Source organism: Paracidovorax anthurii (genome assembly GCF_003269065.1).
Classification (GTDB): Bacteria; Pseudomonadota; Gammaproteobacteria; order Burkholderiales; family Burkholderiaceae_C; genus Paracidovorax; species Paracidovorax anthurii.
On sequence record NZ_QLTA01000014.1, the window covers coordinates 55615 to 103974 of the forward strand.

Sequence of the window (48360 nt, forward strand, 5' to 3'; positions counted from 1 at the left end):
TCGTTGTAGACCCCGTCCCTCGGCGTGAGGACGGGGGTTACGACGGCGAGGTCGACTTCACCATCGACGAGGAGCCGCATCGCCTCATCGTCGAATGCAAGTCGTCCGGGCAACCGCGCTACGTTCGGGACGCGATGAGCCAGCTCGGCCGAGAGATCTTCAGGGCAACCGGATTGACGCGCGGCCTGGTGTTCGCGCCATTCATCTCGCCAGCTTCCCGCGCGATGCTCGCGGAAAGCAGCATCGGCTGGCTCGACCTGGCGGGCAACGCACGCATCGTGTTCCCCCGCTTCCATCTGGAGATCAACAAGGCCGACCGCGACCCCTTCGCGACCAAGCGCGAGCAGCGTTCGTTGTTCTTCCCGAAATCCGCGCGCCTGCTGAAACTGCTTCTGCACAAGCCGAACGCCTCCTGGAAGGTGGTCGAGCTGGCGGCCCAGGCCGATGTCAGTGTCGGCCAGGTCAGCAACGTTCGTCGAGCGCTGATCGAACGGGAATGGGCGCACGCCGAGACGGGGGAGGGGCTGCGCCTGACCCAGCCGGAAGCCTTGCTTGACGCCTGGCGGGACGACGGTGTCCAGACCCCCAGTGTTGTGCTGCGCGGCCACACGTTGAAGCACGGGAGAGCACTCGAAGCTGCGATCGAGCAAATCTTTGCCGAGGTCGCTGCTCAGGGATCGCAGGTGCTGCTCGCATCGCACTCAGTTGCGCGTCGCGCGGCGCCGTATGCGCGTGTCGCTGGTGAGTTCTTCTATGCCGCACCCGTCGGCATCGCGCTCCTCAAACGCCACCTGGAGATCGCGCCGACCGACAAGGGCGAGAACGTCACCATCTTCAGGCCCAGCGACGACGGTCTCTGGCAAGAAACGATGGACCTCTCGCCCAAGCTCAAGGGGACGGGTCCGATCCAGACCTATCTGGACCTGCTGTCCACCGGCGAGCGTGGCCGTGAAGCGGCGGAGCATTGGCGTGCCGAGAGGATCAAGCCCCTGTTGGCCGGGGTGTCGTGATGGAACCGAAGTCTGCAAACGACTATGACGACGTCGGCGCACAGGCCGTGCTCTCAGTCTTGTTGGAGATCGGCCAGGTGCTCGGCGCCTATCGCGATCGATTTGTCGTCATCGGCGGCTCCGTGCCATGGCTGCTCTTTCCGGATGCCGTGCCCGCACACGTCGGGACCTTGGACATCGACCTCAGCCTTGACGCGCAAGCTTTGGGCGATGGCGACTACAAGCACTTGGTCGAGTCGCTCGAGGCGGCGGGGTACCAGCGCGCCGCTGAGGACATGAAGTGGTTCCAACTTCGGCGCACGGTCGAATTCAAGGACCATGCGCCAGTGGCCGTCATCATCGACCTGCTGATGCCGCGCGAAGCGAAGTTCAAACGCAACAAGCCGCCGCTGTTGGCGAACTTCGCGGTGCAGAAGGCCGACGGCGCGGGCGTGGCCATGCAGTCGTTCGTTCGGCACAAGCTCGACGGCACGATGCCGGACGGGCGTCGCAACACGGTAGAACTCCGTGTCGCGAGCATCCCGGCGCTGCTGGTGATGAAAGGCTATGCGCTCGTTGGCCGCGACAAGCATAAGGACGCCTACGACATCTACTTCTCGGTGCGCGAGTTCGAAGGTGGACCAGGTGCGCTTGCCGAAGCGTGTCGACCGCTGCTCGACGATCCGGTGGCGCTCGAGGGCTTCAAGCACATCGCAGGGAAGTTCACGGACGAGGCTGCATTCGGGCCTACTACGGTCCGCCAGTTCCTGAGCGACTCGGCCGCGCTTGGTGACATGACGGCCGATCAGGTTCAGGTCGACGCGTTTCGCCAAGTCAAGGCGTGGCTCGAAAGTTTGGGCTTTTGAGCGAGTTGTCGTGACGTACCCCATGCAGCAATTGCCAACACCTGACGAAATTTCTGAGGCCGATGCGCGCCGCGCCGCATTCGTCTCGGCCATCCCGACGGAGGTCAGTCGGGCGGAAGACGAGATCCCAAAGGTGGTCCGCCAGATGAACGCTGCGGCCCGCAGCAAGCTGCAGCGGATCTATCAAGTCGCCGACGCGTTGTCAGAACACCGGGAACCGTTCGTGGCCTGCCACAAGGGCTGTGCTGCGTGCTGCCACATGAACGTCAGCATTACTGCGGTCGAAGCGGAGCGGCTCGCCCGCGCATCGGGTCGCCGGAAGACGCCATTGGTCAGCACGGTTGATCATGCGCTGGACGAATTCAGCGGCAGGCCTTGTCCCTTTCTCGACGGGCAGGGTGACTGCTCCGTGTACGAAGATCGGCCGTTGTCCTGCCGCAAGCACGCTTCGTTCTTCAAGTCCGACATTGCCTGCCATCCGCCGGTGATGCACCAGATCGAAGTTCCTATGCTGAGATTTGGTGGGTTGGACGAGGCGCTGTTCGCTTTGTCGGGCGACCAAGTTTCGCCGGTGCTTGCGGACATCCGCGACTTCTTTCCGGGGGCAGGTTGACGCCATTTGCTGCGTAATCTCGAGTCCATCGTTGCGCGAGGCGTCACGGCGCGGCTGGCTTCCCGGCGTGCATGTATCGGGCAGCATGGGTGTGCTCAAGAACGGCACCTGGTGGCGCACCTGAAGCTCTTTGAGTGACTATTGCCAGATGAACATCCTCTCAACCGTCCGGGCGGCCGAGCAGCTTTCGGCAGCGCAACGCGACCTCCTGACTCGCCTGCTAGAGCAGATGCTCGTCCTGGGCGGAGGTGCCCCCGCGCTCAAGTTTCGAGCAGACCACTACTCTGATGTTGACGCGTTGGAGGAGCTGGAATCGAACCGCTGGCTCAAGCGAGAGAACGACCACTACATCGTTCAGTCCATTGCTCTTCCCTTGCTGGACACGGAGCCGGCGCGTCGACTGCTATCGAACATCGAGCGTGTGTACGCGGTCCTCAAGGCTCAGTATCGCCTGACCCAGCAAGCGCAGGTCCCTGTGTCCGCTGTGGCCGTGCAAACTAAGCTACCCGTCGTAGATGTCACTGCTGCGCTTCGGGTGATGCTGGACACCTCCATCTGGTGCTCTGGGTGGTCGACGGATCTGCACAAGGAGGATGCTTTCGTTTGTCCTTCCGAGACGGTCCTGAAGCACGAGACCTACGCAAAGCTGGTGGAGGAGGTGCGAAGCTGGAACGCATCCTCCCCCTTTCGGTCTATGGGCTCCAATGTGGCGTCCGATGTCGAAGAGCCCGCTCAGTTGCATGTCGATGTCGAGCGCGAGCTGCCGGCCGCTCAGGCGAGCGCCGTGCTGTCCGTAGCGGAAGACCTCGAGGGCATGAAGTTCTCCCTCAACGACTACTACGACGATCTCGAACCCCAAGGCGTCATCGACAGCGTCCTCACTGGCAAAATCAACACACTGCGCGCCTACTGCGAAACCATCGGGTGGCAAGTCCTGGCTCGGCAGCTCAAGGAACTCGCGCCTCTTCGCGGCAACGCCGTGGAGGCGATGGAACTCGTTAGAAGCTTTGTCGTTCCCGAGGTGCGCCGGCTTGTCATCGTCAAGGCGACACCCAAGGTCACGGTGAGAGACAGGGAGCCTACTCGCGTGGACAACGTACTTCGAGCGTGGCCGGCCGTCCGAGCTTGCTTGCAAGAGTTCAGCTTCTACGACATCAAGGAGGTGGCCGGATTGGCAGGCTTCGACGTCACTGCCACTGCGCATCTGGTGCAGAAGTCACAAGGCGGTGCAACCAAAGGGCAGTTGATGTCGGCGATTGACGAGCAAGTCGCTCAGATGATCTGCCCCAACCGGACTCACTTCCTCACCATCCTCATCGAAGAAATCCTGCGGCGGCGCCCGGAAGCGCAGGACAAGCTCTCCGAGTACTTGAGCCGTCTAGGTTGGTCGTTCGTCAATCAAACGCTGGTGCCTCTGTCGGTGTTCGATGTCGACATCCTCGCTGACACGCCTGACGAGTCCCGTCACGACCTGCTGAAAGCTGCGCAACGTCTGCGCGACGGTGATCTCGGCGGAGCCATCTCTGCCGCTTGCGGCGCTGTCGATGCGGCCACGTCCAAGGTCTACGACGAACTGGGCCTTGGCGACCCGACCAAGGCATCGTTTCAGGAGCGCTGCAGGAAGGCGGTGTTGGCAAAGGGCGTGCTGATCGAACTTGACCGGCAGCTCGATGAACTTGGGTGGATCCAGTCCGATTTGGTGCCCTTCAAGAAGAACCTCGAAGGCGCGCTGAACCAAGGCGCCTATGTGATGCAGATGCTTCGCTCGCACATGGGTGACGTCCACGGCACGAAACCGATCCTGCGCTCACTCGTGTTCGACTGCCTGCGCTGGGCCGAGCTTCTAGTTGGTTCGTTGGTCGAGAGGTCCGAGAGCGCGTAAGGGCATGGCGAGGGCGACTCAGCATACGGCGGAATGGCTCGAAGGACGGCTGGGTGAGTGCCAGACGCGCGCGGTTGACACGCTCGCACAGTTCGAGCCGACATCCGCTGCGCGCTGCCTGCTCGAGACGCTTCGCGCGGTCGAGGAACTGATCAACCTCACGCTGATTGACTGGGAGGACGACGCATTCGAGGGGCGCCTGTTCGGGTTCCCGGTCATCCAAAGCGGGCAGCACCTGCTCAAGCTCCACTGGCTCAAGATGCGTCTCGCTGAGCGATTCGACCGCGCATTGGTCGATCGTCTCGTCTTCCTCATAGTGCAGGGCTCGGACATCGGAACTGAGTTCGCGCGGCGTGGAATTCACGACGCGGCGAGCGGCTTTCTGTCACTGGCGGCACTGGTGGGCTACTTCCAGTCGCGCCGGCGGCATTTGGTGGGCCTGCTGCATTTCATCCCGTCCATCTGCAAGGGAACGCGCGTCATGAAGCAGGAGACCACGCTGATCGTTTTCCTGCAGATCGTTGAATTTTGCGCGGCGCCGATGATGGGCGTGCAGTACGCATTGATGGTGAAGCTAGCGCAGCGGCGCCTAAACATTCCCGAAGATCCGGACGTGGAGATCGTGATGCTCGACCGGCTTTATTTGGAACCGGAGCGCGCCGCCATCGTCGTCGTTCCGACGACGCCCGAGGGCCGGCGGATGATCGAGTCCAGGGAGTCGCTGCGCGATGACCGGCTCGTCTCAGCTGCCGAGCTCAGGAACGACATCCTGATTACTGAGGCGGTCTACGCGGAGTTCGACCTGACCAGCACCGAGTTCGCTGCGGCCGCTTCGCTGGTCCGGCGCCTGTCTTGCAAATTCGTGGATGACGACTATTGGGTTCGGATCTCGCCGGACGCGCTCGAGACCTTGGCCGCGGAGGAGGGCGCCCACCCGACTCTCGTCGCCGGGTTGACCTGCGGGGCTGCAACGTACATGGACTGCCTGTCGAGCTACGCGCCGTTCGTGATGATCGACGGTCGCCTAGAGTCGACGGTGACGCTGCTGAGCCGATTTATTTACTCTTGGCGGGCGTACATCCTGGACCGCCGGAAGCGCTTCCAGATCCGAGCCGGTTTCATCTTCGAGGATATGGTCGAGGCTGCTCTGGAGAAGCAGGGGTTCGCCGTGCAGGACATCGTGCGCATCAACCGGCAGGAGTTCGATGTCGTGACGCTGCGCGAAGGCGTTGTTTGGAACGTGCAGTGCAAGAACAACTTCGTCGGGCTCTCCAGCGTCGATTCCGATGCGGTGGCCTTCGCGCGCTACAACCGCGGCCTGGTGCTGTCGTACGAGCGGGCCCTCGTGAAGGAGCGCAACCGTGAGCACCTGCTGAAGATGAAACTGGCCACCGACGCCGTGCAGCATATGGTTGTGTCGCGCTTCCCAGTCGTGACTAACAATCCCCGCATCGTCGTGTTCAACCGCATCGCGGATTTCACGGCGCGGGCCGACGCTGTTCTCGCAGCGGAAGGGACCGCGAAGGATGACTGAATGCATCAAGAACACGGCGATCACCGCCGCCGGCTACATCTATCAGAACCGGCAAGGGCTGCGGGTGTTGTGCGACTGGCTGGATGGGCCGAGTCGCTACGCGAAGGTCAAGTTCGAGTGTGACGTTGAGGCGGATGCACCGACGGGTCTGGACGACATCGTGGTCGAGCGCACGGACGGACTGCAAGACCTCAAGCAGATCAAGTTCACGCCAAACCCTGATGCACACCCGCTGTCCTGGGATTGGCTGCTTGAGAAGTCCGGCAAGACGGAGCGGTCCCGTTCGTTGCTGAAGAAGTGGTTTGACGCGTATAGGTCGCTGGACCCGGCACGCATCGGCGAGCTCTCTCTGCTAACCAACCGGCGGCCGGATGCCGAGATCGAAGCCTGCCTGACCGGGGACAAGATTGATTTCGCCAAGATTTCTGACCCGAGGCGCGCGGCGCTCATCGCCGAACTCGGCAGCGAGAAGAACTGCGAGGAGTTTCTCGGCCGACTGCAGATCACGCACAGCGACAAGGGCTACGAGACCCTCGAGCACGAGGTCAACGCGCGGCTGCGAGCTCATGGCACGCCGGAGGGCATCGCCGTCCTCAAGAACGTCGCCCTGAACTGGGCGACGCAGAAGAACTCTCCGCCGCCGTCCGGCTGGATCACGTTGCCAGACCTTCGCGCGATCCTCCAGGCGACGCCGCCGGCACCGCTGCCGGAAGACTTTGCGGTCCCCAAGGGCTATGAGGTGCCCGATGCTGACTTCCACGAGGCTTTCGTCGAGGACGCGCTGCGTTCAGCCGGCAAGGCGATCGTTTTGACTGGTCCGCCTGGTCGCGGCAAGAGCACCTACCTCAGCGCGCTGTGCGACACACTCGCCGACAAAAACATTCCGACGGTCCGCCACCACTACTTCCTATCCACAACGGAGCGCGGCCGGGATCGCGTGCACAGCTACGTCGTCGAGGAGTCCATCCGGTCGCAGATCGAGCGATTTCATCCGGACGTCCCCCGCACGCCAGGTGGCCTGCGCGCGCTGTTGGAAGCCGCTGCGGCGCACTACAAGCCTCTCGACAAACCCTTCGTGCTGATCTTGGATGGCCTCGACCACGTCTGGCGTATCAATGCCGAGGACAAAAAGCCGCTGGAGGATCTGTTTACCCAACTGGTGCCGTGTCCTGAGAACTTGGTGCTGCTCGTGGGCACGCAGCCGGTGGACGACGCCCAACTGCCGGCAGACCTGTTGATCGCGGCGCCGAAGGCGAGTTGGAAGACGCTTCCCGCCATGTCCGGCGACGCCGTCCTTTCGTACTTGCGTCAGGCGGTGCAGACCGGTCGGCTGAGCACAGGCTTTGAGCCCGATGAGCCGGAGGGGCATGCAGAGCCGGAGGGCGTCGAAGCGCCAGAGGTTTCTGCGGCGCGCGAGGCTGTCGCTCAGCAGGAGTTGCAGAGTGCTGCGGCCGCGCTGCGCGCCCGAACCAACGGTCACCCGCTGCACGTCATCTACGCGACCTCCGCGTTGGTGCTTGCAGGTGGCAAGGTCACGCGATGGGACGTCGACCAGCTTACCGGTGATTTGAGCCAGGACGCGAAGTTCTACTACGGATCGCTGTGGGAGCGTCTTTCGGCTAGCTTGAAGGATGCGCTGCGACTGGTGTGCGCTTTCCCGTTTTTCTGGCCGCGGACCGCGTTCGATGAGATCGCGACCGCGATGAAGCTGGCGGCGCCCGAGATCGAGAAGGTCGAGCATTTGCTTCATTCGTCGGCCGCCGGGCTGAAGGTCTTCCACGAGAGCCTGGCCGTGTACGTGCGCTCGACCGATGGCTATGCCGATCGCATCGCCGCGCTGAGGCCGGAGGTTGCGCGCTGGCTGGAGAAGTTGGCGTCCGACGCTTTGCGGGTGAACTGGCTCTGGACAGTCCAGGCACAGCTTGGCGATCCAAGCCACCTGATCGCGGGCCTGACCCGGGACTGGGTCCTGCTGCGCCTGGAAGAGGGATACCCGCAGACGCTGTTCGACACGTTGATCACCGACGCCGTGGCTGCAGCGCTGGACCGGGCTGAGTTCGCGCAGGCCTATCGCCTCCAACACCTGAAGGCCCGCATGGTTGAGGGCAGCCAGTATCAGATGCCGGACGAGGACATGGCCCGGCTGGTCTCTTATACGTGGGCGCTGGCGCCGGACGATGGGGTGATCCGCGAGGCCATTGCTTCGAGGCAAGAAACGGACATCAAGCTTGTGGCGGCGCTGGGTCTCGCGCTGCGGGCGCGCGGCGACCATGTCGTAGCCGAGGCATGCGGCGAGGAGACGCTTCGGCGCTTTCGGGGGGCGAGTCGGTTCTCAAGCGAGTACGCCACGGGCAACGGCTTGGATGCCTTCAGGTTCCTGGCAGGTGCGTTTGCTCGCCTGGGCGCGGTGGGGACCACGCCGGAGGGGCTCAAGCGGCTCGTGACAAAGGCTCACCCGGAGGGGTGGTTGCCGCGCGTACGGCTGATGGCCGCAGACGGGCAACTCGACGAGCTGATGTCGCTCGCTGCTTCGATGGGCGACGGCCGGCGCAAGTGCGTGGTCAGCGATGCCTGCCTCCGGGCCGCCGCTCAGGTCAATGTGAGCATTGTCGAACGCGGCGACTTCAAAGCACTCGCCAGAACGCCCTTCGTAGCAGCCGTCGAGGCGGCCCATACGCAGGCCGTGACGACCTTGAACGCCTCGATACCGATCGACTGGCTGGGACTCGACTACCGCGAGCGCAAGCTGGACCTTGCTAGGCTGGTGCACCACTGGTTCTTCAGCGCCGTTCATCTGAGCTTGTGCATGGCCGCGGAAGGGCAGACCGAGTTCAGCTTTGCACGCGCGCCGGTCTATGCCGACCGAGAGAACATCACGGACTTCCTGAATACGCTCTCAGGCGTCGCTGCTCAGATGGCCCAGCACTGGTGGCGGGGGGAGTTCGTAGACTTCCACGAGGTGTTTGAGCTACTGGACCCGGTGGAATTCAGGCACTTCCGACAGAGCCACGACTGGCAGTCTGCAGCAGAGGACTTTCGGGCTGCGCTGCATCAGGTGGCCTGCGACGTCCGTCTCGGCAGCATCCTCTTGGGCCATGCCGTCGAGGCAGATCTGACGGAGGCGACGCTCGCTGCTGCAGGGGCGTTCAAGTGGTTCGACCCGACGTCGTTCCGCGAGCAGTACGCCGCGGGGCTGCTGACGAAGATGTCCGATGAGGCCGCTGCGGCATTCGTGCGCTCGCAGCGCGAGCAGTTCGATGCGGAGGTACGGCAGGAGACCAGCGTGCATCTGCAAACGCCGCTGCAGTTGTGTGGGATCTCGGTGACCCATGGTTTGGTAGCGCCGGCGCGCGAACTCTGCCGCCAAACCTGGGAGCTGGCGACGGGCTTCTCGCATCGCAAGGACCCGACGCTGAACAAGACCCTCGACGCGATCGGCTTCCTGATCGAACCCGCGCCGAAGGTTGCACGTCGACTGTTGGCGCAGGTGGCCCCTCAAGTCCACTCGGTGCTGGACTACACGGATGGCAAGGGCACCCGGCATGTGCTGACCGCGGCGGACGCGTTGCTGGCCAAACTGGCGCCCGCCGCATTGGTGGCCAAGTACGAGGAGCATGTCGACGCCGGGGATTGGTCTCAGGCTGAGAACAGCCTGAGTGCTTATGTCGAGCAGGGTGTGAAGGCCGGCTGGCCACTTGATGCGCTGATGCGCACGGGCCTGCATCCGGAAGTTGGCGATATGCTGCAGCGGCTTACCAGGGAGAGCGTTGCGGGTGCCGCCGAGCGACTGCAGGCACTCAACACTCACGGAGGCTGGGACATTGGCGTGCTGGAGCGCGAGGAGTACGCGGGCTCTAACACGGATCGAAAGCCCTTCGACGGTGACGTCTCGACCTTCGAGCCCGAGCAACTGAAGGCCTTGCTCGATCGCCTTTCGGGTGGTGGCTACGACGACGAGGCGGCGCTTCTGGCGTGGTATCGGTACTGGGAGGGCCAGGGGCAGGGGAAGCGGATACTCGACGCACTGGATGACTCGCTGTTGTCCGACCGAGGCCAAGGCCGCGACCTGCTTCACCTGTCTGGCCATGCCTTTCATACCCGACGCAGGCTGGGCGGCCTGAAGGCGGCCTGGAAGTACCTCGTCAGCGCGCAGATCAACAGCGGCGCCTGGATTGGGTACATGGAGCGCGAGGAGAAGACGCTCGCGCGGCTCGACCTGGTGGCTCAGTACTACCCAAAGTCTTGCGATGACTTTGTGACCGAGACGGCCTATGCCATGTTCGGCGAACCGGAGCGGCCGCGTTTTGCGCCGGGCGAGGCGATGGTCTATTTCTACGTGAAGCAGGGGCGCATCGATGCAGCGGTTGAGTTCGCGCAGTTCATGGTCGATTGCGTACTCGAAGACACCCGAACCCTCCCGCTGGCTGTCCCGGGCTGGGGGACCGAGCTAGCTTCAGCCGACGCGCCGGGAGCTTGATGGACGATCTTCGAGTTCTCATCGCTCGTCTCGGATGGCCGACGCCGACTTGCCGGTGGTGGACCATTCAGGAGCTCGCGACCAGGCTGGGCGATCCCGCGACGACGGCCGAGACCGAGGCAGCGCTGCTGAAGGTGCTGCACTCGCGCAAGCTTGAGGCAGAAGTCGTCGAGGTGCTCTGCATCTTCTGGATGGCCGCGAGTGCGCACGGCTACGCCCCGAATGCTGAACTTCCAGCCCACACGCCAAAGCCGTCACTGCTGTCCAACCTGTTCCTCAAGGCGCTCGGTTATGCGGCGCAGGTGCTCGATGCCGACCTCAAAGTGGCGCCTAAGGACTTCGAAACGCCTAGTGATTTTGATGGCGTGCAAGGGGTAGACCTGGCAAGGATTTTCCGGACGACGCTGAGCAGGCTGGAGCTTCGGACCAAGCTTCCACTGATCCGCCAGATGGCGTTCGAGTGGGCTCAAAACCGGGCGGCCTATCCCGAGGCTCCCCTGCAGGGCGATATTTGGCATTTTGCGCGGCCTCTGGGTAAAGGGTTCGTGGGCCCGTACTCCGCCCGCGCCGCCCTTCGTGCGATCTCGGCCTACTTGCGCACCTTGGTCGTGGCGGAATGGCTGTGGGGACTGCCCTCTGGTGTCGTGCGCCACTACGCGCTCAAGGCGTTGCCCATTCATCCAACGCTGGCCGCGCTGAGGCCGTCGCGTCCGGCATGGGTGCCGGTGCGGGAGGACTTCAGCGGGGACGCGAACTCGATCGCGGGAATCCTGCGAGGTGTCGTCAATCGCGTCGCGGTCGCGCGACCCGGCGATGAGCTGATCGCGCTCAGCACTCCCGTCGAGATGACGATGGCGCGCTGCGTGGAAGTGTCGCTGGTGCGTTGGCTGCAGGCCGGCGACAGCGAGGTGCGTGACCAGGACCTGGCTGCACATCTAGACTCCTTCTGGCGCGATATGCCGACGCTGCCAAGCGCGCCCACGACGCCGCTCGATAGGAAGACTTGGTTGGGGGCAGTGCCGATTGATCAACTGCTGGACGGTCAGTCGGCGTCGTTGCCTTTGGCCGGACGGATGGACCTTGATCGCATGGGATACCTGCAATTGAACCTCTATCCATCACGATTGTTCGTGCCGACGCTCGCGGGGACTACTCAGACCGAGGTGCATCAAGTGGGCGCCACGCTCGAGGTCCTCGAGGATGAACAAGTGGTGGCGGACTACGCTCACTGGAATGCGGGCTGGGGTCCAGTGCGGCCGGGGCCACTGAGTGGGGCATGCGGTGCGGCGTTGGTCTCTCGCGGAACTACCTACCGCGAGTTCCCGGCCGCCGAAGGGCAGGTGGTTCGATCGTTCTACCTCTGGGAAGTGCGCCTGCTTCACCGGAGCAACACATACGACGCGTTCGACGAGACCCTAAAGAGCGGCGTCTTTTTCGTCTAGCCAGCCGTCACGCCTGCGTTCAGGGTCTGCTAGCCTTCACGGCCGAGTTGCCGCCAGACCTTGTCGGCCCCATAGACCTGCATGTTCGCCCGCCAGACGCGCTCAATGTGCGGCACCAGGGCCTCGTCGCGTTGAGGGCGAGCGCAACGCTGTTCAGGGTTGTGCCGAAGGGCCGCGTGCCTTAGATGCCCCGACGGAGCGACCTGCAGAACCTTGCAGATCGGCTCAATCCCGTGGGTGCCGGGTGCTTGTCGATGAAGTCCCTCAAGACTTCAGTCGGCGGTCGAGCTCCGCCTGGGCGAAAATGCACTGGCCAGCTTCAGGATCTCGTTGGCCCGGCGCAAATCCTTGACCTCGCGCTCGAGTTCCTTGACGCGTGCGCCTCGGACGGCAGTCCGATCCAAATGGAGGTGAGGCAGATGGGGAAGAAGGCGCGCTTGAAGCGCGAGCGACGCGCGGCTGCGATGCCGGATTTGTTGCATCTCTTGAAGAACAACACGAAGTCCACTTGCGCGCGCGACGACGGCTTCAGGGACCAGTCCCAGGCCTTGAAGAAGCTCTTCATCGAGTTCGACCCAGCCGACGTAATCGTGTCGTTGGGAGTCTCTGAACTGTGGCTGCCCAACCGGTCCAGTCAAGTCAAGCACGTCTTCGGCTTCCAGGTTGCGTTGAGCATGCCGACGGCGGAGTACTCCGGGGCCAGGAGGATTGAGTCCTTCGAGGCGTTCCGAGAGTTCACTCACGAGCTCCATCAGCTGTTGCCGTCTAACCCGATGCTGGAGGACTTCGTTCCGGAGGCGGACTGGGGCGAGATCATGCTGCCGACGGATGGGCGGATCGAGCCCATCTTCTATGGGGGCAGCGTCGAGCGCATACCCGATTTCATCGAGGCATTTCGCCTCTTGAGGGCCGACGAACCACAAGCTCTCGCGGACATGCGGTTCGCACTTGCACTACAGGCACACATTATCCGAAGCATCCCCGCGAGCCTTGTTGGGAGCACCGACCGAGTCCGCGCGGGTCATATCGAGATCCCAACGGCCGAGTTTTGGGCCGCTTGTCGGCAGACTCTACTTTCCACCTACGCCACCGTGCATCCCGTTGCCGGGCCAGCAAGCACGGCTGTGACAATCGAGCTGGGGGCGCTGCGTCCGGCAAGCACTTGGGGCTCCTTTGGCGATGGCGTGATGACAGGAACGGCGTTGCCTCACTGCCTCGTCCAAATCGGTCAAACCAGGATCCCGATTTCCCCCCGTTCTGCGTCTGCAGTGGTGATCGACTTCTGGGACGCACGGCCGCGGAACGCGTCGGTCGACTTCTATCGCAGGCTCGGACTCTTTCTGACGCATCGGCTGCGACAAGGCTCTGTTGTCGCCGGACCTATGAGCGTCGTCGGCACATCCGAGCAGTTGGGTGGACCGTTCGTCGCGGTTGTTTCCACTGGAAGGAAGTTTCACTTCATCGTGGCAGTTGCACCTGATGAATTGCCTCGTGTCGCATCACTTGAGCGAAGGCTCAGGCAACTCATCGACAGGAGCGACCGCTGGGGACTTGCACTTCCCGACATCAGAGAGGTTGTGGAGTTCCGCCATCCGGACGGCCTGCAGCCGCGTTCCGCGGATGTTCAGGTGCTGGCTGTACTTGCTTGCGCCACTACCAAGTTCAGCTCGTTCGAGCTTCCGACACCCAGGGTTCGTGTGTTGGGATTTCCAGACTTCGTGTCCATCTTCGACTCCCTGAAGAATGCGAAGGAACTTGACAAGTACTGGGACTACATCGACCAGACCAAGGGTCTCGTTGGAGGGTTCAGTGGGGCAACCGATCACTTCGCGTCGTTTCGCGACTCCCACGCGCTTCTGATTGACGGTGCGATTTCGCCCAACTTCATCAGCCTCGACCCGCACTGGAACTCGAGCTGGCGCTTCAACGAACTAAAGACGTTCTGGGAATCCGCGCCTGCGCGGTTCCCCGATGACCGAACGACTTGGGTCGTCGACGAGAAGAGCGATGGCCTGACAACCTTGCAGGCGAAGGGTCCACTCGCCTTGGCTTGGTCGGGCACCGCTGGGTCTGCCACGCTCCAAGCGCAGATCAAGATTGATGATGAGGAGCCGGACATGGAAAACGGTCCGGTCCTCGAGCTGTTCGTTCACTGCGTCGTCGACGCCATCACCCAGCGCGGGGACTTGCTATCGACTCTTCCGTTATTCCAGCGAGAACACATCGTCGTTCACTGCCGGTTCAACGAGCAGGCGCTGGTCTGCTTGTCCGAGCGAAGCCTGATAGAGGAACGGGCAGGGCTTCCACTCTTGAGCAACTGGCGTCTGGAGGCTGGGCGCGGTGGGCAGCGGGTGGTTGCGTCTGTGGAGGTAAACCTTGCGCGTCTGCACGTTCGCATGGAAAAGGCAAAGGATGCGTCATGTGAGGTCGAATGCGCGACCGAGATGGTGCTTGGGTTGTCTGAGCTGCTGGGTCTCTCGGTCGACGAGAAAGTGATGTCACTTTTGCAAGAGACGGCGACCCGTCAGCCCAGGTTCACGACCCATACGACGCAACGCCGAGTGGACGTCCCGAACTACGCGGACCCCAGTGTGCCCGAGGGAGAGCACTACAAGAGGGCACGTCGCGATCTGGCCGTCGTACTCAAGAACCAAGGCGTAGCAGCGCCTGCGCGATACGAGCTCGAGCCCGCCAAGGTCATCATGAACGCGGCGCGAGACGCAGCACGGCAGGTAATCCATGCGCAAGTGGCGCGGTTCGATCGGAGGCGGCTGCTACTCTTCTGCATCGAGCAGCACGACAAGCTGACGGCGAAGTATTCGAGCGAAGTCACTCGCATGAAGCTCAGTCTCACGCACGAGGTGTCCTTTGATCGCTCAGCCCGCCTAGCCGAAGCCTACGAGGCGTTTACCAGCTCCGCACGCAACTACAGGTACTTGTTGGAGTGTTGCCTGAGCCTTCCGGAGCCAGGCGGCAGCGACTTCCGGTCTGCCGAGGCGGTCCAACTGATCGCGGCGGTGGATTGGCTCTCAGTGCTCTACGGCGCGAGCGACACGCTGCACAACGACATCGACGTCGGCGGGATTGAGCTGAATGATGCCTATGTGCCAACCGTGTACTTCTCAGAGGGGCGAGACGAGCGGGAGCGAGACTTCTTCCAAGAAGCTGCCAGCGCGAAGATCGGCATTGGCCTCTCGGCACAAGATGAGGTGAACTCCACCCAGGGGAGTTCCGGGACATGGGAGGCCATCGACACGGCATTCGTTGCCGACGTCGGTTTCTCGCTGACCCACCTCCTTCAGACGCTCAACATACTCTCTCGCTGGTATTCGATAGGTGGAAGTCCAGAGCTTGAGTTCTGCTACTCGGCAACGCCGCAGGCACTCAACGAGGTGCTGGTCAGGCACGTTCCCGATCTGACGTCCGAGCTTGCCGGCAAGCTCATCGAGTTCCTCACCTTGGACCCAGTGGGGGTCCGGCGGCTCACAGGCAAGGATGTAGACGAACCCGATGTCCCGGTCTGGGAGCACAACAAGCGGGTTCACCGCTACCTCATCAGGCCGCTCATCAGGGTGGACGCCGACACGCTGGCTTGGGGAGCTGCCACAGTGAATCGGACGTCGGCGATCTGGGCGGGCTCCATCTTTGACGGTTATCTGCCGGCGGACTTCGCGTGGCCACACATGGTGAAGGCTGTTCGAACGGTCAAGGAGGGCATCGAGCGAGGACTTGAGGTCCGAGCCTTCGAAGTCACTTCGCGGGTAACGCCGTACGCGATGTCTGGCCTTGACCTCCGTCGACGTTTCCCCAAGGAAGCCTTCGAGGACGTGGGCGACTACGACGTGCTCGCCTACTGGCCAGAGCACAGTCTCTGGTTGAGCATCGAGTGCAAGTACAACCAGCCGCCGTTCTGTCTCAAGGACGCTCGTCGATTGCGGGATCGCATCTTCGGTCCAGGGGATGGCCGCTGGCACATGCAGAAGATTGAGCGGAGGCGGCTCTACCTGATAGAGCACGTGGAGCGGGTGCGGCAACTTCTTCAGTGGCCGGAAGGGCAGACTGGCGAACCCAGGTTCCGGGAGGTCTACGCTTGCCGGGACATCTACTGGTCAATGCGCGATCCGCCATACCCCGTGTCGTCGGAGTTTGTCCGAATCGACGGGCTGGAGGCATGGCTGCGCGGGATGATCGATGCGATGCACGAGGCAGGTCCGACACAAGGGCTTGCAGCGGTGATGCCGGCCAACTGAGAGGACGGACTGGTGCTTCAGATTGCGACACGGAAGCTGTTCAGGCGCGCAGTGCGGCGAGAGAACCAACTCCGCGGCATGCTCTACACGAACTCTTTGCCGCTGCTATGCCTTGTTCAAGATGGTTTGGCTAGGCGTATACGCTTCAAGTTGCCCCTTTTCGTCCAAGGAGCGCCGCAGCCATGACTGCTTAACTGAACCGATTGGGCCAGGGGATTGCCGCCTGTGCTCGCCGTCGATGTAACGATTGGCATGGAACACGCCCTGGAGTGGTTCTCTCCAGGAGGCGATGCCAAAGGTCCCCTTTCTCCATCTGTTGTGCTCAATGGGTCAGGCAGGCTCTTTCCTCTTCGGCTTCAAAAATGTTGAGCCAGAACTGATCCCACGCGGCTTTGCTCTTCTCGTAACCGACGCGGATATCGGACTCCAGTTCGGGTGAGCGAGCAATCTCCTCGTCGATTGCCGCTCGCAGTCGCAGACGATGGGAGATGTCGATCTCGCGTAAGCGTCAGTCCAACACCCTCTTGACGGCGGAGCGCTATACCTCGACGACGTGCCGCAGCAGTTGGAAGTCGACGCGCCAGGTGCGGCCGTCCATGGCCTCGAGCGTGGCGGTTCGTCGGTTGATGCGCGTGACGAGGCCCACCTGGGCTATTCCCTTGGCATCGTCGAACGTGACCTTGTCGCCGACGTGGAAGGTGCCCGGCCCCTGCGGCACGGCAGGCTCCGGCGGCGGCTCGTACGGTTGGGGCTGCGCGCCAGGTGCAGCGCTCGTGCCTTCAATCGCGACGTAAGGAATCTTCCAGGTCCGGCGCACGGCCTCTTCCAGCACCGTGGCCTGGGCGTCATGCCGGGCGATGAGCTTGCCGTGCCGAACCTGGCCGGTGCGGTGGTCGATGAACTGCACCGCCTGACCCAGGTGCAGACTGGCACGCGCAGCCATCGTGCGCTTGGGATCTGCCAGCAGCCCGTCGATGAGGGCCCGCATCTGGTACAGCTGCAAGCTCGGGGCATCCTGCAGCGCCTCGATCATGCGCGCGGCGATGTCGTCGTCAGCCATGACCGCCATGGTGCCAGGTGCTCGCGTCAAGCCGCCTTCCGCGCGGCGGGCTGCGCGGCGATCGCCCACGGCAGCAGCTCGTCGATGCGGTTGACCGGATGGTCGGCGATGCGCTGCAACACCTCACGCAGGTAGGCTTCGGGATCGAGCCCGTTCAACTTCGCGGTCTCGACCAGGCTGTACAGCGACGCGGCACGTTCGCCGCCAGCGTTCGAGCCCATGAAGAGGAAGTTGCCGCGGCCGAGCGCCACGCCGCGCAGCGCGCGCTCGGCCGCCGAGTTGTCGATCTCGATGCACCCGTCGTCCACGTAGCGCGTCAGCGCCGCCCACCGCGCCAGGCTGTAGCGCGCCGCCTTGGCAAGCTCGGACTTGGCCGAGACCCGGGACAGCACACCCTGCAGCCAGTCGTGGAGCTCCTCGAGCAGCGGGCCCGCCCGTGCCTGGCGATGCGCTCGCCGTGCCGCCGGCGACTGGCCACGGAGGTCGGCTTCGACGGCATACAGCCCCTGGATGCGGCGCAGCGCCTGCGCTGCCAGACCGGCCTCGTCGCGGTGCTGCTCGTACAGATCCCACCAGGGTCTGCGCGCGTGCGCCCAGCAAGCCGCCTCGGTGACTTGACCTGTGTCGTACAGCCCGTTCCATCCACCGTAGGCGTCGGCCTGCAGAATGCCGCTGAAGCCGTGCAGGTGGCGACGGGGGTGTTCGCCCTTGCGGTCGGCCGAGTAGCGGAACCAGACCGCCGGTGGCGTGGTGTCTGCCGCGGGGCGGCCGTCGCGCACGTAGACCCACAGTCGTCCTGTACGGGTCTTGCCTTCGCCCGGCGCCAGCACCTTCACCGGCGTGTCGTCGGCGTGGATCTTGGGGGCCGCCAGCACGTGACGGCCGAGCGCCGCGACCAGCGGCTCCAGCAGCCGGTGCACCTGCTCGACCCAGCCCGCCATCGTGCTGCGGTCGATCTCGACGCCTTCGCGGGCATAGATGCGGCTCTGGCGGTACAGCGGCGCGTGGTCGCAGAACTTCGACACCATCACGTGCGCCAGCAACGCCGGGCCGGCGAGGCCGCGCACGATGGGCCGGCTCGGCGCGGCGGCCTGGAAGATCGCTTCGCACTTCGTGCAGGCCAACTTGGGCCGCACGGTGCGGATGACCTTGAAGCGGGCCGGCACGTACTCCAGGTGCTCCGACACATCGGCACCGATGGCGCGCAGCCGGCCGCCGCACGCCGTGCAGCCGCAGGGCTGGCCGTACGTATCGCGGTGGGCGTGGGTGGCGTCGGGGCGGACTTCGTTGTGCTCGCGAGGCAGGTGCTCCGGCAGGCTGCGGTCCACAGTCGCCGCGTTGGCCGCTGGCGCCGCCGGCTGGCGCACAGGCAGTTCGCTCAGCGCCGTGGGCTCGATCAGGCTGGCCTGGCCATCGTCGAACCGCTCGCTGGAGCGGCCGAACTGGTCGCGCAGCCGGCGCGACAGCTGAAGCGTGAGCTTGTCGACCATCAGCTTCAGCCGCTGCACCTCGCCAGCGCTGACACGCAGTTGCTGCTTGAGCAGCGCGGCATCGTCGGGCAGTTGGCTGATCGGGTCGATGTCCTGCGGCACGAAGCCCACTGTGCCGCAAGCGCGTCAGTACCGCATCGGGATCACTCCCGAGCGCCGTTCACGCGGCCAGCTGCGGCGTGTGCGTTCGCGCCGGCATGCGCCAGTCGATGCCTTCGAGCAGCATCGACAACTGCGCAGGCGTGAGCACGACCCGGCCCTCGCTGGCCTGGGGCCAGACGAAGCGGCCACGCTCGAGCCGCTTGGCCAACAGCATCAGGCCCTGGCCGTCGAACCACAGCACCTTCACGATGTCGCCGCGGCGGCCGCGGAAGACGAACACGTGCCCGCAGAACGGGTTCTCTGCCAGGGCAGTCTGGACCAGCGCGGCCAGGCCATCGAAGCCCTTCCTCATGTCGGTGTGGCCTGCCACGATCCACACCCGGGTGTTGGCCGGCAGACCGATCACGTCGGCATGCCGCGAAGCACCATGATCACGGTGCGCAGCGTGGCCGGATCGGCGCCACTGCGCACCTTGACGACGACACCGGCAACCTCGACCTCGATGGCGTGCCCGCTCGACTCGCCGCTCGTCACCGGTGGCGCGGCCACCATCACGGGCAGCAGCTTCGGCGCGGGTGCAGGCGCAGATCCCAGGCGCTGGCGCAGCGTCACCCAGCGGCGCAACTGGTTGGCGTTGACTTGATGGCGCATGGCCAACCCCGCCAGCGACGTCCCGGGCACCAGCGCCTGCTCGACGATCCAAGCCTTGAACGCCGGCAGATATCTGTGACGGCCTCGAGCGTTGGTCCGCTCAATGCGCTGACCCGTCCAGACCGGCGTGTGTCCACTATCGTCCATGCGTACGCATGCTCAGCACTCACGCGGCTTGGGTCAATGCGGCACTGAGGCCACGCTTACGATCTCGCCGATGTGGATCTCCCAGAAGCGCCAGTCGATCACATCTGCATGCTCTGGATGGCGGGGTTCTTGCTGAAGTGGCTGTGCATTGCGGACAGGTACAGCTGACAAAGGCACTCGCCGCCCAGCCCCCGCAGGCCGACGCCGCGCGTTGGGGACTTGTCCTGCATCAGGGCACTGATCTCTTCCAGCAAGTCGATGTTGCTCGGGAGTGCGGCCGCATCGAAGGATTGCGGATCGGCACCCACACTCTTGAGGAACTCGTCGTAGAGGTGAGGATGCGCCCCATCTTCACTTCCTTCACCAAGCTCCTCGCTCAGGAATTCAGCGAGAAGACTGCGAAGCTTGCCGAACGGAAGCCGGTGCACCAGCAGTGCGAGATCGGAGATGTAGTAGATCGTGAAGAATCGGTATTGAACGAAAATTCTCTGGAGCGCATCCAGGGGAAGTGTCTGCAGAGTCCTCAGGCGTGAGTCCGCGAGGTATTCCGCTTCCGTCTTACTCGAGTCTGCAAGTTGCCAGAACTGCGACATGTTTTTTGTCTCCCTTTGTTGAAATCGTCGATCAAATCTTGTCGTACTTGCCCACGTAGACTTGGCTCGTCAGGTAGTAGTCGGTGATTGCCAAGAGTGTGAGTTGGGTGCTTCCGGTGTTGCGGGTTTGGTGCATCGCCCAGCGTGGCGAGAAGACCGCGTCGCCCGGTTTGACGGGAACCCATTCCTCGCCGACAAGAATCTCCCCATCTCCCTCGATGAAATAGAAGAGGGTTTCGTGCGCGTGTTTGTGGCGGTTGTTGCTCTTTCCGGGAGGAATGCGCACAACCCTGGGGTCGAGCACTTCGGCTGTGCAGGGGTAGCGTTCCACGGTGAATTCGATTCCCCGCATGTCATCGCACTCTTCGCACATGATTTGCCCGACCCCTGGGAACATGGCAATCGGTGGTTCCGCTTTCCGTTCGAGACTGACCCGCGCTTGAATCCGGTCCGACATGCCGCGCATGCGCGTAAAGCGCATGAATGCATGCAACTCCTCCAGAAAATCCAGATGCAGTCCCAGAATGGGGCCGGTGGAACTGCTCCAAGTGCCGTGGGCGTCAAACCGCTCAGCGGCATGGACGCCCAATGGCTGGCTGCCAGCCGACGCCTTGTCGAGTCCTCGCGTCAACTCGGCCAATACGTGTGCCTGAATCAGGCGCAGGGCGGAACAGATATCGTCTGCGGTGCTGTCGTTTGCCTGCTCGCACAACACCAGGCTCTGGTGCTCGAGGTGCTTGGCAAAGCCCGGCAGTGACTCCCCGGTCAATCTCACGGCTTCCGTGGCTCGAAGCACCTTGTCGTATTGGAGCCGCTGGCGCCCGAGGGTACCGAGGATGCCGCTGGCGATCGCATCGGTCGCGAGTCCGTTGTCGACGAGATGGTGGACAGCATTGATCGCCACCTCGTGCTGGAACGCCAACATGGGAATCACCATGGACATGTCTTGCGGTGTCAGCCACCCCGCGGACATCGCCTTCAGGAGCAGGCTGCTCGCCAACGTTTCGCCAGCAGAGGCGCTCGTGGCTGTTCGGGCCGTTGGCCTCGCCTCGTGTGCGTCAGGGCCGTCCCTGTCCAGCGTCAATATGGTTGTCATCTCTTTGTCTCCCTTTTTTTGTTAAAACAATCCAGCGAACGTTGTCAGGCAGGTTTCGGTTTGGCTCCCGTCACCACCAGCAGCACGCCCCCCATCACCAGTGCAATCCCGGCCACGGTGCCACCGCTTGGGAACTCGCCGAGTAGCGGCATGCCCATCAGCACCGCCAGTGCTGGAGCCAGCGCGCCGAAGATCGCAGCGCGTGGTGCTCCCAGCCGCCGCACGGCCTCGGCGTAGAAGAACATGGCAAGGATGGCGACGCAGATCCCCTGGGCCACGACCTGGAACAGCACGTCGCGCACCGGCGCGGTGAAGATGGCGGGACTCAGGAACAGGAAGTAGATGGGTGCGAAGATCAACGCCGACCCCACGTTCACCAGTGCCGTTGCCTGCCATGGGCTGATGCCCGAGCGTCGCTGCGTAACCGTGTAGCTCGCGAAAAGCAGTCCACCGCAGAGGAACAGCAGGTCGCCGCGCCATTCACCTTGCGCACGGTTGGCGATCAGCGCATAGCCGCCCATGCAAGCCGCTCCGGCGATGACCGTGAGCAGACCGAACACCTGTGTGCGGCTGAAGCGTTCACCGTACAAGACCGCGGACAGCAGTGCTACCCAGATCGGCATGGACCCGATCATCAGCGTGGCGACATGGGAGGCCGGCGCGAAGCGCATGCCGATGGAGGCGGCCATCATGAAGGGCACGCCGGCGCCGATCAGCATGATGCAGATCTTCCCGATGCCGATCTTCTGCATTCCCGCGCCCTGGCGCAGCAGGATGGGCCACAGGAACAGCGCCGAAACGCCGAAGCGCAGCATTGTCACATCGGCCGGTGCCAGCGTGGTCTTCACCGCAAAGCGCGTGGCGACCGACCATCCCGACCAGATCAAGGCCACTGCCAGGCCGCAGAGGACACCGATGGTGGTTCTGCTCAACGTGGGGGTGGACGAAGCAGTCGCCGACGTGCTCACAGTTCCGCCTTTTCACGCAGTACCTTGACGATGCCGATCGCATCGTCATTGGCCAGTCCTCGCTGCATCGCCTTTTTGAACAGATCGCGATTGGCCTGCGCGATCGGCACCCACAGGCCTCGCAGCTCGGCTTCATCGCAGACCAGTCCAATGTCCTTGGACACATGGCGGATCGGTGCCTGCTGTGCGAAGTCGTCCGCTAGCAGCTTGGGCGCTTTCATGCGCAACACGTCATTGGCCAAGGGGCCGGCGAGTGCCATGTCGATGAAAAGATCGACATCGAGCCCTGACTCGCGCGCGAAGTGCGTCGCCTCCGAGATGGCCTCGAAGGTGGCGACCAGCAGAAGCTGGTTGGCCAGCTTCATGCGCATGGCCGTGGGCACCGCCCCGCAACGAACGGTCTTCTTGCCGATGGCATCGAACACCGGCATGGCGTCGTCGATCCAGGCTTCGTTGGTGGCCGAGGCAAGCACGACCAACTGGCCTGTTTCTGCAGGCTTTCGCGAACCCGACAAAGGCGCTTCGATGTAGCGACCGCCGGCCTTCTGTACGGCACGGGCCAGCGCGAGTGAGTAGGAAGGGGCAACGGTCGCCATGAGGATGACGGTCTTGTCCTGCAGAGGGGCGGAGATGTGGCCGCGTGCATCGCACCCCAACACCTGATCCACCTCCTGTCCGCTGGGCACCAGCAGGATCACCGTGTCACTGACCGTGATGGCCTGCGTTGCGGAGTCAGCGGTGGCAATGCCGCTGCCTTCAAACGCCTGCCGCGTGGCCGGCGTGCGGCAATAGACCGTGACGTCCATGCCCGCCTTTTGCAGATTGCGGGCGATGGGTTCGCCCATGACACCGATTCCGATCACACTGATTTTCATCACCACCTCTGGTAGTCGAGATTCATATGGAGAGCCAATGTAGGCACATGCGTCTATCTCGTAAAATGAATTGTTGAGAACAAATAATTCGGAGATGCCGATATGTTGGAGCTGTCGGAGCTGCGGACGTTTCTGGCTGTTGTGCATGCGGGAGGCATCAACAAGGCTGCCGAGGCGATGCATCGCGCTCAGTCCAGCATCACCGTGCGCATTCAGCAGCTGGAGGAAAAGCTGGGCGTCTCGCTGTTCATCCGGGAAGGGCGGTCACTGCAGCTTTCTCCGGCCGGCAAGGTGCTGATGGACTATGCAGCGCGCCTGATCGACCTGGCGCAGGAAGCTTCGGAAGCCACGCGCAACGACCGGCCCAAGGGCCTGTTGCGACTTGGAGCAATGGAAAGCACGGCTGCCGTGCGTCTCCCGCAGCCGCTGGGGCTGTTTCACGAGATGTACCCCGATGTGACGCTGGAGCTGTACTCCGACGACCCGCGCGAACTGATCCAACGGGTGTTGAAGGGCGAACTGGATACGGCGCTGATCGCCGATCCCATGACGGACAAGCGCCTCAACGCGATGGCGATCTATGAAGAGGAACTCGTACTTGTGGCCGAGGCCCGGCACCCGCCCATTGCCTCGCCCAAGGATGTTCCATCCAAGACGATTCTGGCCTTCCATCCTGGCTGTCCTCACCGCCAGCGCCTGGAGGACTGGTTCGGGCGCTCGCGCTTGAAGCCCAAACGTGTCGTGGAGGTGGGCTCCTACCATCTGATCCTGGGATGCGCCGCGGTGGGCATGGGCGTTGCGCTCATGCCGCGCAGCGTTCTGAGCACCTATGTAGAGCGATCGCGTCTGAGTGTCCACCCCCTGCCGCCCAAGTTCAACCGGGCCATGACGCGGCTGGTCTGGCGCAAGGATGCTCCGGAGGCAAACATCCTGGCGCTTTCACGAGTGCTGCTCAAGTATGGGGGCGAGCGGGAGGGCGGGCAGGACTCGCAATGAATTCGGTGCGCCTGCACGATGCCAGCGATCGCGGGCGGTGAACAGTTGTGGCAGTTGCGGAGCAACAGGGCGTTGCGATTGACATCGAGCGCACCGCTGGTAGGGTTCTGTCCAGGAGGCTCTATGCGAAAAGCCATCTTCTTTTTCTTCCTGCTGCTGGGCATCGGCGCTGGATATCTGTCTGCTAGTAATGATGACTGGGGCCTACGGGTCGGCATGATGACCGTGGGCGCAATGTTCGGCGGGGCGATTGGAGGTGGGCTGTCGCAGATTGGCAAGCGTCAGGCGAAGTTCCGGCACCAGTGGCGAACTGAAGAGGAGGTTGAGCCTATCCCTGGGATGGGTACGTCCAGCCGTGATCTGGCGGCCAACTTTTGGCGAGACAAGGGACAGCCACCCTTCACGCGGATGCCTGACGCCGAACCGGATAAGCACATGTTCGACCCTGACCGGATTGGTTAGGGCAACTACTTCTTGAGAGCGTCCTTCACAGCATTCTTGGCATCGTTGATGAGAGGTGCTGCGTCTTCTTTCACCTGATTGACGGACTGCTTCATCAGCGAGCGCTTGGACGCAAGGGTCCCGTCGGGTGTCTTCGTGATCTGCGCCTTTCGATCGAACGTTCCTTGATCGGCTGACGTAGCTGCACGGATCCGCTCCCCTTCCTCGCGAATAGTGCCTCGCATCGACGAAGGAACGACCGTGTCCGATGCGGGTTGCGCAGTACCACCGAATCGACGCACGGCACCCTGGTTCGAATGGTGGCGCGCAGCAAGATCGGGCGTCAAATCCGGATCGCTGGAGTGCCGCAGATGCTGAGCTTGAAGTTCGCCAAAGGCCGTGGGAACCGCAGTCCCGTCCGAGAAAACGCTCTGGGGACGCAAAGACTGGCGGGCCAGTTCCGCCTCCATCAGCACGCGTGCGGAGGCACTGTTGCCCCCGTACTGCTCGGCGTAACGGGTGAACATGGCGAGGTTGTGCGGGTCCTGGGCAATGTCGATGGAGATGGTCTCGCCTCGCTCGTAGGCGGTGGAGACGCGTTCTGCGAAGGCGCTCCGCTCCGAGAGGCTGGCGTCGGCGCGCTCCGAGCGTGCAGCTGTTGACGACAGACGGGCGGAGAGGTCTTGCGCATCACGTGCATCGCTGGCGATGACGTTCATGAAGCTCCTGTCCTGAGATGCCCGGTCGCCGAACTGCTTGAATTCGGCGAGTTGATCGCTTGTCATGCTGCCGACGACACGACGCTCTTCCGCTGAAAGGCTCGATGCGTAGCTCTTGTCGGCAGTGGCGTTGCCAGATACTCCGGCTATGGGTGAACTGATGCCCAAACGCCCCGACGCGCCAAGTGCGATGCGAGCGACCTGTGATTGCGAGAGGCCGGTGGAGTCGGCCACGCTCTTGCTGATCTGGTCCAGACGGTTGAGTGTTTCGCCGAACTGCTCGAAGCTGCTCGACGTCGAGCCGGAGCTGCTGCGCGAAGACCGCAGCTTGGTCACGCCCTTGGTGAACGCTTCCGCGAGCATCGCCGAGCGCTCGTTGCTGGCCGCGACCGACTCACTGCGCGCCGCATCCACCTGCCGGCTCGCGTCCTGCACGTCCTGTTCGGACACCCGCATCGAGACAACCCGCGACGCGAAGCCCTGGTTGCGCAGCAGGCTTACCGCCGTCGTTCCGCTGAGTGCGCTGGCGGTGAAGGTGTTGCCGCTCAGGTCGTTCTGCCAACTGCCCATGAACGCCGAAGTGCGGTTCGGCGCGAGCTGCATCTGGTCCATCGACACGTTGCCCAGCGAGGTGTTGCCCACGGTGGAGGCCGCGGTGGATCCCGAGAGGGTGGCCTGCAAGCCGGACAGACCTCCGACCAATGCGGTGCCGAAGTTTTCCATGCGCTTGAGCGCGGCCCAGGCGATGAACGGGATGCTGATCGCGAGATAGCCGACGACGGCCTCGCCCGACAGCGCGCGCGAGTAGATCACCGAAGACGTCTGCAGTGCCAGCGCTTTGGCCCCGGAGCCCAGGTCCGCGGCCGCCGCCAGGTCGTAGGCGGCGTAGACCGAGGCCATGTAGTTGAGGATCGCGTAGAGCGGCGGCCACAGCTGGATCCAGATCAGGATCGTCGCATAGCCTTTGAAGGCCAGCATGGTCTCGCGGCCGCTGGTCAGCAGGAGCAGCAGCACGAAGAGCGGGAAGAGGGCGTAGGTGACCGCCTCGATCACGTTGCGCAGCACCGGCAGCGCCTGCTCGGCCACCTTGCCGAAGTTGAGCCACGAGGCGTTCATCTGCGCGACGGCCTGTGCCCGGCCCACGGCCAGCACCATGGCCGCGGGGTCGTTGACCTTCTGCCCCACGATCTTGCCGGTGTCTTCCAGGGCGTTGAGCATCGCGTTCTGGCGGATGATGTCGGCGGCCGTGGCCGAAGCGTTGGCGATGCTGTTTTTGAGGTAGGCCTGCTGGATCTGGCCTGCGATCGCGGCCGCCGCAGCGGTGCCGGGAAGTGTCGGGTTGAGCTGGAAGGCCAGCCTGCCCTGGATGCGCTGGATCTGCGCCGGCAGCCGGCCGTTCAGGCCCAGATAGACGTTGGGACAGGTGTCTACGCCCACGGCGCCGCCGGCACGGGTCAGCGTGCTGAAGCGTGCCGGATTGGGTGAGGCCATCAAGGGCCAGACGTCATCCGATGTGGAGAAGGTGGCCGGATCGAGCGTGCCATCGATCAGGTCATAGGTCGTGCAGTTGTGGATGAAGTTGACCAGATCGGTGCGGAAGGCCGGGTCCTGGAACACCACGTTGCCGGTCTCGCGCACGAGGCGGTTGCCGAACATCAGCCCGTTGCGCTCGTAGGAGAGTTCCGCCGGCAATGCCCCCATGCCCGGGATTACCTGGAAGGCCGTCTCGAAGAGGCCGGTGAGGGTGTGCCCGATCGTGCTGGTGAGGCTGCCCAACACCGCGACGCCGAAGGGCACGTTGTCGACCACGCGCACGGCCGAGCCCCCGGTGCGGTCCACGATGCCCACCGTGACCCTTGGCACGATCAGGATGCCGAAGACCAGCACCACGGTGGCCAGCCATTTCCAGCCCTGGAGCTTTTCGGGGGCGAAGGCGTAGGCGATCAGGGCAGCGACAAAGCCGCAGAAAGCCACCGCCGCGACGGCCGCGGAGTAGTCGCTCGACGCATGGATGGCCGCGGCCGCGTTGAATACGCCGAACAGGCTGTCCGCGTTCTGGTAGGCGTAGATTTCCCACATGGCGGCACCCCTCCATTGGTTCTGTGTTGGCAGGGCGTTCAGCGCGATCCGTAGGCCGCCTGCTGGCCCAGCATGTCCATGACGTGCTGGGGCATGCTCGAGCGCAGTTGGCGCTCCAGTTGCTCCAGGTGGCTCGCCACGGCGCGGAACGAGCCGACCTTCTGGTACAGCAGGTTTTTCTCCTGGGAGAGCAGCAGCAGGAGTGCCTGGGCGCGTTGACGGATCTGGTGGGCCTGATCGCGCTGGTGCTGCTGCAGCGTGAAGTCCTTGGCCAGGGCCGCCATGCCGACCCTCAGGTTGCGTTCCAGAAGGACGTAGGCGTAGTCGGCGGCGATCACGTCGCGGTACTGGCCGATCAGGCTGTCGGCGAGCCCTGAGCCCGGGATGCTGGTGCCGATGGAGAGCATCTTGTACACCGGCTCGGTGGTCTGGTTCACGAAGCCGACTTCGGCCGAGTTGTTGGGGATGGGCGTGCGCGTGGCGATGCGGTCGGCGATCGATCGCATCATGGTTTCCACGCGCGCGGTGAACGGCACGTGGTTGTACGCCGTGTTGAGAGAGACCCCGTCGCAGTTCGTGGTGTCGTTGCAGCGCAGCAGGTGCTGGACGACGTTCGTGCCGGAGCCCGCGGCCTGGCCGTAGAGCAACTGGCTGATGGAGGTCAGGGTGGGCGCGATGGGTTCGGGGTCGCGCCCCGACTCCTCGGGGTAGTAGATGACGGTGCCGACCATGCTCATGATCAGTTCCCGCCCGGAGTCGTCCAGGTAGGCGCCCGCGTGCTGCAGCGCCTTCCAGGTCAGGTTGCCGACGAACGGGGCCTTGTTGCGCACGTTCGCGTCGCCCGAGGATCGCGCGGAGGACAAGATGCCGGGCCGGTCGGTCGCGCAGCGCCGCCGCGCCGCGTCGCGGTCGCTCTCCAGGCCCATCTCCATCGCGAGGTCGGAGCAGCTTTCCTGGGAGCTGTAGCCCACGGCCTCGGCGGCCGTGCTGACGATGGCCTTGGCCGTCTCGCACGAGTTGATGCGGGCGTTGTTGATCCAGGTCTCCAGGCCCTTGGCCCATTTGGTCAGGCCGCCCAGCAGCGGCGAGACGGCCTCGAGCGCGAGCTGGAACGCGATGCCTGGGAGCGCGGCCGTGATGTTGCGCAGGAGGTTCTTGAACTCCTGCGCGGAGATGTGGCTGAAGCTGCCCCCGAAGACGTCGATCCCGCCGCAGCCGGCCTTGGCGCTCGGGAACTGGATGGCTGCGAGCTGGTAGACCTTGTTGGGCGAGCGCATCATCAGCGAGCCACCGGTGTAGGTGTTGTAGGTCTGTCCCCGGAAGGCGCCCGGCGCCGTGTAGTTGCCGATGGCGCCCAGGTTGTTGAACATGTCGTTGACCTCGCTGTTGAGGTCGGCGCGGCTGGGCGGGGCCGCGCAGAGGAGCGCCAGGCAGGCGGCCAGCGCGGTGGCCTTGCGGCGGCGGGCGAAGCAGGGCAGGAAGGGCATGGCGACCTCCTAGGGCAGGGACAGGCGCCGCGTGGCGCCGGGCAGCAGCGCCTCGCCGGCGGGCGAGGACACGATCGAAATCCGTTCCAGCAACTGCGACTCCGACAGCACGCCGGCACCGATCGGAGTGATCTTTCCGGTGGCGGGCTGGGCGAGGAAGACGGCGGGCACCTGGGTGACCTGCAGGGCGGTGGCAATTCCGTTGTCGGGACGCGCGCGCGGGAAGCCCGGCATGGGCCCCCCGTCGACGCTCACGGCGACGACCTGGATGCCATGGCGCGCCTCGAAGGCCTGCAGCGTGGGCGCGAACGCGTGGCAATACGGACAGTCCGAGCGGTAGAAGAAGAACAGCACGTGGTCGCGCCCCAGCGTAGCCACCGAGGTGGAGCGGTCGGTGCGCTGCTGCCGCTCGAAGACTTCCAGCGCCTGCGCATTCACGGGTCGGCCCTGCAGCGTCGGATCGAGTTCGGGCGTGGCCCAGGCCACGCGCTGTGCGACGTCGGCGAAGTAGGAGGCGCGGTTCACGACCTGCATCTCCAGTTCCATGTAGCGGCGCACGTTGGCCTCGCTCGGCCGCATGATGGCGATGTTGCGCAGGTCCTCGAGGGTCTTCTGGAGCCGTTCGAACTCCACCAGCTCGGGCGGGCGCGGCGGCGCAGCCGTTCGGGGCGCCGCGGCCGGGGCGGGGCGCGATGGCGGCTCGACTTCCTCCCGCGGAGGATCTTCGTAGAAGTGCCAACCCCGCCAGCGGTCGGACCAGTAGGCGCGGGTGGCATCGTCGTGCGCGGGCGCCGCGCCGGAGCCCTGCGCCCATACCGCATCGCAGAGCGGCGCCAGCACGAGGCTCAGCAGCAGTGCCAGAGATGTTCGGAGGTGATGGTTCGCCATCGCGCGCTCACAGCAGCGATCGGGGTGGCAGCCCCGTGGCGCAGTAGTTGATCCCGAAATCGATCGTCTGCCTGCGCGGCGCGGCCACGCCGGGCAGCTTCACGCCCTCCTGCCAGAACCGCACCTTCAGGCGGCTGCATCCTGGCTCGCGGTAGCGCTTCTCGGTCGTGACGTCGATGTAGATCGCAGAGGTGGCCTCGAAGTGCCGGGAGATCGCATCTGCGACCTCGCCGGTCAGCACGCCGTGGGCCGTGCCATCTGCGGCCCGCAGCGCCGCCAGCAGCACGGGGCGGGCGTCGGGGACTGGGGTGCGTACGGGCGCGGCGCCGGCGGCCGGGGAAAGGGCGAGCGCGGCCCACAGGCAGGTGGTCGCGATGCGCGGGGCGGGCTTCATTGGCATCTACCTTCTCCGTAGTAGCAATTGGCCGCGCGGCCGGCGGCGTCGCCCTGCATCGCGCCGGCGTCGGGCATGCGCGGCACGATGGAGGCATAGAACTCGGTCAGGTCCATGCGCGCGAAGTCCAGGCTTTGCAGCTGGGCGATCGTGAAGCCCGAGCAGTCCGGGGCCTGTGCGGTGCCCCAGCCCTTGCCGACCTGCATCCGGCCTTGCTCGTTGATGACGCGCGCCAGCACCGAGTTGAAGCAGCACTTGCCGGTCGTGTGCGTGATGCACGAGACGCAGCGGCCCAGCACCCGGATGCAGGAGGAACAGTAGGTGCCGACCGAATGGCACAGCCGCGCGCCTTCCTTCATCGCGAGCTTGCCTTCCTCCTCGTCGCACGACATCGCGGACATCACGATGTAGATGACGATGGCGATCGCCAGGCTCCAGGGATCGAAGGCGACGACGAGGCTCTCGCCGGAATAGAGCACGGCCGAACCGGCGGGCAACGCGGTGCCGTTCACCGCCACCGTGACGCCGTAGCTGGTGAAGCTGCCGCTGAACCCGCCGCCCATCAGCAGGGCCTGCATGCCCTGGTAGAGGAACTCGCGGTTGCCCGAATTCATGAGCGCGTCGAACACCAGCCGGGAGCCCACGCCGAACAGGCTCTGGTTGCTCATGCCGCTGCCCGCAGGATCGCTGCGGCAGCAGTTGGCGAGCAGCCGGTCTCGGCAGCGGTTGGCTTCGCCCTTGAAGACCTGGAGGTGGTCGGTGTCGAGGTAGACACCGGCTTCCCGTGCGGCCTCCAGGAAGGACATCGAGCGCGCGAAGTCCGCGTCGTTCGTGTAGGTCGTGTTGAAGCAGCTGCCCGCGATGCAGAACACGTCGGCGGGGCAGTTGCGTGCCGCCGTCGCCGTGCCCGCGGGCACCGGGCAGCGGTAGGTGTTCTCTGTGATCTCGCAGGTGCCCGTGGCCGGGTTCATCTGCCGGCAGGTGCTGCCCGAGGGCGTGCAGCCCGCGGCGGCCAGCGGTGCGCATTCGTCGGTGGCGCCCGCGAACTGGCAGGACAGCGAGGTCTCGTAGCGCCAGCAGGCCCGGGTGACCGGAGCGCCGTCGACCGCCTTGGTGGCCGGCCCGTCGACGCAGCGCGCGGCCCCCGTCACGGCGCATCGCCCGTCGCTGGCCCGCGCCGCGCACTGATCATCCCAATGGTCGGACTCGGTGACGGTCGTGTGCGGCCGCTCGTAGGCCAGCGACATCTGCGGGATGGGACCATAGGCCGGGTTCAGCCGGAAACCCACGATGGGCCGGTTGGAATGCGCCGTCCAATAGAAGCCCGATACCGTGCCCGTGACGTCGGTGCCGAAGTGTTCGGACGGCTGCCGCGTCGGCGCATAGCAGGTGGTCTGCTCCAGATAGACCGTCTGGCTGTTGCTGCCGTCGCCACCACTGTCGGTGGTGTGGACGATGTGGTCGCCGCTTTGCGTGCCGGCCGGGCAGGCGGCGTAGACCTCGAGGAAGGGGCGCTCGGTCGTGCAGGCCGAGTCGCCGCCATCCCCGCCGCCGCCGGTGCAGATCTGGCGGTACTCCTGGGCGATGAAGCCCGTGAGGCGGCAGCTGTCGCCTGCGCACCGGTTGTTGGCCACCCACACGCCGTTGCGCCCGCCGGCCCACCATGGCGTGTCCGGCAGGGGCGCGACCCACTGCGGGAAGACCAGCGCCGTCGTCATGTCGACGTCGAAGAAGGCCAGCGGGACGCCGCCGTTCGTGACCCGCAGGTGCTGCGCGGAGGCGGGCAGGTCCGGCTTGCACTGCACGGCCAGGGCCGAGCTTCCGGAGGCGGCCTGCGCGAACCATTCGCCCGGCGGGCAACTGCTCGTGCGCGAAATCGATACCGACAGCGTGCGCGCGCAGGACTGCGCGGTCGTGCCGGTGTACTGGCGGCACACCCGCGTCTGCGACCCGGGTGTGGCCCACGTGTCCACCTGGCAGCCGCTGTAGAAGCTCGCGATGTCCTCCAGCGCCGTCGAGGGATTGCCCGCCACACGGCGCGCGCCCAGCACCGCCGGGTCGTAGGGCGAGACGGGGTCGCGCGGGGTGTTGGCCGAAGCCCGGGCGCCCAGCAGGGCCTGGCACACGGTATCGTTGGGCGTGGTGGCGCAGGCCGCCAGCCGCGCGCTGGTCTGCCCGGAAAGATTCGGTTGGCCGTGGTACAGGCGCTCCGGTGGCGTCGCGGTGTAGCCAGGCACCACGGTCGATGCGCTGGGTGTGGTGATGTTGCCGCGGATCACGGGGTTGGCCGCCTGCCCGGCGGCCGTGCCTTCCGCATGTGGCCCCACCTGGGCGCCGGCATGGGTCGCGACGAAGCAGCCCAGCGTGAACCACACGATCGCGCGCTTCAGGTGGGGCATGATGCTCCTCGACATGGGCGACCCCTACCGACCTACGGGCTTCGTCGCCGCTGACGGGCGGAGGCGGTCGAGAAAGGGCCTGGCCTCGGTGCTGAAAGCGGGCGCGGCGCGCTGCATGTGCTCCAGCGCATAGTCCAGGCTGACATCGCCGGCGACCCGCAGGAAGCCTTCCGGTGGCGCGCAGGTGCCCGCGGCGCACGACACCGGCCGCGTTCCATCGCGCACCAGCACGAAGCTGGGCACGCGGGCGATGGAGAAACGGTCGAAGGCCTGCGGGTCGATCTGCACAGCGACCTGGCGCGTGCCGATCAGTCCCTGGACCTGGGTGACGGTTTCGCGCAGCGAGCCCCGGGCGAAGCCGCGCAGGATGACGGAGGCCCGGGCGCGTGCCGCCTGGTCGATCAGTTTCTCCAGCGCGGGGCGTGGCATCGCCAGGCTCACGAAGACGAAGAGTCCCGGGCCGCTGGCGAGCCCCTGTGCCGCGGCCATGGCATCCGACTGCGACGCATAGCCGCGCGCCAGCGCCTCGAGGTCGATGGGGGTGCGGGTGGCCGGCTGGGGCAGTGCGTCGATCGCCGGGCCGCGCGGCGCCGCGGACGGTCCTCCCGCAGCGGGTGGCGCCACGCCGTGTTTGCGGCGCGCCGCCTCGATGTCCCGGTCCGTGACCGTGGGTTGGCCCTGTCGGGCGCGCTCGATGTCCGCGTCGGTGACCACCGGCGCCTGGGCCATGGCCGATGCGGTCCCCGCCAACAGCACCAGGCCGAAGAGCCGCGATGAGGCCAGCGGGAGGCGGGCAGCTCCGCCCTGGCAGCGGAGACGTTCAGTAGCCGACACAGCAGTTCCTTTTTCTGAACAACATGAAGGCGAAGTCTTCGCCGCGCACCGGGTACTCCTTGCCGGCGCCCCAGCCCACGGTGGTGCGGCCGAAGGGCTGGCAGCACTTGCCCGCTTCCTTGGAGGTGTTGGGGATGGGGTAGGTGAGCTGCGTCTTGTAGGCAGCCTTGTCCATCACCGGCGCGAAGTAGGGGCCGCACAGCCCGGGCTGGCCGTGCCAGCCCCACGCGATGAGCTCGCGGTGCATCTTGGCCGTGAGCCGCTGGGCCATGAGCGCGGCGGTGCGCACGCCACCCAGGTGGTAGGGCGCATGGCCGTTCATGGGGTAGAGGGCGCCCTGGCAGCCCGCGCACCAGAAGAGTTCCCGGATGCCGAAGCCGACCGAGGCCGCGACGCAGTCGGCCGCGCAGGCGGCCACCGCGACCGGATTGGCGAAGAGCGTGGCATCCGGATTCAGGATCAGCGTGAGCTCGTCGTCGGCCCAAAGCGGATCCACCTCGGTGAGGTACGCCAGGTCGAAGGAGCCGCGTTCCAGGCAGGGGAAGTCCGTGACCGCCTCGAGGTAGTAAAGGACCGGATTCACGTAGAAGTGGGCCTGGTAGAACGAGCCGCCATCGCCGTCGCCTTCCGGTCGCGTGAAGCGCGCCGCCTCTGGGGCCGGGATGCCGGGATCGAGGTCGATGCCGCCGAGCGACGTCAGGCAGAAGGGCTTGCGCACCGCCTCGACGTGGCGCGCGGGTTCCCAGAAGCCGACCGACAGGCCGATCACCGGATTGACCCCGCAGGTGCACAGCGGGCTGGACGGGTTGTCGATGTCCTCCTGGTCTCCGAAGTTGCCGATGCGCGCGCCGCCGATGCTGATCGGCAGGATGCAGCTCCAGCAGATGTCCGTGATCGGGTTCGGAAACTTCCCGGTGCAGGTGGTGGCCGGGACCGCCGCGGCTCCGAGCACCAGGGACAGCGCAAGCAGCCACCGGGCGGCGGCGGTGAGCGGGCGGATCTTCATCGGGAAACCTCCATCTCGTCGATGCGCAGCCGCTGGCCTTCCTGCGAGACGAGGGCCGGCACCTGGGTGATGCCCAGGCGGCGCGTGAGGAGCCCCTGCTGGTCGTAGTACACGGGGATGCGCCAGGACTTCATGAGGTCCAGGTACGAGCCGCCGGTGAGGACCGGCTTGACCTTGCCCTGGTAGTGCGCCATCAGCTCGCGGGCGCGGCGCACCTGGCGGCTGTCGCGGGCGTCGAAGAACAGCAGGTGGCGCGACATCGTGACCACGTCCAGCGGGTTGGCCTTCGTGCCCGCGGCGAACAGCAGCTCGCCCCTGGCGCCGAGGATGTTCTGGTCCAGCGTGTAGGTTGGATCGAAGTAGAAGGTGCGGGCAGTGGCGGTGGCGTGCACGCCGACGACGGGAGGCGGTCGGCGGACGGTGTCCGTACCGCGGGACCGGGCGTCCTGCTCGATGCGTGCGAGCTCGCCGGAGCGTTCCTTCTCGCGCAGGCGTTGCTCGATCATCTGCAGCAGGTGGGGCTCGGCGATCTCGTAGGTCGGGCCGACCGTGCCCAGATCGGTGGCGTGCGCCACCACCGGCCCGAAGGCCGAGAGCGTGGTCATCGCGGACAGTGCGGACCGGGCAAGGCGCGCGAGTCGCGCTGTCGTGGCCGAAGGAGGCGTCATCGCGTGCCTCCGCTGGGGCAGCGGACCTGGGCGACGAGTTGCTGGCGCGCGCCGCGGTCCTGCTGGTGGGCGGCCCGGATCAAGCCCATCAGAACCGGATCGCCACCGTCCTGTGCCATCGCGAGGCGCAGTTCGGCCGTGTTCAATTCCCGTCCGCAGCGCAGCCGTGCCGCGGCCAGATAGGTCCGCGCACCATCCTCGGCGGCTGGCGCGATTTGCCGCAGCAGGCCCAGGTAGTCCGCCAGCGGCATGCTGTCGCCGGGTGCGGTGCCGGCCGGGGCCGCCGCCCCGGCCGGCGCCAGTGGCCCGCGGGCAGGGCTGGTCTGCGCCAGGAGGGGCGCATGCGCGGCGGCGAGTGCGCACACGGCCAGCGCCAGCGCGTGGCGGCGGACCATGGATCGATGGATCAGGGGCCGGATCAGGGGGCAGGTCAAGGCGCAGCAGGCGGGCTCGCGTGGCATCTCCATCTCCTTCAGAAAAGGGGCACCACGACGCCGAGCACCTGGTCGGCGCGCACGAGGCCGCTCTCGCGGTAGCGCGAGTCGAAGCTGTCGGCGCTGGTGCCCTGGACGTAGTAGTGGCCGGCGGGGATGACCACCGCGTCGATGGGGGCGAGAGGGTTGCGGTCGTGCGCGTGGGTCTTGGCGATGCCCATGGGCTCGCCGTTGACGTGGACGAGGCGCCCCTGCAGCGTCACGGCATCGCCCGGCAGTCCGCGCACGATCTTGAAAAACGGCTGCCTCCGCAGGCCGGGGTATTGCGCCTGGGCCTCGCCGTCGAAGGCGAACACGATGAGGTCGCCACGCCGCAGCGGGGCATGGCCGTACTGCATCAGGGCCATGCGGTAGGGCAGGCTGGGCGTCCAGTTGAAGAGCACGGGCACGCGGGGCGTCGGGTCGATGAAAAGCCGTGCGTAGGCGAAGCCCCAGATCGCGAACACCGGCAGGTAGACGATCCAGCGGCGGCGCATGTGCCGCAGCAGCTCCCGCAGGTCGCGGCGGCGCCGGGACCACCAGCGCGGCCGCGCCGGGGTGGGGGGGATGCCGGGCGGGAGGGGGGCGTAGTCCATCGTCATGGCATGTCCACCTTCCGGCGCAGTGCCGGCGTGAGGTCGACGGCGTGCGGGCTGCCGGCCACCGCGGTCCGCAGCACGACCAGGCAGCCGCATTCGCGTGGCAGTTCGTCGAGGGCGGCGGGCAGGCGCTGCGAGAAGCGGCGCGCCAGGGACAGCGCCCGTTCGCGCTCCTCGTCGGAGCCGGAGGCGGAGGCCGCGGTGAGCAGTTGCGTGAACTGGGCTTCCTTGGCGCGGTAGACCTCGGACAGGTCCACCACGCCCACCCGCAGGGCGGGACGCAGCACCCAGCGGTCGTAGGCCGCGATGCCGGCGGCCACGAGCAGCGCCGTGACCCCCGCGTGGAGCAGCAGGGCCTTCATAGCGCGTGCCCCCGCTGCCGCAGCAACTCGGTGATGGCCTCGTCGATCGACAGGCCCTGCGCGCGCAGTGCATCGATGGGCGCGTTGTCCTCGAGCTTGTTCGAGAACAGCAGGTGCGTCGCGGGATCGAGGATGTTGCGCGCGACGCCTTCGCCGACCGGCGAGGAGATGTAGAGCTCGGAGAACGCGCCGGCCTCGGTGCGCAGGGAGTTCAGCAGCCGCTTCTTGGGCTCGTCCATCGAGAGCCGCCCTTTGCGGTCCAGCATCTCGATGGACTCTGGTTTCTGCCGCAGCAGGAAGACCCAGTCCGAACAGTTGAATGCAGCCTCCATCTGCGCCGAGCCGTAGTAGTCGTCGGCGCTCTGGGTTGCGGTGCCGAGCGCGCCACCGTACTTGCGGGCGCGGCGCGCGGCTTCCTCGACCACGGCGGCCTTGACGGGATCGTCGGCGCCGATGTCCCCGAGCTGCTGCTTCAGCTCATCGATGAAGAGGACCTTCCTGCGGTTTCGGGTCAGGTACATCTCGCCGGTGATCTGGTGCAGCAGCAGGATGTTGACCACCGCGTGCAAGTCCGGTCGGCGCTTCAATTCCTCGTTCTCGATGACGATGAAGTCGTTGCTGAAATCGATGTTGGCGCGGCCTTCGAAGAAGCGCTCGTACTGCCCGCCCCTGGCATAGGGATTGAGCATGATCGCGAGGTCCCTGATGCGCTGGTCGCTGACCACCCCCAGCTCTTCGATGGAGCCGGTCTTGAAGGCATCGCGCAGGCCCGTGATCGTGAGGTCCTGCCCGTGCTCGCGCCAGAGCTTGAGCACCATGGCGGAGATCGCCTTGTACTGCACTTCCTCCAGCGTGTGCTGCATCGAGCACATCTTGGCGATGCCCGGCACGAGCATGTCGATGTCTTCGTTGATGTCGCGCACGATCGTGAACGGGTTCAGGCAGATGTCGGCGTCTGCCCGGAACTCGATGTAGGTGCCCTGGGCCTTGCGGCACAGCTTCTCGAAGCTGCGGCCCAGGTCCAGCATCCAGACCTTGGCGCCGATCGCGCGGTACGACCAGGCCAGCTCGTTCATGAGCACGGACTTGCCCGAGCCCGGCGCACCGATGATCGCGAAGTTGTAGTTGCCCAGGTCGTTGTCGAAGAGGTCCAGCGTCATGACCTGGCCGCGCCGCCCGCCGAAGACCAGCGCGGGCGTGCGCGTGCCGCGCCACTCGGCGATCAGCGGCGCCATGTGGATCGCGTTGGCCATCGTCTTGCGCGTGACGCGGCGCATCTTGGCGAGGTCCTTGTGCATCCGGGGCGTGAGCGTCATCGGCAGGCTGGCGAGCAGCGCCTGGCGGTGCATGTAGGCGTCCGCGTTGAGCTGGAAGCCCCGCGCGCGCCAGATGGCGTTGGCCGCTTCGTGGGCCGATGCCGCCTTGTCCGGGTGGGTGAAGATCGCGAGCTGGTGGTACAGGCTCACGAGACTGCCGCCGGTGTCGATCGCATCGGCCGCCGCGGACCAGTCGTCGAGCTTCTTGCGCACGTCCGGCATCACGTCGGCCATCTTCGACCTGGCGTTCTGCGTGGCGCGCACGTGGTTCGCCGTGACCACCGACTTGGTGGCGTTCGGGTCCAGGATGTGCACGCCCAGTGTGACGAGGAAGGGCGCGCTGTACTGCAGGGCCGGCTGCATCAGGTCGCCGATCAGCGAGCCCATCTGCCAGAGCGCGAATCGCTCGGGGAAGCTCTTGATGGAGTAGAAGCGCGCTTCCAGCACCTCCGCGCTGGTTTCCTTCCAGAGCCTGATGCCCGAAGGATGCGGGTCCTGGATGGTGTCGAAGTCCACGATCTGGTCGCGGATCTCGCGGCCGTCGTCGTAGCGCAGCCAGCGGTCGTCGTCGAAGTTCAGGTCTTCGACGTCGGAGTGCGCGATCCGGTCGGGGTTCGTGAACAGCGCGCACCAGTTGATCAGATCGGCCGCATCGCAGACACGGTTGGGGAGCATGGCGGAGCGCAACGTGGCGGCCATCGAGTCGCGCAGCGTGAGCAAGGCTTCGCGCTTGCTCAGGTTTTCCGCATCGCCGGGGACGCTCACGCTCAGCATCAGCCGGAAGTCGCGCAGGGTGTAGTGAAAGCCCGACGTGATCGAAGCCTGCGTGCCGCGCAGCAGGTGCTGCACGCGCTGGCGCGCCAGCTTGCGAAACAGGTTCTCGTTCGGCACGGGCCGCCCCCAAGCCCGGGCCTTCTCTCGCTGGTCGTCGTCTTCCACGCGCAGGTTGGTGTACTGGCGCAGCTGGTGGCGGATGTGGGGCGAGGCGAAGAGGTGGAACTGCAGGCCGGTGTCCGCGGGGCAGTTGGCGTAGAGGGAGACGAGCACCTCGGCCATGCGCTCGTCCGCCCCGCTTTGCGGCATGAGTTCCAGCATGAAACCCATCCCGTCCCGGTTGACGAAGAGCCGTTCATCGGCCAGGTAGGCGGAGTAGGGTAGCCAGCCGGCGAACTGTTCGGCCGGGGTGTCCGCGGGCGAGCCGAACGGAAACAACGGCACGCCACGGGATGCGCCCACGCCGGCTTCGTTGGAGGAAAGTCGCATGGTGGCCTCACTGCGGACGGGACCCTGGCGCCGCCGGCGGACGGGCGAGCGAGGGGAAGGGGTGAAAGGAGGACGGGCGCTGAGCGCCGCCATCGGTGGGGATCGTGGCGCGCTCGTCCGTGACGGGGGCCGCCGGGCCCCGGCCCGATGCGCTGGCTGCCCCTTCGCTTTCTGCGGACGCGGTGGCCGGCGGGGCGCGCAGCGGGAGGTACTGGTCGCGGATGCGTTGGCGCAGGTGATCGATCTGCCAGCGCCCGGCGTCCACCTGGACGTAGACATAGCCCTGGTCCCAGAGGTCACCGTCCACGTCTTCCCAGGGCCTGGTCCACAGGCGCAGCACCCTGGCCCGCGAGCGCAGCGCCAGGCCGGAGCGGGCATCCTCGCTGGCCTGCTCGAGGGCGGCGGGATGGGCCGCGATGGGCTGGCGCGTCGGGGCGGCCGCCGCCGGAGGGAGGGCCGGCGCCGCGGAGTCCGATGCGGGCGGTCGCCCCCGCTGGCTCGGCAGGTTGTGCTGCACGGCATTGGCATAGGTGCCCGACACCGAGTCGCAGGCCACGCCTTCGGGCGCCGCGCAGGCGTACCGGGATTCGCTGGCCAGCCCCGACATGTTGACGCAGCCGGCCAGGGGCAGCAGCAGCGCCAGGCCCGCCGCACGCAGTGTCGTGGCGCTCATGGCGTCTTCCCTTCGGGCGAGGGCTTCGCGCCCGCGGCCCGGGCGGCGTCGGCGAGCCGGGCTTCCAGCTCGGCGCGGCCGACATAGCCATCGGTGCGGCTGCCGTCGGCCCAGAACAGGGTGGGCGTGCCCTGCACCCCGAGGCGGCGCGCGAGCGCGAGGTTGCGCTGCACGGGGTGCTCACATCCCGCATGGGGCTGCAGCGCGCCGGCGTCCGCCTGCAGCATCCATTGCTGCCAGGCACGCTCGCGGTCGGCGGCGCACCAGATCGCGATGGGCCGCGCCTCGCCCTGGAAGGGCACGAGGAAGGTGTAGGTGGTGACGTTGTCGATGCCGGCGAGCTCGGGTTCGAGCTGCTTGCAGTACACGCAGTTCGGGTCGCTGAAGACCGCGACCTTGCGCTGCCCGTTGCCGCGCACCGTCTTGATCGCATCGGCGAGCGGCAACTGGTCGATCAGCACGGGCGTCCGGGACACGGACTCCGTGGCGGGCTGCCCGACCGGATCGGCGGTGCGCTGCGCGATCCTGGGACCCGTGATGTCGCGCATGCTCTGCGTGTCGAAGAGCCGCCCGAAAACGAAGAAGCGCGGATTCGAGGCCGGGACGTAGGCCACGTTGCCGTTCATCCAGACTTCGTAGAGGCCCGGGACATCGGTGCGCGAGACCTCGGTGAACTGCGTGCCCGGGTGGGCCTTGCGCAGCGCGGCGAGCAGCCGCGTCTCCTCGGGCGTGCCGGCATGGCCCGGCGCAGCGAAGGCCAGCAGCACGGTGGACAGCGCCATGCCCCATGCCGTTGCGCCGACAAGGCGCCGCGAGGCGCGCGTGGATTCAGTAGTTGCCATCATCGGTGGCCTCCAGGTAGCGGGTTTCGGGGGAAGGGGAGCGGCGGGGGCCGCGCTCGACCGTGGCCGTGGCCGTCATCGGCACGTCGATGCGCACGCCCTTGGTGATCACGACGTCGATCTGGCGGCCGGCATCCACCTCGATGACGGGGAAGGTGTTCTCGGCCAGCTTGATGTAGTACTGGGCGAGGCGGTCCAGCGCCTTGCCCACGCCGCTTCCCAGCCCCGCGCGGTAGGCGTCGGCGTTGCCGTCGGCGCTGGCCATCGTGCCCAACGGAGAGCTGCTGTAGGTGGTGTTGGCCGTCGAGAGGCCCTGGCCGATGCCGCTGACGACGCCGGCCAGCAGGGCATTGGCGAGCATCTGGCCCTGCTTGGTCACGAGGCGACCGCGCATGCCGACCTTGCCGTCCTCGCCGTAGACCGAGCCCTGGATGCGCACCTCCAGGGTGGCGCCATCGGCGCGCACGCAAGACAGGTTCTCGGTGCGCAGGTAGGCGCGCTCGGAGCTGATGTCGCCGTAGCCCGCGGCGACCACGAAGCACTCCCGGTACTCGCCCCGGAACTGGTTGGGCAGGACGCTGTTGTCCGAGAGCCGGATCAGCACCGGATGCGGGTTGGACTGGGACTGCCCGCCGCTGGGCGCATCCAGGCCGCCGAGCAGGATGCCGCGCGTGAAGCTCACGGGCAGGAAGGTGGAGACGGTCTGGGGCGCGGCGGACGGCTTCGCGGCGTCCTCGGCGCGGGCCGGGCCGTCGTGGCCCGCGGCGACGGCCCGGCGGGCGCGATCGGCCAGCGTCACGCGCGAGATCACGGGCACCGGGGGAGCCGGGGGAGCGGTGGGCTGGAACGCGGGAGGCCCCTCCGGCATGGCGCCCGCTACCGCGGGCGGCGGCGCGGGCAGGCTGGCCGCGGGCGGCATGCCGGCGGGGGGCGTGGATGGAGGCGGCAGGGAGGGGGCCGGTGTCGCAGGGAGCGCGGTGGGCGCGGCAGGCGCGGCGGCCGCCAGGGTCGGCGGGCTGGCCGTCAGGCGCTGCTCGAGCTCCGCGAAGCGCTGCATCGTGCGGGCCTCGAAGGCCTGCCGGTCCTTGTTGAGCCGGCCCTGCTCCTCGCGCTCGGTCTCGTACTGGGCGAGCTTGCGGCCCGCCGTGCCGACCCACTGGTCGACCGGGTTGACCTGGCCGCCGGGCGGCAGCACGCCGATGTTGGTGACGTCGCCGGGCCGCGCGGGGGCTGCCTGGCCGCTCGGTGGGGACGCAGGGCCCCGGGCGGAGACGCTGAGGATCAGCCACAGCAGGCCGATGCCGCCGCCCAGGATGGCGGCCAGCAGCCCGTACTGGCGCTGGCGCGGCGAGAGACGCTCCAGCAGGCTGCGCATGGCGCCGGGCGGGGTGGACGGCGCGCTCATCGCGTGCCTCCGCGGCGGATCACGTAGACGCTGGTGCTCTCTCCGGGCCGCAGGTTGTGGTGCTCGATCGCGATGCCGGCGATCTCGCCCCCGGTGCGGCTGTCGGGCCGATCGAACTCCTGCTCGGCCAGCACCATCGGGGCGCTGCTGGTGTTCTGCAGCGCGTACTTCTCGCCGACGAAGCCCCGGCCCTCGAAGCGGCGCAGCAGGGTGAAGCGGGACTCGGCCCAGAGCTGGATGGAGCGCGAAGTCTCTTCGACCTTGACATCCGGCGGGACCCGGTCCGAGGCCATGGCCACCAGCAGCGCCTTCATCGTGCGCACGTGGTTCGGCGCGGGGCCCGAGGGCGCGGGCTCGGCGATGGACGGGCGCAGTGCCTGCGGGGTCTTGTCCCGGATCACGATGGTGTCGGCCGGAGTGTCGGAGCGGCGCAGCAGCAGCGTGTAGGTGGCGGTGGCCGAGGAGACGAAGAGGTTGATCGGGCGTGCCGCATCCCCGACCGGGCGGATGTAGACCTCGCCCTTGTCGCGGTCGCATTCCACGATGACGTCGCCCGCTGGGTTGACCGCCGGGGACGACGGGGCGGTGGGCGTGGCGAGCCCCGGCGTGGCGGAAGGAGCGCCAGCCGATGACGGCGCCGGCAGGGCCGCGCCACCGCAGTGGCTCGAATGGACGTTGCCGAAGACATCGGTGATCGGCGCCCCTTCGATGCGGATGCGCGTGGGCTCCTTCTGGGAGACGATGGCCTCGACGGCCACGCCGTCGCTCGCCTCCAGCACCTGCAGCGCATGCGCCTGCAGGCCCAGGGACAGCGCCGTGACCGCGAGGATGCGCTGCGCGGCCGGGGACAGTCGGGCCCGTCGCTCGTGCGACGGCAGGGCGCGCGGAGCGGGTAGGGCGGCGGGTAGGGCGGGTGGTGCGCCCGCGGCGGCGCGGATGCGCGAGCGAGGCATGCCGGCCGCTGGAAGCGGCGGCGTTCGCCGGGTGTCACTTGGCCGCATAGGGCACCTCCTTGAATCCGATGACGTGCATGCGGGCGTCGGCGTGGCCGAAGTCGATGCGGTAGGCCTTGAGGTCGTTGGCGGTCTCGTAGCCGTTGATGAGCGTGCGCAGGCGTCCGCGCACGACCAGGGACTGCGTGTCTTCGCTGGCGACCAGCTGCTGCGGCGCGAAGGCCGTGGTGGCGTTGATGCGCTTGAGGCGTTCGGCCTCGACCTCCTGGCGCGTCTTGAGTGCGCCGTACTGCGCGGGGTCGACGTAGCCCAGCAGGATGTCCTTCTTCCAGTCGATGGTGCTGGGGGTGACATCCAGGATCAGCCAGGCGACGAAGCTGCCCATCTGCTCGAGGTACGCGTTCGATGCCTTGTCGGCGGTCACCCAGAAGGTCTTGTTGAGCGATGGCGGCACGACCACGGTGCGCACCGTGCCCAGGAGATGGAGGATGACGAGGAGCGCGAGGAGCAGGGCGGCGGCGAGCGTGCCCACGGCGAGTCCCAGCCCCCGGTTGCGGCGGCGAACGTCTTTGAGGTCGCCGCTGAGTCGGCCAAAGTCCATGGCGGTGCTCCGGCTCAGCCCACCATGCGGCGGATGTGCGAGGGCGGTGTCGCGCGCAGCGACGTCACCGGGTTCGTCGGCAGGTGCCAGTAGAGCCAGTGGATCGCGAAGGCCGGATGCTTGTCGGCCTTCAGGCGCGCGAGCCAGCGCGATACCGCGATGCCGGCGGCCATGCAGGCCGCGAACGCCACCTTGCTCGAGGACAGGTAGCCGGCGAAGAAAGCGAGCAGGATGGGCGCGGCGACGTCGACATCCCAGAATCCGATCTTCCATTGATCGTCCAGGCGCCGCGGGATGTAGGTGTCCGCTTGCATGTGGGTCTCCGGATGCCGACGCGCCGGCGGCTCAGATGACCGCGCCCATGATCGCGCCGGCGATCACGAGCCCCACCGCGCCGAAGATCGCCAGCCCGACATAGAAGAGGACGGGACCGAAGTTGCGCAGGGCGGACAGCGAGATCAAGGCGACGACGAAGCCCACGAAGCCCACCAGCGCCTTGATGCCGGGCCCCAGGTTGGCGATCTGCGCGAGGGCGCTGGTCAAGGGGCCGGTAATCCCGGTGAAGGCCACGAGGTCCAGTGCGTGGCTCGGGAAGGCGAGCGCCAGGCCGAGGAGGGCGATGGCCAGCAGGCCGAGGAGCCCGGCGACCTTGCGCGCGGGCGAGCGCAGCGTGGCCGGGGAGGAGGGGGACAGGACAGCAAGGCTCATGGGAATCTCCAGCGAAGGAAAGAACGGATTCGGAAGGGACGGGTGGGTGCGGGTGGGCGTGGTGGCGCGGTCGGGCCAGTGCACGCGGCGGGTGCATGTGGGCTGCGACTGCTCAGGGCGGGTCGTGGTGGTCGATCCGGTAGCGGATCTCGACGCGCCGGTTGCGGGCCCGGCCCGCAGGGCTGTCGTTCGATTCGGCGAAGCAGCATCCGCCCTGCGCGTCGACATGCACACGCGCGGCGGTGCCAGGTGCCAAGGCCAGGATCTCGCGCAGCACTGCCTGGGCACGGGCCTGGGCCAGCCAGTCGTTCGCGGCGGCCGGTCCGGTGCTGTCGGTGCGGCCGCTCAGGGTGACCTCGTCGGCCCGCGCCAGCCTCGGCATGGCCTCGCGCAGCGCGGCGCGGGCCGCGGTATCCAGGCGTGCGCTCGCGAACGGGAAGTGCACGGACACCTGCTGGACCGCGGGCGAGGGTGGGCTGGGCGATGCCGATGCGGGCGCGGGCGCGGGCGGCGGTACGTGTTCGGTGCGTTCTTCGGGGTGCCCAGGTGGCGAGGCCACCGTCTCGCTGTCCGCCGGCGAAGGGAAGGCCGGGCCCGGGGGCGCCGGCAGCGTCTTGGGCGTGCGTTGCGGGCAGGCGTCGCCGCCGCACCGTTCGAACGCGGCATCGCGGCCGTGTCCGCGTTGTGCCATCCGGATCGCCTCCACGGCGGCGGGCGCCGGCATCGGGGCGGGCGGCGGCGGAGTCACCGCGCAGGCCGTCACGGCCAGGCACGATGCCACGGCGCTCGGGCGCCAGGAGGTGGCGGACGGGCGGCGCTTCATGGCGCGACCCTCACGTGCTGGGGCTGGCGCAGTGCGGCCACGCCGGCCGCGGAGCGGATGGGCGCTGCGGCACGCCGGGGCGTTGCCGAGGGCAGGTGCCGGTACACCTTCCATGCATAGGCCGAGCGTGCGTGCGTGCAGGCATCGCCTTTGAGCTGGCTGCAGGCCGCGTTGTACGCGCCCACGGCGTTCCACGTGATGCCGTGGCGCGAGAAGCTGTCGGCCATCAGCCATGCGCCGACCTGCAGGTTGATGCAGGCGTCGTACAGGTCGGCCTCGCGGATGCCGAATCCGGCGAGCCGTGGCAGGTGCCGGCTGTTGATCTGCATCAGACCGATGTCGTAGCTGCCGGTGCGCTTTGCGTGCGCGCGGTTGACTGCTTTGGGATTCAGGCCCGATTCGGTGCGGGCGACCGCGTAGAGCAGTTCCGGTGCCACGCCGTAGCGTCGGGCGGCCACGTCCCAGCACGGCGTGGCGAGCACGTGCGAGGCCGGAACGGCGGCGAACAGGAAAGCGGCAACCAGGCGCATCGGCGACCCCCGAAGGTGCTCACATCCAACCCGCCGCAGTGCGGGGACCGGGCGGGGGCGGGGTGGGGACCGGCGTGCCGGTCAGGGTCTGGGGCGGGTGCGGATGCGGGTGGAGCCGGGGCCCGGCGGGGTCGGTGCGGGTGGGCGGCGTGGCGCCGCGGGGTGGGTGGCGCTACGGCGCCATGGACCTATGGCCGCGGTCGCTGGCCGTGCGCGGCGCCGTGCCGCTCCACCATGTTGTGGCGGGCCTGGCGCAGCACCGCCGCGCCGGACGCATCGGCCCGCTGGCACAGCGCCACGCAGGCCGTGGTGATCTGGTCGAGACCGAAGCGGGGGTTCGGATGCTTGTTCGCCGGCGAGCACTGCAGGGCGTGCAGCAGCTCGTACTGGGGGCGCCACAGCGACTCGCGGCGGCGCGGCGTGGTCGGCGAGCGCATCACCAGGTCGGTCCCGAGGAAGCCGAAGATGCGTTCGGCCGCGTCCCCCCGCTGGAACACGATGGCCACGCAGGCGCTGAGCAGGTCCGGCAGCCGGAAGGTGGGTGCGACGTTGTCGCTGCTGCGCAGCAGGGCGTACAGCCAGCCGTGCTCTTCCATCCACAGCCGGGTTTCGACCACCTCGCTGGGATCGGTCGCGCCGCATGCGGCATGCCCTGCATGGCTGGTGTTCGACATGGCAATCAGCATGGCGGCGGTCCTCCGGTGGGGGTGGGCGGTGGCGCGCTCATTCATGAAGGAGCGCGTGGCACGTAGGTTAGGAGCCCCCGCGGTTGGAGTCCCGGCGCAATGCGGCCGTTCTGGAGGGGGTTTCGGCATCGGGTCGGCCGGGGCGCCACATTGGGCAGCGAGGCACGCGGCCGGACCCGCTGCGCACACGGCCATGGCGGCCGGAGCCTCAGCCTTGTGCGAAGGCGTCTTCGAGGAACCGCTCCAGCGTGCTCGCCTCCAGCAGTTCGATGGAGAACTGCCCGAAGCGCTTGGGCAGCCAGAGGATCCGCGCGCCCGCGGGCGACTGCAGGTGGTCGCGCGGCAGCGGGTTGCCGTTCTCGTCCTCGGGCTGCACGCCCGCGGCCACCAGTGCGTCGTAGGCCGCTTCGATGTCCGGCGTCGAGTAGCAGTGCCGGTAGATCGTGCCCTCGCCGCGCTCCTGCATCAGGTCCCAGAGGTTGCCGGCCAGCGGCTGTACCAGCATGAAGCGCTCCGGGCCGAGGAGCACGACGGCGTAGCGCACGCGCAGGCCGCCACGGTCCCAGGAAAGCGTCCTGGAGATCCGGGCCCCGAAAACCCGCGCGTAGTACGCACACGCGGCTTCCAGGTCCTCGACCAATACGTCGATGTGGCTGAACTTGAGATCCATGGCGGCGGGGCAGCGATTGAATCAGACCCCGGGGTTGTGTAACTAGATTCTAAAGTCACCGTGATTATTGGGTGCGATGGCCCACCGAAGATGCCTGCTTTCCCGGCGCGCGAGGGTGTGTCGAATCGGGGCTGACGGGGGCCCGCGGGGCTGTCCGACGCCACGGTGAACCTGAGTTCTCCTGCAGATTCCCAAAGGTGGGCGCGCCGAATGGTGGCGATGGATTTTCTGAAGCCGCGCCGTTATTGCTTCGCTAAACGCTCATTCGTGCCACTCGCGCAATGGGTTTCACCCGTTCGGTTGGGGCTGCGCGAGGTCGCCGGTCGACTATCCCTTTTTAGAAGTGATTCCGGATCGACGGCCGGAATGCGTTGCCGGGATGCGAATGGCCCCGCCCGATGCGAGCGATCTCATGCGGGCCGGACTGGGGATCGCATTGGATTCGCGCTCTCGCAAAAGGTATTTGCTAGTTACGTTTTATTCATGCATTCCAGTTACTAAACTGAATTGCGTGGAGCGGTGGCGGCGGTATTTGTTTGTTTTCCGCTGAATGGAATTTGTCCTGGGGTGGCGATTTTTTGCGCGCTCTTTTGCATGACACTCCCGCAAATTCGCAGACGGACAGTGATTCGATTTGTTTGTCATGTCGCGACGGTTTGGGGCTTGCCTTATTCCGCTCGCTCGCAATGGCCTGCAGGGCTTTGCATAACCATAAGGAAGTGGGGAAGTCCGCATGTCGGAAAAGGGATCGCGCGCGTCCGACGCAGGACCGCAGACCGCATCGCGCGGAGAGGGGGTGGCATCGGCCCCCGAAGAGGCGAACCACGCGGCCCTGCAGGCGCTGTGCCTGATCGCCAGACTGCACCAGGTGGCGGCCGAGCCGGCCACGCTGGCGCACCAGCTGGGGCTGTCGGCGAGCGATGCGGTGGGCGTGCAGGACCTGCTGCTGGCCGCCAGGCTGCTGGGCCTGAAAGCCCGCAGGGTGCGCAGCGGGGCCGAGCGCCTCACGCTCGCGCCGCTGCCCGCGCTGGCGCTGGTGCGCGCGCCGGGGGCGGCCGGCGGCGAGGATGGCGGTGACGAGGGGGCTGGCGGCGCCGGCCTGCATGCGGTGGTGCTGGCACAGTGCGACGGCCAGCGGGTGCTGCTGCAGGACCCGGGCGCGGCGGGCGCCGAAAGCGGCGGAAGCGGCGGAGGGCGGCCCACCATCGAATCCGTGCCGGAATTCACGCGGCGCTGGACGGGCGAGCTGATCCTGGTCAGCAGCCGCGCGAGCCTGGCGGGCGAGCTGGCGCGCTTCGACTTCTCCTGGTTCATCCCCAGCCTGGTGCGGCACCGCAGGCTGCTGGGGGAGGTGCTGCTCATCTCCTTCATGCTGCAGCTCTTCGCGCTGGTGAGCCCGCTGTTCTTCCAGGTGGTGATGGACAAGGTGCTGGTGCACCGGGGGCTGACCACGCTGGACGTGCTGGTGGCCGGGCTGGTGGTGGTCGTCGTCTTCGAGAGCGTGCTCAAC

General features: G+C 66.5%; 42 protein-coding genes, 1 pseudogene and 1 other annotated feature (1 of these 44 only partly in view). Of the genes and pseudogenes, 11 read left to right on the forward strand and 32 right to left on the reverse strand.

All coding sequences use genetic code 11. The features are described from left to right. From AX018_RS09220 to AX018_RS09250, 7 genes are all read left to right on the forward strand, one after another. Positions 1-1010 carry the 3' portion of a type IV toxin-antitoxin system AbiEi family antitoxin gene (locus AX018_RS09220; RefSeq protein WP_111876996.1) on the forward strand. The gene continues 79 nt to the left of window position 1, outside the view, so only the last 1010 of its 1089 coding nucleotides appear in the window; the start codon falls outside the window, past its left edge; it ends in the stop codon at positions 1008-1010. Then, positions 1010-1855 (forward strand): hypothetical protein, encoded by an 846-nt coding sequence (locus AX018_RS09225; RefSeq protein ID WP_111876997.1) that lies wholly within the window; start codon positions 1010-1012, stop codon positions 1853-1855. The genes AX018_RS09220 and AX018_RS09225 overlap by 1 nt, the downstream gene beginning before the upstream one ends. 10 nt (positions 1856-1865) lie before the next feature. Beyond that, complete coding sequence (locus AX018_RS09230; RefSeq protein ID WP_211322406.1) at positions 1866-2468, forward strand: YkgJ family cysteine cluster protein; 603 nt, start codon at positions 1866-1868, stop codon at positions 2466-2468. Positions 2469-2616: 148 nt separating this feature from the next. Beyond that, positions 2617-4350 carry a hypothetical protein gene (locus AX018_RS09235; protein WP_111876999.1) on the forward strand — a complete coding sequence of 578 codons (1734 nt, stop codon included), beginning with the start codon at positions 2617-2619 and terminating at the stop codon, positions 4348-4350. A gap of 4 nt (positions 4351-4354) precedes the next feature. After that, on the forward strand, positions 4355-5884 hold the full coding sequence (locus AX018_RS09240) for a hypothetical protein (protein WP_111877000.1): 1530 nt from the start codon (positions 4355-4357) through the stop codon (positions 5882-5884). Further along, a complete protein-coding gene (locus AX018_RS09245; protein ID WP_111877001.1) occupies positions 5877-10361 on the forward strand; it encodes an NACHT domain-containing protein in 4485 nt (1494 codons plus the stop codon). The genes AX018_RS09240 and AX018_RS09245 overlap by 8 nt, the downstream gene beginning before the upstream one ends. Beyond that, entirely contained in the window at positions 10361-11803 is a 1443-nt protein-coding gene (locus AX018_RS09250; RefSeq protein WP_111877002.1) for a multidrug DMT transporter permease, read from the forward strand. Before AX018_RS09245 ends, AX018_RS09250 begins: the two co-directional genes overlap by 1 nt. A 32-nt stretch (positions 11804-11835) precedes the next feature. Here AX018_RS09250 and AX018_RS09255 read toward each other — a convergent pair. Continuing rightward, positions 11836-12180: pseudogene (locus tag AX018_RS09255) on the reverse strand (IS3 family transposase); the annotation flags it as partial. Continuing rightward, positions 11998-12112: a sequence feature (AL1L pseudoknot), on the reverse strand. (Overlaps the previous pseudogene by 115 nt.) A 108-nt stretch (positions 12181-12288) precedes the next feature. Between AX018_RS09255 and AX018_RS09260 the strand changes: the two are divergent. Next, positions 12289-16053 (forward strand): hypothetical protein, encoded by a 3765-nt coding sequence (locus AX018_RS09260; RefSeq protein WP_146749274.1) that lies wholly within the window; start codon positions 12289-12291, stop codon positions 16051-16053. Positions 16054-16591: 538 nt separating this feature from the next. Here AX018_RS09260 and AX018_RS09265 read toward each other — a convergent pair. From AX018_RS09265 to AX018_RS24735, 8 genes are all read right to left on the reverse strand, one after another. Next, entirely contained in the window at positions 16592-17122 is a 531-nt protein-coding gene (locus AX018_RS09265) for a hypothetical protein (protein ID WP_146749275.1), read from the reverse strand. Between the two features lie 17 nt (positions 17123-17139). Beyond that, positions 17140-18693: an IS66 family transposase gene (gene tnpC, locus AX018_RS09270; RefSeq protein WP_111877037.1), complete on the reverse strand. Its 1554-nt coding sequence runs from the start codon at positions 18691-18693 to the stop codon at positions 17140-17142. Between the two features lie 70 nt (positions 18694-18763). Next, positions 18764-19111 (reverse strand): IS66 family insertion sequence element accessory protein TnpB, encoded by a 348-nt coding sequence (gene tnpB, locus AX018_RS09275; RefSeq protein ID WP_111877005.1) that lies wholly within the window; start codon positions 19109-19111, stop codon positions 18764-18766. Then, positions 19108-19503, reverse strand: coding sequence for an IS66-like element accessory protein TnpA (gene tnpA / locus AX018_RS09280; protein ID WP_111877006.1), 396 nt, complete (start codon positions 19501-19503; stop codon positions 19108-19110). Before tnpA ends, tnpB begins: the two co-directional genes overlap by 4 nt. Positions 19504-19601: 98 nt before the next feature. Further along, positions 19602-20096, reverse strand: coding sequence for an iron-containing redox enzyme family protein (locus AX018_RS09285; RefSeq protein WP_111877007.1), 495 nt, complete (start codon positions 20094-20096; stop codon positions 19602-19604). Positions 20097-20127: 31 nt separating this feature from the next. Further along, positions 20128-21192 carry a cupin domain-containing protein gene (locus tag AX018_RS09290; RefSeq protein ID WP_111877008.1) on the reverse strand — a complete coding sequence of 355 codons (1065 nt, stop codon included), beginning with the start codon at positions 21190-21192 and terminating at the stop codon, positions 20128-20130. Between the two features lie 44 nt (positions 21193-21236). Continuing rightward, complete coding sequence (locus AX018_RS09295) at positions 21237-22124, reverse strand: DMT family transporter (RefSeq protein ID WP_111877009.1); 888 nt, start codon at positions 22122-22124, stop codon at positions 21237-21239. 32 nt (positions 22125-22156) lie between these two features. Continuing rightward, positions 22157-23035 carry an NAD(P)-dependent oxidoreductase gene (locus AX018_RS24735; protein ID WP_170146221.1) on the reverse strand — a complete coding sequence of 293 codons (879 nt, stop codon included), beginning with the start codon at positions 23033-23035 and terminating at the stop codon, positions 22157-22159. Between the two features lie 102 nt (positions 23036-23137). Here AX018_RS24735 and AX018_RS09305 point away from each other — a divergent pair, with 102 nt between their 5' ends. Both AX018_RS09305 and AX018_RS09310 read left to right on the forward strand, forming a co-directional pair. Next, positions 23138-24031 carry a LysR family transcriptional regulator gene (locus tag AX018_RS09305; RefSeq protein ID WP_111877010.1) on the forward strand — a complete coding sequence of 298 codons (894 nt, stop codon included), beginning with the start codon at positions 23138-23140 and terminating at the stop codon, positions 24029-24031. 123 nt (positions 24032-24154) lie between these two features. Then, a complete protein-coding gene (locus AX018_RS09310; RefSeq protein ID WP_111877011.1) occupies positions 24155-24493 on the forward strand; it encodes a hypothetical protein in 339 nt (112 codons plus the stop codon). 5 nt (positions 24494-24498) lie between these two features. Here the strand turns inward: AX018_RS09310 and AX018_RS09315 are convergent, their stop codons facing one another. The 23 genes from AX018_RS09315 to AX018_RS09425 all read right to left on the reverse strand — a co-directional run bounded on the left by AX018_RS09315 (position 24499) and on the right by AX018_RS09425 (position 46850). After that, positions 24499-27270, reverse strand: a complete 2772-nt coding sequence (locus AX018_RS09315; RefSeq protein ID WP_111877012.1) for a conjugal transfer protein TraG N-terminal domain-containing protein — start codon at positions 27268-27270, stop codon at positions 24499-24501. A 38-nt stretch (positions 27271-27308) separates the two neighbouring features. After that, complete coding sequence (locus AX018_RS09320) at positions 27309-28757, reverse strand: conjugal transfer protein TraH (protein WP_111877013.1); 1449 nt, start codon at positions 28755-28757, stop codon at positions 27309-27311. A gap of 9 nt (positions 28758-28766) precedes the next feature. Continuing rightward, positions 28767-29645, reverse strand: coding sequence for a conjugal transfer protein TraF (gene traF / locus AX018_RS09325; protein ID WP_111877014.1), 879 nt, complete (start codon positions 29643-29645; stop codon positions 28767-28769). 7 nt (positions 29646-29652) lie between these two features. Beyond that, positions 29653-30045, reverse strand: coding sequence for a hypothetical protein (locus AX018_RS09330; protein WP_245951490.1), 393 nt, complete (start codon positions 30043-30045; stop codon positions 29653-29655). Next, a complete protein-coding gene (traN, locus tag AX018_RS09335) occupies positions 30036-32438 on the reverse strand; it encodes a type-F conjugative transfer system mating-pair stabilization protein TraN (protein ID WP_245951491.1) in 2403 nt (800 codons plus the stop codon). The genes AX018_RS09330 and traN overlap by 10 nt, the downstream gene beginning before the upstream one ends. A gap of 24 nt (positions 32439-32462) precedes the next feature. Beyond that, a complete protein-coding gene (trbC, locus tag AX018_RS09340; RefSeq protein ID WP_111877016.1) occupies positions 32463-33167 on the reverse strand; it encodes a type-F conjugative transfer system pilin assembly protein TrbC in 705 nt (234 codons plus the stop codon). Positions 33168-33258: 91 nt separating this feature from the next. Then, on the reverse strand, positions 33259-34278 hold the full coding sequence (locus AX018_RS09345; protein WP_111877017.1) for a TraU family protein: 1020 nt from the start codon (positions 34276-34278) through the stop codon (positions 33259-33261). Further along, the gene (gene traW / locus AX018_RS09350; protein WP_111877018.1) at positions 34275-34883 is read right to left on the reverse strand and encodes a type-F conjugative transfer system protein TraW; all 609 of its coding nucleotides are present in this window, start codon (positions 34881-34883) and stop codon (positions 34275-34277) included. Before traW ends, AX018_RS09345 begins: the two co-directional genes overlap by 4 nt. Before the next feature lie 59 nt (positions 34884-34942). Continuing rightward, on the reverse strand, positions 34943-35407 hold the full coding sequence (locus AX018_RS09355; RefSeq protein WP_245951493.1) for a hypothetical protein: 465 nt from the start codon (positions 35405-35407) through the stop codon (positions 34943-34945). A gap of 11 nt (positions 35408-35418) precedes the next feature. Further along, a complete protein-coding gene (traF, locus tag AX018_RS09360) occupies positions 35419-36021 on the reverse strand; it encodes a conjugative transfer signal peptidase TraF (RefSeq protein ID WP_245951494.1) in 603 nt (200 codons plus the stop codon). Next, a complete protein-coding gene (locus AX018_RS09365) occupies positions 36018-36380 on the reverse strand; it encodes a hypothetical protein (RefSeq protein ID WP_111877020.1) in 363 nt (120 codons plus the stop codon). The genes traF (AX018_RS09360) and AX018_RS09365 overlap by 4 nt, the downstream gene beginning before the upstream one ends. After that, positions 36377-38959: a type IV secretion system protein TraC gene (gene traC / locus AX018_RS09370; protein WP_111877021.1), complete on the reverse strand. Its 2583-nt coding sequence runs from the start codon at positions 38957-38959 to the stop codon at positions 36377-36379. The genes AX018_RS09365 and traC overlap by 4 nt, the downstream gene beginning before the upstream one ends. A 7-nt stretch (positions 38960-38966) precedes the next feature. Further along, positions 38967-39632: a TraV family lipoprotein gene (locus AX018_RS09375; RefSeq protein WP_111877022.1), complete on the reverse strand. Its 666-nt coding sequence runs from the start codon at positions 39630-39632 to the stop codon at positions 38967-38969. Beyond that, positions 39629-40477: a DsbC family protein gene (locus tag AX018_RS09380; RefSeq protein WP_111877023.1), complete on the reverse strand. Its 849-nt coding sequence runs from the start codon at positions 40475-40477 to the stop codon at positions 39629-39631. Before AX018_RS09380 ends, AX018_RS09375 begins: the two co-directional genes overlap by 4 nt. Further along, a complete protein-coding gene (locus tag AX018_RS09385) occupies positions 40461-41879 on the reverse strand; it encodes a TraB/VirB10 family protein (protein WP_111877024.1) in 1419 nt (472 codons plus the stop codon). The genes AX018_RS09380 and AX018_RS09385 overlap by 17 nt, the downstream gene beginning before the upstream one ends. Continuing rightward, a complete protein-coding gene (locus AX018_RS09390; protein ID WP_245951495.1) occupies positions 41876-42832 on the reverse strand; it encodes a type-F conjugative transfer system secretin TraK in 957 nt (318 codons plus the stop codon). Before AX018_RS09390 ends, AX018_RS09385 begins: the two co-directional genes overlap by 4 nt. Before the next feature lie 34 nt (positions 42833-42866). Continuing rightward, positions 42867-43433 carry a type IV conjugative transfer system protein TraE gene (gene traE / locus AX018_RS09395; RefSeq protein ID WP_111877026.1) on the reverse strand — a complete coding sequence of 189 codons (567 nt, stop codon included), beginning with the start codon at positions 43431-43433 and terminating at the stop codon, positions 42867-42869. A gap of 14 nt (positions 43434-43447) precedes the next feature. Beyond that, positions 43448-43747 carry a type IV conjugative transfer system protein TraL gene (gene traL, locus AX018_RS09400; RefSeq protein ID WP_111877027.1) on the reverse strand — a complete coding sequence of 100 codons (300 nt, stop codon included), beginning with the start codon at positions 43745-43747 and terminating at the stop codon, positions 43448-43450. 31 nt (positions 43748-43778) lie between these two features. Next, on the reverse strand, positions 43779-44141 hold the full coding sequence (locus AX018_RS09405) for a hypothetical protein (RefSeq protein ID WP_111877028.1): 363 nt from the start codon (positions 44139-44141) through the stop codon (positions 43779-43781). A 112-nt stretch (positions 44142-44253) separates the two neighbouring features. Further along, positions 44254-44964, reverse strand: a complete 711-nt coding sequence (locus AX018_RS09410; protein WP_111877029.1) for an OmpA family protein — start codon at positions 44962-44964, stop codon at positions 44254-44256. After that, positions 44961-45494, reverse strand: coding sequence for a lytic transglycosylase domain-containing protein (locus tag AX018_RS09415; RefSeq protein WP_111877030.1), 534 nt, complete (start codon positions 45492-45494; stop codon positions 44961-44963). The genes AX018_RS09410 and AX018_RS09415 overlap by 4 nt, the downstream gene beginning before the upstream one ends. A gap of 188 nt (positions 45495-45682) precedes the next feature. Continuing rightward, entirely contained in the window at positions 45683-46180 is a 498-nt protein-coding gene (locus tag AX018_RS09420) for a hypothetical protein (RefSeq protein WP_111877039.1), read from the reverse strand. Positions 46181-46388: 208 nt separating this feature from the next. Next, positions 46389-46850, reverse strand: coding sequence for a VOC family protein (locus AX018_RS09425; RefSeq protein WP_111877031.1), 462 nt, complete (start codon positions 46848-46850; stop codon positions 46389-46391). Between the two features lie 796 nt (positions 46851-47646). Here AX018_RS09425 and AX018_RS09430 point away from each other — a divergent pair. Next, positions 47647-48360, forward strand: a 714-nt coding sequence (locus AX018_RS09430; protein ID WP_245951496.1) for a cysteine peptidase family C39 domain-containing protein, incomplete at its 3' end; no start/stop codon positions are given.

Excerpts from the sequence above, each read along its gene's own strand:
- AX018_RS09225 (WP_111876997.1), top strand. The coding sequence starts at position 1,010 with ATGGAACCGAAGTCTGCAAACGACTATGACGACGTCGGCGCACAGGCC.
- AX018_RS09235 (WP_111876999.1), top strand. The coding sequence starts at position 2,617 with ATGAACATCCTCTCAACCGTCCGGGCGGCCGAGCAGCTTTCGGCAGCG.
- AX018_RS09240 (WP_111877000.1), top strand. The coding sequence starts at position 4,355 with ATGGCGAGGGCGACTCAGCATACGGCGGAATGGCTCGAAGGACGGCTG.
- AX018_RS09245 (WP_111877001.1), top strand. The coding sequence starts at position 5,877 with ATGACTGAATGCATCAAGAACACGGCGATCACCGCCGCCGGCTACATC.
- AX018_RS09250 (WP_111877002.1), top strand. The coding sequence starts at position 10,361 with ATGGACGATCTTCGAGTTCTCATCGCTCGTCTCGGATGGCCGACGCCG.
- AX018_RS09265 (WP_146749275.1), bottom strand. The coding sequence starts at position 17,122 with ATGGCGGTCATGGCTGACGACGACATCGCCGCGCGCATGATCGAGGCG.
- tnpA (WP_111877006.1), bottom strand. The coding sequence starts at position 19,503 with ATGGACGATAGTGGACACACGCCGGTCTGGACGGGTCAGCGCATTGAG.
- AX018_RS09285 (WP_111877007.1), bottom strand. The coding sequence starts at position 20,096 with ATGTCGCAGTTCTGGCAACTTGCAGACTCGAGTAAGACGGAAGCGGAA.
- AX018_RS09290 (WP_111877008.1), bottom strand. The coding sequence starts at position 21,192 with ATGACAACCATATTGACGCTGGACAGGGACGGCCCTGACGCACACGAG.
- AX018_RS24735 (WP_170146221.1), bottom strand. The coding sequence starts at position 23,035 with ATGAAAATCAGTGTGATCGGAATCGGTGTCATGGGCGAACCCATCGCC.
- AX018_RS09305 (WP_111877010.1), top strand. The coding sequence starts at position 23,138 with ATGTTGGAGCTGTCGGAGCTGCGGACGTTTCTGGCTGTTGTGCATGCG.
- AX018_RS09310 (WP_111877011.1), top strand. The coding sequence starts at position 24,155 with ATGCGAAAAGCCATCTTCTTTTTCTTCCTGCTGCTGGGCATCGGCGCT.
- AX018_RS09315 (WP_111877012.1), bottom strand. The coding sequence starts at position 27,270 with ATGTGGGAAATCTACGCCTACCAGAACGCGGACAGCCTGTTCGGCGTA.
- AX018_RS09320 (WP_111877013.1), bottom strand. The coding sequence starts at position 28,757 with ATGCCCTTCCTGCCCTGCTTCGCCCGCCGCCGCAAGGCCACCGCGCTG.
- traF (WP_111877014.1), bottom strand. The coding sequence starts at position 29,645 with ATGGCGAACCATCACCTCCGAACATCTCTGGCACTGCTGCTGAGCCTC.
- AX018_RS09330 (WP_245951490.1), bottom strand. The coding sequence starts at position 30,045 with ATGCCAATGAAGCCCGCCCCGCGCATCGCGACCACCTGCCTGTGGGCC.
- traN (WP_245951491.1), bottom strand. The coding sequence starts at position 32,438 with ATGCCCCACCTGAAGCGCGCGATCGTGTGGTTCACGCTGGGCTGCTTC.
- trbC (WP_111877016.1), bottom strand. The coding sequence starts at position 33,167 with ATGGCCCAGGCGCCGGTGGTCACCGACGCGGACATCGAGCGCGCCCGA.
- AX018_RS09345 (WP_111877017.1), bottom strand. The coding sequence starts at position 34,278 with ATGAAGATCCGCCCGCTCACCGCCGCCGCCCGGTGGCTGCTTGCGCTG.
- traW (WP_111877018.1), bottom strand. The coding sequence starts at position 34,883 with ATGACCACGCTCTCGGCCTTCGGGCCGGTGGTGGCGCACGCCACCGAT.
- AX018_RS09355 (WP_245951493.1), bottom strand. The coding sequence starts at position 35,407 with ATGCCACGCGAGCCCGCCTGCTGCGCCTTGACCTGCCCCCTGATCCGG.
- traF (WP_245951494.1), bottom strand. The coding sequence starts at position 36,021 with ATGACGATGGACTACGCCCCCCTCCCGCCCGGCATCCCCCCCACCCCG.
- AX018_RS09365 (WP_111877020.1), bottom strand. The coding sequence starts at position 36,380 with ATGAAGGCCCTGCTGCTCCACGCGGGGGTCACGGCGCTGCTCGTGGCC.
- traC (WP_111877021.1), bottom strand. The coding sequence starts at position 38,959 with ATGCGACTTTCCTCCAACGAAGCCGGCGTGGGCGCATCCCGTGGCGTG.
- AX018_RS09375 (WP_111877022.1), bottom strand. The coding sequence starts at position 39,632 with ATGAGCGCCACGACACTGCGTGCGGCGGGCCTGGCGCTGCTGCTGCCC.
- AX018_RS09380 (WP_111877023.1), bottom strand. The coding sequence starts at position 40,477 with ATGATGGCAACTACTGAATCCACGCGCGCCTCGCGGCGCCTTGTCGGC.
- AX018_RS09385 (WP_111877024.1), bottom strand. The coding sequence starts at position 41,879 with ATGAGCGCGCCGTCCACCCCGCCCGGCGCCATGCGCAGCCTGCTGGAG.
- AX018_RS09390 (WP_245951495.1), bottom strand. The coding sequence starts at position 42,832 with ATGCCTCGCTCGCGCATCCGCGCCGCCGCGGGCGCACCACCCGCCCTA.
- traE (WP_111877026.1), bottom strand. The coding sequence starts at position 43,433 with ATGGACTTTGGCCGACTCAGCGGCGACCTCAAAGACGTTCGCCGCCGC.
- traL (WP_111877027.1), bottom strand. The coding sequence starts at position 43,747 with ATGCAAGCGGACACCTACATCCCGCGGCGCCTGGACGATCAATGGAAG.
- AX018_RS09405 (WP_111877028.1), bottom strand. The coding sequence starts at position 44,141 with ATGAGCCTTGCTGTCCTGTCCCCCTCCTCCCCGGCCACGCTGCGCTCG.
- AX018_RS09410 (WP_111877029.1), bottom strand. The coding sequence starts at position 44,964 with ATGAAGCGCCGCCCGTCCGCCACCTCCTGGCGCCCGAGCGCCGTGGCA.
- AX018_RS09415 (WP_111877030.1), bottom strand. The coding sequence starts at position 45,494 with ATGCGCCTGGTTGCCGCTTTCCTGTTCGCCGCCGTTCCGGCCTCGCAC.
- AX018_RS09420 (WP_111877039.1), bottom strand. The coding sequence starts at position 46,180 with ATGCTGATTGCCATGTCGAACACCAGCCATGCAGGGCATGCCGCATGC.
- AX018_RS09425 (WP_111877031.1), bottom strand. The coding sequence starts at position 46,850 with ATGGATCTCAAGTTCAGCCACATCGACGTATTGGTCGAGGACCTGGAA.